At 48.1% G+C, this 57,671-nt stretch carries 47 protein-coding genes, 3 tRNA genes, 3 rRNA genes and 2 pseudogenes (1 of these 55 only partly in view); 23 read left to right on the plus strand and 32 right to left on the minus strand.

The genetic code is table 11. From position 1 onward, the window contains the following. Positions 1 to 13: 13 nt before the first annotated feature. Positions 14 to 95 (minus strand) — tRNA-Leu (locus D082_RS08950). Then, a complete protein-coding gene (locus D082_RS17730) occupies positions 74 to 949 on the minus strand; it encodes a M48 family metallopeptidase (RefSeq protein WP_369796106.1) in 876 nt (291 codons plus the stop codon). The genes D082_RS08950 and D082_RS17730 overlap by 22 nt, the downstream gene beginning before the upstream one ends. Positions 950 to 1,373: 424 nt before the next feature. On the opposite strand from D082_RS17730, the gene D082_RS08960 reads away from it, so the two are divergent. Further along, complete coding sequence (locus D082_RS08960; RefSeq protein ID WP_028947994.1) at positions 1,374 to 2,357, plus strand: 30S ribosomal protein S1; 984 nt, start codon at positions 1,374 to 1,376, stop codon at positions 2,355 to 2,357. 183 nt (positions 2,358 to 2,540) lie between these two features. Here D082_RS08960 and recF read toward each other — a convergent pair whose 3' ends face one another. Beyond that, positions 2,541 to 3,695: a DNA replication/repair protein RecF gene (gene recF / locus D082_RS08965; protein ID WP_028947993.1), complete on the minus strand. Its 1,155-nt coding sequence runs from the start codon at positions 3,693 to 3,695 to the stop codon at positions 2,541 to 2,543. 41 nt (positions 3,696 to 3,736) lie between these two features. Continuing rightward, positions 3,737 to 5,476: an ABC transporter ATP-binding protein gene (locus tag D082_RS08970; protein WP_028947992.1), complete on the minus strand. Its 1,740-nt coding sequence runs from the start codon at positions 5,474 to 5,476 to the stop codon at positions 3,737 to 3,739. 310 nt (positions 5,477 to 5,786) lie between these two features. Between D082_RS08970 and rpmI the strand changes: the two genes are divergently transcribed. Both rpmI and rplT read left to right on the plus strand, forming a co-directional pair. Further along, positions 5,787 to 5,990, plus strand: coding sequence for a 50S ribosomal protein L35 (rpmI, locus tag D082_RS08975; RefSeq protein ID WP_028947991.1), 204 nt, complete (start codon positions 5,787 to 5,789; stop codon positions 5,988 to 5,990). A gap of 134 nt (positions 5,991 to 6,124) precedes the next feature. Then, positions 6,125 to 6,478, plus strand: coding sequence for a 50S ribosomal protein L20 (gene rplT, locus D082_RS08980; protein WP_028947990.1), 354 nt, complete (start codon positions 6,125 to 6,127; stop codon positions 6,476 to 6,478). Positions 6,479 to 6,586: 108 nt separating this feature from the next. Here rplT and lpxD read toward each other — a convergent pair whose 3' ends face one another. The 5 genes from lpxD to D082_RS09005 all read right to left on the minus strand — a co-directional run bounded on the left by lpxD (position 6,587) and on the right by D082_RS09005 (position 11,716). Next, positions 6,587 to 7,621, minus strand: coding sequence for a UDP-3-O-(3-hydroxymyristoyl)glucosamine N-acyltransferase (gene lpxD, locus D082_RS08985; protein ID WP_028947989.1), 1,035 nt, complete (start codon positions 7,619 to 7,621; stop codon positions 6,587 to 6,589). Positions 7,622 to 7,736: 115 nt separating this feature from the next. Continuing rightward, positions 7,737 to 8,894 carry a quinone-dependent dihydroorotate dehydrogenase gene (locus D082_RS08990; RefSeq protein ID WP_028947988.1) on the minus strand — a complete coding sequence of 386 codons (1,158 nt, stop codon included), beginning with the start codon at positions 8,892 to 8,894 and terminating at the stop codon, positions 7,737 to 7,739. A gap of 47 nt (positions 8,895 to 8,941) precedes the next feature. Continuing rightward, a complete protein-coding gene (gene murG / locus D082_RS08995; protein WP_028947987.1) occupies positions 8,942 to 10,018 on the minus strand; it encodes an undecaprenyldiphospho-muramoylpentapeptide beta-N-acetylglucosaminyltransferase in 1,077 nt (358 codons plus the stop codon). A 73-nt stretch (positions 10,019 to 10,091) separates the two neighbouring features. Then, positions 10,092 to 10,682, minus strand: coding sequence for a DUF2808 domain-containing protein (locus tag D082_RS09000; protein WP_028947986.1), 591 nt, complete (start codon positions 10,680 to 10,682; stop codon positions 10,092 to 10,094). A gap of 38 nt (positions 10,683 to 10,720) precedes the next feature. Then, entirely contained in the window at positions 10,721 to 11,716 is a 996-nt protein-coding gene (locus D082_RS09005) for a hypothetical protein (protein ID WP_028947985.1), read from the minus strand. Positions 11,717 to 12,128: 412 nt separating this feature from the next. On the opposite strand from D082_RS09005, the gene D082_RS09010 reads away from it, so the two are divergent. The 9 genes from D082_RS09010 (at position 12,129) to D082_RS09050 (ending at position 21,905) form a co-directional block, all read left to right on the plus strand. Beyond that, positions 12,129 to 13,619 (plus strand): 16S ribosomal RNA (locus D082_RS09010). A gap of 142 nt (positions 13,620 to 13,761) precedes the next feature. Continuing rightward, positions 13,762 to 13,835 (plus strand) — tRNA-Ile (locus tag D082_RS09015). 249 nt (positions 13,836 to 14,084) lie between these two features. Then, positions 14,085 to 16,966 (plus strand): 23S ribosomal RNA (locus tag D082_RS09020). A gap of 72 nt (positions 16,967 to 17,038) precedes the next feature. Continuing rightward, positions 17,039 to 17,156: ribosomal RNA gene (gene rrf, locus D082_RS09025) — 5S ribosomal RNA — on the plus strand. Together the 16S, 23S and 5S rRNA genes with 1 tRNA gene alongside form the textbook arrangement of a ribosomal RNA operon. Before the next feature lie 233 nt (positions 17,157 to 17,389). Further along, the gene (locus tag D082_RS09030) at positions 17,390 to 18,094 is read left to right on the plus strand and encodes a hypothetical protein (RefSeq protein ID WP_238546669.1); all 705 of its coding nucleotides are present in this window, start codon (positions 17,390 to 17,392) and stop codon (positions 18,092 to 18,094) included. A 2-nt stretch (positions 18,095 to 18,096) separates the two neighbouring features. Beyond that, positions 18,097 to 18,588, plus strand: coding sequence for a DUF427 domain-containing protein (locus D082_RS09035; RefSeq protein WP_028947982.1), 492 nt, complete (start codon positions 18,097 to 18,099; stop codon positions 18,586 to 18,588). An 80-nt stretch (positions 18,589 to 18,668) separates the two neighbouring features. Then, on the plus strand, positions 18,669 to 19,865 hold the full coding sequence (locus D082_RS09040) for a GNAT family N-acetyltransferase (RefSeq protein ID WP_028947981.1): 1,197 nt from the start codon (positions 18,669 to 18,671) through the stop codon (positions 19,863 to 19,865). A 246-nt stretch (positions 19,866 to 20,111) separates the two neighbouring features. Further along, on the plus strand, positions 20,112 to 21,188 hold the full coding sequence (locus D082_RS09045) for a glycosyltransferase family 4 protein (RefSeq protein ID WP_028947980.1): 1,077 nt from the start codon (positions 20,112 to 20,114) through the stop codon (positions 21,186 to 21,188). A gap of 9 nt (positions 21,189 to 21,197) precedes the next feature. Then, on the plus strand, positions 21,198 to 21,905 hold the full coding sequence (locus D082_RS09050; RefSeq protein ID WP_038530613.1) for a response regulator transcription factor: 708 nt from the start codon (positions 21,198 to 21,200) through the stop codon (positions 21,903 to 21,905). Positions 21,906 to 21,945: 40 nt separating this feature from the next. Here the strand turns inward: D082_RS09050 and D082_RS09055 are convergent, their stop codons facing one another. From D082_RS09055 to D082_RS09080, 6 genes are all read right to left on the minus strand, one after another. Beyond that, on the minus strand, positions 21,946 to 23,382 hold the full coding sequence (locus D082_RS09055; protein ID WP_028947978.1) for a sugar transferase: 1,437 nt from the start codon (positions 23,380 to 23,382) through the stop codon (positions 21,946 to 21,948). Positions 23,383 to 23,453: 71 nt separating this feature from the next. Further along, positions 23,454 to 23,735: a glutaredoxin family protein gene (locus D082_RS09060; protein WP_028947977.1), complete on the minus strand. Its 282-nt coding sequence runs from the start codon at positions 23,733 to 23,735 to the stop codon at positions 23,454 to 23,456. Positions 23,736 to 23,808: 73 nt separating this feature from the next. Next, a complete protein-coding gene (lnt, locus tag D082_RS09065) occupies positions 23,809 to 25,386 on the minus strand; it encodes an apolipoprotein N-acyltransferase (RefSeq protein ID WP_051738933.1) in 1,578 nt (525 codons plus the stop codon). Positions 25,387 to 25,478: 92 nt separating this feature from the next. Next, positions 25,479 to 26,819 (minus strand): hypothetical protein, encoded by a 1,341-nt coding sequence (locus D082_RS09070; RefSeq protein ID WP_038530616.1) that lies wholly within the window; start codon positions 26,817 to 26,819, stop codon positions 25,479 to 25,481. Between the two features lie 86 nt (positions 26,820 to 26,905). After that, positions 26,906 to 28,330 carry an isochorismate synthase gene (locus tag D082_RS09075; protein ID WP_028947975.1) on the minus strand — a complete coding sequence of 475 codons (1,425 nt, stop codon included), beginning with the start codon at positions 28,328 to 28,330 and terminating at the stop codon, positions 26,906 to 26,908. Positions 28,331 to 28,397: 67 nt separating this feature from the next. After that, positions 28,398 to 28,468 (minus strand) — tRNA-Gly (locus D082_RS09080). A gap of 65 nt (positions 28,469 to 28,533) precedes the next feature. Between D082_RS09080 and D082_RS09085 the strand changes: the two genes are divergently transcribed. Continuing rightward, the gene (locus D082_RS09085) at positions 28,534 to 29,328 is read left to right on the plus strand and encodes a biotin/lipoate A/B protein ligase family protein (RefSeq protein ID WP_238546670.1); all 795 of its coding nucleotides are present in this window, start codon (positions 28,534 to 28,536) and stop codon (positions 29,326 to 29,328) included. Positions 29,329 to 29,402: 74 nt separating this feature from the next. Here the strand turns inward: D082_RS09085 and D082_RS09090 are convergent, their stop codons facing one another. The 3 genes from D082_RS09090 to D082_RS09105 form a co-directional block, all read right to left on the minus strand. Further along, entirely contained in the window at positions 29,403 to 30,512 is a 1,110-nt protein-coding gene (locus D082_RS09090) for an alkene reductase (RefSeq protein ID WP_028947973.1), read from the minus strand. Positions 30,513 to 30,957: 445 nt separating this feature from the next. Further along, a complete protein-coding gene (locus D082_RS09100) occupies positions 30,958 to 31,617 on the minus strand; it encodes an SDR family oxidoreductase (RefSeq protein WP_028947971.1) in 660 nt (219 codons plus the stop codon). 13 nt (positions 31,618 to 31,630) lie between these two features. Then, a complete protein-coding gene (locus D082_RS09105) occupies positions 31,631 to 32,305 on the minus strand; it encodes a GNAT family N-acetyltransferase (RefSeq protein WP_193386657.1) in 675 nt (224 codons plus the stop codon). A gap of 121 nt (positions 32,306 to 32,426) precedes the next feature. On the opposite strand from D082_RS09105, the gene D082_RS09110 reads away from it, so the two are divergent. From D082_RS09110 to D082_RS09140, 7 genes and pseudogenes are all read left to right on the plus strand, one after another. After that, complete coding sequence (locus D082_RS09110; RefSeq protein ID WP_028947969.1) at positions 32,427 to 33,014, plus strand: TetR/AcrR family transcriptional regulator; 588 nt, start codon at positions 32,427 to 32,429, stop codon at positions 33,012 to 33,014. A 312-nt stretch (positions 33,015 to 33,326) separates the two neighbouring features. Continuing rightward, positions 33,327 to 34,985, plus strand: a complete 1,659-nt coding sequence (locus D082_RS09115; protein WP_051738786.1) for an IMS domain-containing protein — start codon at positions 33,327 to 33,329, stop codon at positions 34,983 to 34,985. 37 nt (positions 34,986 to 35,022) lie between these two features. Further along, positions 35,023 to 35,898 carry a hypothetical protein gene (locus D082_RS09120; RefSeq protein WP_028947968.1) on the plus strand — a complete coding sequence of 292 codons (876 nt, stop codon included), beginning with the start codon at positions 35,023 to 35,025 and terminating at the stop codon, positions 35,896 to 35,898. Beyond that, entirely contained in the window at positions 35,841 to 36,362 is a 522-nt protein-coding gene (locus D082_RS18310) for a hypothetical protein (protein WP_144428727.1), read from the plus strand. The genes D082_RS09120 and D082_RS18310 overlap by 58 nt, the downstream gene beginning before the upstream one ends. 9 nt (positions 36,363 to 36,371) lie before the next feature. Then, positions 36,372 to 37,604 (plus strand): annotated as a pseudogene (locus D082_RS09130) (protein kinase); the annotation flags it as partial. Positions 37,605 to 38,075: 471 nt separating this feature from the next. Beyond that, positions 38,076 to 38,657 carry a hypothetical protein gene (locus tag D082_RS09135; protein ID WP_028947966.1) on the plus strand — a complete coding sequence of 194 codons (582 nt, stop codon included), beginning with the start codon at positions 38,076 to 38,078 and terminating at the stop codon, positions 38,655 to 38,657. Positions 38,658 to 38,716: 59 nt separating this feature from the next. After that, on the plus strand, positions 38,717 to 39,109 hold the full coding sequence (locus tag D082_RS09140) for an ATP-binding cassette domain-containing protein (RefSeq protein WP_369796107.1): 393 nt from the start codon (positions 38,717 to 38,719) through the stop codon (positions 39,107 to 39,109). Here D082_RS09140 and D082_RS17735 read toward each other — a convergent pair. The 14 genes and pseudogenes from D082_RS17735 to lpdA all read right to left on the minus strand — a co-directional run bounded on the left by D082_RS17735 (position 39,046) and on the right by lpdA (position 54,465). Beyond that, positions 39,046 to 39,228: a DUF4926 domain-containing protein gene (locus D082_RS17735; protein WP_369796108.1), complete on the minus strand. Its 183-nt coding sequence runs from the start codon at positions 39,226 to 39,228 to the stop codon at positions 39,046 to 39,048. The two genes, D082_RS09140 and D082_RS17735, sit on opposite strands and share 64 nt — an antisense overlap. 2 nt (positions 39,229 to 39,230) lie before the next feature. After that, positions 39,231 to 39,479: a hypothetical protein gene (locus tag D082_RS09145; RefSeq protein WP_028947964.1), complete on the minus strand. Its 249-nt coding sequence runs from the start codon at positions 39,477 to 39,479 to the stop codon at positions 39,231 to 39,233. Positions 39,480 to 39,537: 58 nt separating this feature from the next. Then, a pseudogene (locus tag D082_RS19040) lies at positions 39,538 to 39,711 on the minus strand (BrnT family toxin); the annotation flags it as partial. A 446-nt stretch (positions 39,712 to 40,157) separates the two neighbouring features. Then, positions 40,158 to 40,808 (minus strand): hypothetical protein, encoded by a 651-nt coding sequence (locus D082_RS09150; RefSeq protein WP_144428728.1) that lies wholly within the window; start codon positions 40,806 to 40,808, stop codon positions 40,158 to 40,160. Positions 40,809 to 41,112: 304 nt separating this feature from the next. Then, positions 41,113 to 42,906 carry a translational GTPase TypA gene (typA, locus tag D082_RS09155; protein ID WP_028947962.1) on the minus strand — a complete coding sequence of 598 codons (1,794 nt, stop codon included), beginning with the start codon at positions 42,904 to 42,906 and terminating at the stop codon, positions 41,113 to 41,115. A gap of 97 nt (positions 42,907 to 43,003) precedes the next feature. Next, positions 43,004 to 44,845 (minus strand): EAL domain-containing protein, encoded by a 1,842-nt coding sequence (locus D082_RS09160; protein ID WP_028947961.1) that lies wholly within the window; start codon positions 44,843 to 44,845, stop codon positions 43,004 to 43,006. A 28-nt stretch (positions 44,846 to 44,873) separates the two neighbouring features. Then, entirely contained in the window at positions 44,874 to 46,994 is a 2,121-nt protein-coding gene (locus D082_RS09165) for an EAL domain-containing protein (RefSeq protein ID WP_028947960.1), read from the minus strand. A gap of 217 nt (positions 46,995 to 47,211) precedes the next feature. Then, positions 47,212 to 49,779, minus strand: a complete 2,568-nt coding sequence (locus D082_RS09170; protein ID WP_238546671.1) for an EAL domain-containing protein — start codon at positions 49,777 to 49,779, stop codon at positions 47,212 to 47,214. A 76-nt stretch (positions 49,780 to 49,855) separates the two neighbouring features. Next, positions 49,856 to 50,341 carry a universal stress protein gene (locus tag D082_RS09175; protein WP_028947958.1) on the minus strand — a complete coding sequence of 162 codons (486 nt, stop codon included), beginning with the start codon at positions 50,339 to 50,341 and terminating at the stop codon, positions 49,856 to 49,858. A 91-nt stretch (positions 50,342 to 50,432) separates the two neighbouring features. Continuing rightward, the gene (locus D082_RS09180; RefSeq protein ID WP_028947957.1) at positions 50,433 to 50,813 is read right to left on the minus strand and encodes a hypothetical protein; all 381 of its coding nucleotides are present in this window, start codon (positions 50,811 to 50,813) and stop codon (positions 50,433 to 50,435) included. Between the two features lie 191 nt (positions 50,814 to 51,004). Next, complete coding sequence (locus D082_RS09185; RefSeq protein ID WP_028947956.1) at positions 51,005 to 51,625, minus strand: flavin prenyltransferase UbiX; 621 nt, start codon at positions 51,623 to 51,625, stop codon at positions 51,005 to 51,007. A 54-nt stretch (positions 51,626 to 51,679) separates the two neighbouring features. After that, entirely contained in the window at positions 51,680 to 52,438 is a 759-nt protein-coding gene (locus D082_RS09190; RefSeq protein WP_202963112.1) for a HEAT repeat domain-containing protein, read from the minus strand. A gap of 107 nt (positions 52,439 to 52,545) precedes the next feature. Then, a complete protein-coding gene (locus D082_RS09195; protein WP_028947954.1) occupies positions 52,546 to 53,037 on the minus strand; it encodes a CRR6 family NdhI maturation factor in 492 nt (163 codons plus the stop codon). Positions 53,038 to 53,040: 3 nt separating this feature from the next. Next, positions 53,041 to 54,465: a dihydrolipoyl dehydrogenase gene (lpdA, locus tag D082_RS09200; RefSeq protein ID WP_028947953.1), complete on the minus strand. Its 1,425-nt coding sequence runs from the start codon at positions 54,463 to 54,465 to the stop codon at positions 53,041 to 53,043. A gap of 157 nt (positions 54,466 to 54,622) precedes the next feature. On the opposite strand from lpdA, the gene glgA reads away from it, so the two are divergent. From glgA to rfbD, 3 genes are all read left to right on the plus strand, one after another. After that, positions 54,623 to 56,098 (plus strand): glycogen synthase GlgA, encoded by a 1,476-nt coding sequence (gene glgA, locus D082_RS09205; RefSeq protein ID WP_028947952.1) that lies wholly within the window; start codon positions 54,623 to 54,625, stop codon positions 56,096 to 56,098. A gap of 150 nt (positions 56,099 to 56,248) precedes the next feature. After that, on the plus strand, positions 56,249 to 56,917 hold the full coding sequence (gene msrA, locus D082_RS09210; RefSeq protein ID WP_028947951.1) for a peptide-methionine (S)-S-oxide reductase MsrA: 669 nt from the start codon (positions 56,249 to 56,251) through the stop codon (positions 56,915 to 56,917). Between the two features lie 5 nt (positions 56,918 to 56,922). Beyond that, positions 56,923 to 57,671 carry the 5' portion of a dTDP-4-dehydrorhamnose reductase gene (rfbD, locus tag D082_RS09215; protein WP_028947950.1) on the plus strand. It continues 142 nt past the right edge of the window, so only the first 749 of its 891 coding nucleotides appear in the window; its start codon is at positions 56,923 to 56,925; its stop codon lies off the right edge, out of view.

Consider the following 57,671-nt stretch of genomic DNA (forward strand, 5'->3'; position numbering starts at 1 on the left):
CTTAGCTCTGAGATGGGCAGCGAGAGACTCGAACTCTCACGACCGAAGTCGCCACATTTTGAGTGTGGTGCGTCTACCAATTCCGCCAGCCGCCCTTGTTTTCTTCGGTCCTCAAATTATACGCATTTGTGCGGCCTTTAAGCAAGTTTTGATAGGCGGGGGAACTGCTCCAACGATCAATTTCCCTGGCCCGCAGTACTGGCACCGGATGGGTCAGGTTTTGGGTCTGCATATTCCTCAGCATTGCCCCCATTTCGTCTTCCCCCAGGCGATCGTATTCCCGGGCTTGGTCGATGAAAGCATCCAGGTTTAACAGAGGGGCCAATGTGGGAGAACCGCCGGCCAACTTCATCAACACCGACATCACGACTTTCGGATCTTGCACTGCCAACAGAGCCGCCCGGTCACAGCTAAATTCAGCACAACGCACCCACTCCAACATTTGGGACTGGAGGGATTGGGTTAATACAGCTCCCCAGTTAGGGATTAGGCCCGCTGCCAAGACCATAATGTTAGCTAGGGTAAGATAAACCCCATGCTCGCATTTGAGATGTCCTAACTCATGGGCCATCACTGCTTGAATTTCCTCTGGGGTCAACATATCCACCAGGGAAGTGTGCATTACCATAAAGGGCTTTTTGCCTCGCATCGCAAACGTGTAAGCATTGGGTTGGGGATGTTGTTGGATATACAGTTCCGGTGCTTCCAGGTCGAGAATTTTACAGGCATCCAAAAGCAGTTGGTGCAAATGGGGCAATTGCTTTTCCCCCACCCGGACGCTGGCGGCTAAATTATTGAGGGCAAAAAATTGCTCCGCCACAGATCCCAACAGCCCCCGCACCATCAGGTCTAGACCCGGAATCTGCTTCAGGTTAGTGGTAGCCACTTGGTCCAGAGGGTGACGAAAATGGTCCGCCTTTAGCCCCACCAGGGGAATGGAGTTGGTCATGAATTCTGGCATTTTTGCAACGTCGTCAAAACTTCGTATTAACTAAATTGTATTGGTTTCTGAGGGGGAGGGGGTTAGTCGGGCAACTTTTGCCCTAGTAGCCGTGGCTTGGGGAAAACTTAAGGTAGTTTCGGATTCGAAAAACTGAGGCTCGTTAGATGTAAAGCCTCACTGCATTAACAAATTTGGGGGACAAACTAAAGTCTTGCCAACAAGCTCTGGGCATCTGATTTTCGCCTAATCTCCGGCCACCAAAACCTATAGGCAGGGAGCCATCAAAATTGCCTGCCCCGACAATGGTTTTCCTCCCTTTGTCCAACTCGTACTGTATAATTGAGAGTCTGTATCCTGGCTTGTACGGTAAGTAACAGGAGGCACGCATATTCACTAAACGGAGACTAAGGGATTAGGACTTAAAACTTACATGGTCAGTCAAACTTCTACAGCAACTATTGGATTCACTCTCGAGGACTTTGCCGCCCTTCTTGACAAGTACGATTATCATTTCAGTCCTGGGGACATTGTTGCCGGGACCGTGTTTAGCATGGAGTCCCGGGGGGCTCTGATTGACATTGGAGCGAAAACCGCCGCCTATATTCCCATCCAGGAAATGTCGATCAACCGTGTGGACGACCCTGAAGAGGTACTCCAGCCCAACGAAACCCGGGAATTTTTTATCCTGACCGACGAAAACGAAGACGGTCAGCTCACCCTCTCCATCCGCCGGATTGAGTATATGCGGGCTTGGGAAAGGGTTAGACAACTCCAAGCAGAAGACGCCACGGTGCGCTCCAATGTTTTTGCCACGAATCGTGGTGGTGCTTTAGTCAGAATTGAAGGACTGCGGGGCTTTATTCCCGGCTCCCACATCAGCGCCCGGGAAGCGAAAGAGGATCTAGTAGGGGAAGACCTACCCCTGAAGTTTTTAGAAGTGGACGAAGAGCGTAATCGTCTGGTACTCAGCCATCGTCGGGCCCTAGTAGAGCGGAAGATGAACGGTTTGGAAGTGGCCCAGGTAGTGGTGGGTTCCGTCCGGGGCATCAAACCCTACGGTGCTTTCATTGATATCGGTGGTGTCAGCGGTTTGTTGCACATTTCTGAGATTTCCCACGACCACATTGACACTCCCCACAGTGTCTTTAATGTCAATGACGAGATCAAGGTGATGATCATTGACCTTGATGCAGAGCGGGGTCGGATTTCCCTGTCTACCAAACAATTGGAGCCGGAACCCGGTGCGATGCTCAAAGATCGTGATTTGGTCAATGAGAAAGCTGAGGAAATGGCTGAAATCTTCCGGCAAAAACGTTTGGCGGAAGCCCAGGGCATTCCCTACGAGCCGCCCACTTCCATGGAAGATGCTGATGAAGAAGATGAGTCCTTGGCTGTTAGCGCTGTGGATGAATAATCAGAAATCTGCCGCTTCAGGAGTCAAATTCTTAAATTAAATAGATTGACCCCAATGGCGATCGCCAAACCGCCCTGAGCAATTTAACGCCCAGGGTTTTTTCTTGCCATTTTGAATACTATCGGCAATTGCCGCCGAGGAATCTGCATAGGTTAAGGCTTTATTTCAGCCCTTGCAACAACATCAGTCAATTTCCGAAGGCCACTTTTCCTCCAGTTGACCTCCATTAACCTTAATTATCTGGGCCGATCGCCGCCAGCGGTCATCAAAACGATTTAGATGGGTGGTGGTGATCAGGGTTTGAAAGCGGTCTTCAATGGCCATCAATAATTGCCCCTGGCGATCGAGGTCTAACTCCGCTAACACATCATCCAATAACAATAGGGGCGGTTCGCCGATTACCGTTTCGATTAAACTTAATTCGGCCAACTTCAATGCCAGTACTAGAGTACGATGCTGTCCCTGGGAGCCATAGGTTCTGGCGGGGGTAGCATCAATGGTGAACTCAACCTCATCCCGATGGGGGCCCACCACCGTTGTCCCTAAATGCAATTCTGCCGATCGCCGTTGTTCCAATCTGGTCAAAAAAGCCTGTTGGAGCACCTCTGGATCATCCCCCTCCCAGGCCACACTGGGTTGATAGGTGACGGTCAGGGTTTCATTGCCGCCACTGATGCGCCCATGCCATTCCTGGGCCAAAGGGGCAAGGCGGGCCAAACCCCTAGCTCGACGGCGGGCCACCCTAGTGCCCATTTCCACCAACTGTTGATTCCACAGGCCTAGGGAAGCGGCTAATTCTTCCCCCAAAGTTAAATCCGTTTCCCACTGTTGACGCAGGCTTTTTAACAAAGCATTTCTTTGCTTAACAATGTGTTGGTACTGTCCCAAGAGATGGGCATAGAGGGGTTCTAGCTGAGTTAATAGCGTATCTAACCATTGGCGGCGACAATCCGGTGCTCCCCGGACTAAATCTAAGTCTAAACAAGAAAATTCCACCGCATTTAAACACCCCAGAAAATCCAGCTGACGGCGACATTGGTTTTGGTTAATGCGTAAATTGCGCCGACCCGATCGCCGTAGGCCGATTTCCAACTCTGCCACGCTGTATTGTCTTTCCAATAGAGCTTTAATTTGGCCACTGGCGGCCCCATCTAAAACTAATTCTTGGTCCCGGCTGGTGCGATGGCTCCTTAATGTTGCTAACAGTTCCACCGCTTCCAATAAGTTAGATTTACCCTGGGCATTATTGCCCACCAAAATGGTTTTTTGGGCAGAAAATTCCACTTCTTCTTCAAGGTAATTACGGAAGGCCCGTAAATAGAGTTTTTTTAAGTACATTTTCTAATTAAACAGGGCAGAAATTGGCAATATTTTCCAACCTAGGAAGCAAACTGTTGGGCGTGGAAACGGGCATAGCGACCCTGGTGGGCCATCAACTCCTGATGACTACCCATTTCGACAATTTCCCCCCGCTCCAACACCACAATGCGGGTGGCCTTACGCACCGTAGCTAAGCGATGGGCAATGACAAATACTGTTCTTTTTTGAACAATGCGTTCCAAAGCTTCCTGCACCAAAGCTTCCGATTCCGAATCAAGGGCAGAAGTGGCCTCATCTAAAATTAAAATGCTGGGATTGCGTAAAATTGCCCGGGCAATGGCAATGCGCTGACGCTGACCACCCGAAAGGGTGACCCCCCGCTCCCCCACATAGGTGTAATATCCCTGGCTCAGTTCGGTAATAAATTGGTGGGCATTGGCAATGCGGGCCGCTTCCTCGATGGCAGTTAAATCTAAATCCGTTTTACCAAAGGCAATATTTTGGGCGATGGTACCGGAAAAAAGAATATTTTCTTGGGGCACAATGGCAATTTGTTCCCGTAAACTTTTCAGAGTGATGCTATCAATGGCATGGCCGTCAATGCGGAGACAACCGCCGGTAACATCATGGAGTCGCATTAATAAATTGACCAAGGTACTTTTACCTGCCCCAGAAGCCCCCACCAAAGCAATCATTTCCCCCGGTTGCGCTTGTAGGTTAATCCCTTGCAAGACCGGTTTATCTTTTATGTAAGCGAAGTCCACATTGTCATAATTTACGGCTCCCTGAAGATGGTCAATGGCCACTGCTGTAGGACTATCCTCCACCGCCGGTTGCAGGGCGAAAATTTCAAAAATGCGGTCAACGGAGGCCTCCCCCTGTTTAAACAAATTGTAATTGCTGGTGATGTGGCTAATGGGGTCAATGAGCATAGCCACCCCAGTGACGTAGCTAATAAATTCAATGCCTGTCAGGTTACCCAGGGAAATTTGCCAAGCCGCCAAACAAAATAGAATCACTACCCCCATGGCTTCCAAAAAACCCACCACCACAAATTGCAACGCTTTCATGCGTTCCGCCAAAAACTGCGATCGCCGGTGTTGCTGAGCCTCTTCCCGGAATAAATCTAGCTGGTAATCTTCAGCGGCAAAGGCTTTGACTAAACGGATCGCCCCCAACGTTTCCGTCAACAGAGAAGACAAATTGGAAATGCGGGTTTGACTACGGCGGCTAAACTTCAACAACTGTTCGCCAAAAAAGCCAATTAGCACCGCCATCAACGGAGCAATGACCAGCACCGCACAGGTGAGGGCCCAGTTGAGGTAAAACATGTAGCCGAACACCACTACCAATTGCAATGCCGAAGGAACAAAATCGTGAAATAACTTGTTTACCACTTCGCCAATGCGGTCGATGTCCTCCGTCAGCCGATAGGATAAATCACCAGTTTTTGCTTCCTCAAAATAGCTCAGGCTCAACCGTTGCAGATGGGCGTAGGCCTGTTCCCGCAGGGTCAATGCCATATTCAGGGCCGCCTTGGCCATGAGGGTGTCCTGGCCGTACTGAGCCATGCCCCGCACCAGAAAAATAACCGCCGCCACCCCTGCCATAATTAGAATGGAGCGCACATCCCCCTCGCCGATATATTTGGCCATGCGTCCCACTAACCAGGCTAGGATGGGCCAAAAAACAGTGAATAGCAAAGTACAGAGGAAAGCAAGCCCAATGGTGCGTCTATGGGGGCGGATATAGGGTATTAAAAGCCAATAGCGAGATTTAAGAGAAGATTTTTTCTGCAAAGGATTAAATTACGTCGGGGAAAGAACCCCGTCGATTCTACCAAAATGTTACTGAAGCGGGGACGGTGCCCAGGCTTTTTTGCCCGCTAATTACGCCGGTCAGAATGTGAATTGTCAAAGTTGAAATCTGGACGATTTTATCAGACTCTCCACCATAAAGCTGGCCTATGTGTTTGGCATAGCTTTTAATTTACGTTGTAATAACTTTGCCTTTCCTACCTGTTCCCCAACTGGATATCCAGAGGAAAAATTTCAAACCCTAGGTCGACCATGGTATAGTGGAAGACTGTGTTCGATTACCAGCCACACTATGCCCAAACTTAAAACTCGTAAAGCCGCCGCCAAACGATTTCGTCCAACTGGCAGTGGCAAGAAAATTATCCGTCGCAAAGCGTTCAAAAATCACCTATTGGAACATAAGAGTTCCGAGCAGACCCGTCGTCGTCTTTCCAACCTTGCTTTGGTGCATGAAGCCGATGAGAAAAATGTCCGGCTCATGCTTCCCTATATGTAATTACCGCTAAATTTTTGCTTAATTTTCAGCTAGTCGTCGTTGGGTTTCGGGACGGAAGAGTGTTCGACTCTGTTCCAAACTGATGGCGGTTTCCCAGCTAAAGCTCGAATTATCTTCAGTTTTTTAGAGTTACTATGACCAGAGTTAAACGGGGCAATGTTGCCCGCAAACGCCGTAAGAAAATTCTTAAGTTAGCCAAAGGTTTCCGGGGCTCCCACTCCAAACTTTTCCGCACCGCTAACCAACAGGTGATGAAAGCTCTCCGTAACGCCTACCGCGATCGCCGGAAGCGCAAACGGGATTTCCGCCGCCTGTGGATTACCCGCATCAACGCCGCCGCCCGCCAAGAGGGCATGAGCTATAGCAAACTAACCGGACAATTGAAAAAAGCTAACATTGAAATTAACCGTAAAATGTTAGCCCAATTGGCGGTTTTGGATCCCGCTGCCTTTAGTGAAGTAGTGAAAGTAGCCGCCGCCGCGAAGTAGAGAGTTAAACTTTTGCTTTGGGCTAGGCTGGCTCGGTTTAAACCATTGAACCAACAGAAAGAAACTCCCCATCCAAGTTAACTAGGGCGGGGTTTTTCGTTGCAGGTATTAAATTTTTTTCAGTTTTTTCAGGACATCGTACATTTCTGGCAAACGTTTGTAAATGGCAGATGCTTTGAGGTAAAGCCTATGGGGCATATGGGGACTACCACACACCACTTCCCTGGCTCCCACCTTGCCGTGGATTCCTGTTTGGGCTGAGGCGATCGCCCCGTCACCGATATCGGATTTATCCGCCACTCCCACTTGACCAGCAAGGATCACCCGATTGCCGATGGTAACTCCCCCGGCTAAACCCACCTGGCCGGCCAGGGCACAGGCCTCACCAATGCGACAACCATGGGCCACGTGGACCATATTGTCTAGTTTGGTATTTTTGCCGATGCGGGTTTCCCCCACCGCAGGACGATCCACTGCACTGTTGCAACCAATTTCTACTCCATCCTCTAACACCACCTGGCCCGATTGTTCCATTTTGAACCAACCTTCGGGAGTGGGCACAAAGCCAAAACCTTCGGCCCCGATCGCCGCACCACTGTGGATCACACAACCCTGGCCAATCTGAGTCCGTTCGTGGATGGTGCAGTTACCGTGGAGTATGGTGTCATTGCCAATGGTAACACCGGGGTAGATAACCACATTGCCATGGACACACACCCGATCGCCAATGGTCACGTCGGGATAAATCACCACATGGGGACCAATGCTCACATCCTGACCACAACGTACTGAGGAATCAATAACAGCAGTGGGATGGATACCGATGGGGGGACGATAGGGCTGATAAAAAACGGCGATCGCCGCCGCAAACAATAAACGAGGCTGGGCGGTGGCGCACCAGGCTATTCCCTGGTCATCAGCTTGGGCCTGCAATTTGGCATCCAGGGGCAAAATTAGCGCACTGGCCCGGGTCATCTCCATTTGGGGGGCATACTTGGCACCATCTACGTAACTGATTTGCCCCGGCAACGCTTCCATTAAACTAGCAACGCCCCCAATGGTGGGATTGCGATCGCCGAATTTTTCTAAACTATGGGTTTGGAGCTGAGGCTGTAGACGCTCTACGAGTTGGCTGAATTCCATGGGAGATTGACAGGATTAAACTGTGACCATTTTCCCATAAGCGTTTGGTATTTCTCTTCCTTTTGCATGTAGTGCAACTACTGAAGAAAGTTTCACCCTCAAAGCCATCAATTTTTCAAGGTTCACAACTTGGCATAAGTTCTCGGAGCTCTTTGGCCCCCACCACCTGACTGATATGGGAAAAACCTCCTGCCGTAAGTTTTTTGCCCAAGCCCTGCAGAATGTCTGCCACAACCCAAGGACCACCGTAGATCCAGCCAGTGTAAAGTTGGAGTAGACTTGCCCCTGCCTGGATTTTTTCCCAGGCATCCTCAGCATTAAAAATTCCTCCCACACCAATGATTGGAACCTCGCCTCCAGTTTGCTGGTAAATGTAGCGAATTATCTCGGTGGATCGGGCCCGAATTGGTTCGCCGCTCAGCCCTCCAGCTTCTTTTTCTAAGGTTTGGCCCGTTTGGGGCAGAATTTTTGTCTTCAGCCCCGATCGCCCGGTGCTAGTGTTGGTAGCGACAATACCCCCTAGGTTATACTCCTTGACCAAATCAATAATGACGGCGATTGCCCCCCAGGATAAATCCGGGGAAATTTTCACCAGAATGGGTTTCTCCCAGTGATTGGCTGACTGTAGACCTTCAAAAATGCGAGGCAATTGGTCAGATTCCTGCAAACTACGTAACCCAGGAGTATTAGGAGAACTGACATTAACAACAAAATAGTCTGCCACTGGAGCCAAAGTCCGGAAACTAAAAACATAATCCTCCACCGCATGGTCGAGGGGCGTAATCTTTGATTTACAAAGGTTAATGCCGATGGGAATGGTGCGGGGATAGTAACCCCAAGTCCGCTTTAACTTAGCTGCCATGGCAACGGCCCCCTCATTATTGGCTCCCAAACGATTGAGCACCGCTCGGTCTTGGGGTAAACGAAATAGGCGGGGGCGATCATTTCCTGGTTGGGGATGCCTAGTAACTGCCCCCAATTCCGCAAAACCAAAACCTAAAGCAGGCCAAACAGCGGCGACTTCCCCCTCCTTATCGCAACCGGCAGATAGACCAAGCACATTGGGAAAACTTAGACCCCAACAGGTTTGTTGTAGACGGGGATCTGAATAGGTGAAAGTCCGCTCCAGTTCCTCCATGGCCACAGCAAAACCATTGCGATGCATAGCATCCACTTTTTTTAAAGCCCGGATGAGTAATTGATGCCCCCTTTCCGGATCATTTTTGGTGATGGATAAAACTAGGGGGTAAAGAAAACGGGCGGAACGTAACATAGGGCTGCAGGGGCTATCAGTCTATCCCCCACTATACATAAGCCTTGCTAGGATTCGACCAACCTTGTCTTCAACGATGCTCGGACGATCGCCGCTAATTGTTCTGCACTATCAATGGTAGCTAATTCAGATGCGGCACTGGCCATGGCAGCCAATTTTTCCGGGCACTGGAGTAATTCTAGTCCCGCTTGCTCCAGCTGTTCAGTGGTAAGGGATTTTTGGGTAAAAACCAAAGCTGCCCCTGCATCGGCAAATACCTGGGCATTGTACATTTGGTGATTTTCCGCCGCAAAGGGATAGGGAATCAAAATTGATGGGGTCCGGGTGACGGCTAATTCTGTCAAAGTTCCCGCACCGGCCCGACTGATGGCAAGGTCTGTCCTTTGCAATAACCCAGCCATGTTGTCGAAAAATTCCAGAGCGAGATAGTTATCGTGGCTAAAGTTGGCCGCTTCTGGATCATTTTTACCTGTCAAATGGACAATAAAGGCTCCCGCATTCACCCAGGCGCTTACACAACTGCGGACTTGTCGATTCAGCGTCACTGCGCCCTGGGAACCACCCGCAACAACAATTAAGAGTCTATCGGTGGGAATATGCAAATCCAATGGCTGGGGCTGACGAAACTGTTGCCGTACCGGGGTGCTGATCCACGTTGTTCGACAGCTCGGTAAATATGTCGCTGTGCCCTGGAAGCCGATCGCCACCCTATCGCACCAACGGCCCAACCAGGTGGTTACTTTACCGGGGATGAAATTGGATTCGTGAAAAACTATTGGGATGCCACATAGTTTAGCTGCCACAATGGCTGGAGCCGCAATGTAGCCCCCCGTGGTCGCCACTGCGTCAATTTGCTTGCTCTTAATTAATTTCCTGACCGTAAATATCGACCGCAGAAGATTCCAGCCGATTTTAATGGTCTTTAAGTTGGGTCGCCCCTGAAAGCCTTCCACCGGGATTGTCTGCAGGGGATACTGCCGGGGCACCAACGTGGTTTCGAGGCGATCGGGCACCCCCAACCAAGTGATATCGTAATCTGGCAATTGTTGAGCCAAAGCCAGCGCCGGGAAAAGATGCCCCCCAGTACCACTAGCGGCAATTAGCAAACGAATCGGTGCAGTCATCAAAGAAAAACTGGGTCTGAAACCTCCCCTTCAGGGCGGCTTTGCATTTACACTTTACCAGCAAAAATTTCAGTTACCAGGTGCCGCCTCGATAAAATTGAAAGCGGGCTACCCCTAAATCCATGGCTTGGGAATTTGTCCCTGGTGGTAAGGCAAAAACTCGAAATTGATAGACCCCCGGCACATCAGGGTTCTTCCAGGGTTTGAGGCCGATGGTGATAATTGTCCCCGGCGCAATGGCCTGGGCAAAGGTCACCGTAATTTTTCCGGCAGTTTTATCCCAATTCACCGACTCTAGCGCAATTTCTTGCCCTCGATTATGACGATCGCCGAAGAAAGCAAAAGTTTGCTCCGGGTAAAAATTAATCGGATCTGGGTTAGGTTGCTGTTGAAATACCACTCTGTCCAATGGCTCACCGGCCTGTTCCGGCAAGGCAATGGTGAAATAATACTTAGCCGCCGGAATTGATACCGCATTGAAGGTGGTAATACTATCCACCAACTGGGGAGGACGACTAAAAAAACGCACTCCCCCCCGCAATTCCCCCGCCTCAACAACAACGGTCTCCATGGCAAAGTCCCCAGAGAAAGCCATCAAAGCAACCCCAGAGGCGATCGCCAGTCCTGCTATTTTTCCCAAGTCTGGGGGAATTGGTCTAGTCATAGGTGGTTTACCTAAACTAATTGAACGACGTTGATAGATTAACGCACAAATTTAGGCATTACTTCCGCCGCAGTGAATAAACCAGTTAATCCCCGACGGTGTAACTCATAACCTGCCTTCAAATAGCCAAAGGCCGGGCCACAAACATTGGCCGCCATACTGGTTTCATCCCCCAAAGTGAAAGTATGGCTGGACAGTTTTCCTTCAAAAGTGCGACCCGTAATTTTCACATTGGTGCTCAATGGCTTCTTCGGATTACGGGTATCCACTACCCCCCCCACCTCTACCTGATCGCGGTGGCAAATGCCGGCCAGTTCTAGCATGATGTCATCGGCGTGTTCCATATTTTCCAACGCCAAAATGCCATTGGTTTTGTCCAAAAGGGCTGCCACTTCCCCATCGGTCATCCCTTGGGCTTTATCCACACTGTAGCCAGGCATATGGGCAATATCCTCCCGAATGGTTGCCCGGTAAGCTTCCCAATTAGCAATGCCCACTCCAAAAGTAATTTTTACTTGATGAATTTCCTGAAAACTCTGGGAGGCGATCGCCGCCGCCGCCGTTAACAGACCAGGGGTTGCCCCACAGCCCGTCATATAGGTAATACCTGCTTGCGCCAGCTTATCCTGTAACTCCAGCAATTGCTCCACTGCACTGGTGCGCTTCAACGCATCTACCAACACCCCCTGCCAGCCGCAAGCAATAAACTGTCTGGTTACATCCGCCATAAAAGTGTTGGGTAAATTGGGTAATGCCAGAAAGTAGCCATCCACCTCTGCCTGGGGAATTAAATCAGCAATGCTCTGCTCACTCATCACACCCTTATTAGCCCTGCCTATCGAACCATACTGGCCATAACTAACCACCGCATCGTCCACATTAATGCCGTCCGCATCGTACAGATAGCCATGGCGATCGGCCACCGCCACCAGCTTCATCTCCTGCTTGGGAGCCAACAACCTAGCTGCCGCTTGCCCCAAACCACCAAAACCGAGAATGCCAACCCGCAAAGGCACCGAAGAGTTGCTCTCCATTAATCTAAACCCACAAAAACAACTCCCCTATTATCGGATGGAGGAGGTGAACAAGGGGGAGGGGATTGTTCCAAAAGGTGAAAAAGGAATGTCGGTCAGATGTGGTCGAAAATGAGTTTGTTGAGGGAAAGGTGTGTGTGGTATGGGTTTGAGTGGACTGTGAGAATTTTTTTCGAGAAAGGTGTTGACTTTTCTTGTGGAGGTGAGTATATTGATAAATGCGCGGTTGAGAGCGAAAGCGACTCGAAGCGCTCCGAACCTAGACAAAGAAATAGTTTGAGAGACAGAAACCAGACCCTTGTTAATTCAATTAACAAACTAAAGTCTGTTTCTACTTGACAAAGAGTGTAACTCAAGTCGGAAGAAATAGCAATAGAAAAGAGCCGAAACTTATAAATTGGTTATTTTTAACACAATGGAGAGTTTGATCCTGGCTCAGGATGAACGCTGGCGGTATGCCTAACACATGCAAGTCGAACGGAGTTCCTTCGGGGACTTAGTGGCGGACGGGTGAGTAACACGTGAGAACCTACCTTCAGAATGGGGACAACAGTTGGAAACGACTGCTAATACCCAATGTGCCGAGAGGTGAAAGATTTATCGTCTGAAGATGGGCTCGCGTCTGATTAGCTAGATGGTGGGGTAAGAGCCTACCATGGCAACGATCAGTAGCTGGTCTGAGAGGATGAGCAGCCACACTGGGACTGAGACACGGCCCAGACTCCTACGGGAGGCAGCAGTGGGGAATTTTCCGCAATGGGCGAAAGCCTGACGGAGCAATACCGCGTGAGGGAGGAAGGTCCTTGGATTGTAAACCTCTTTTATCAGGGAAGAAGTTCTGACGGTACCTGATGAATAAGCATCGGCTAACTCCGTGCCAGCAGCCGCGGTAATACGGAGGATGCAAGCGTTATCCGGAATTATTGGGCGTAAAGCGTCCGTAGGTGGTTATGCAAGTCTGCCGTTAAAGAATGGAGCTTAACTCCATAGGAGCGGTGGAAACTGCAAGACTAGAGTACAGTAGGGGTAGCAGGAATTCCCAGTGTAGCGGTGAAATGCGTAGATATTGGGAAGAACATCGGTGGCGAAAGCGTGCTACTGGGCTGAAACTGACACTGAGGGACGAAAGCTAGGGTAGCGAAAGGGATTAGATACCCCTGTAGTCCTAGCCGTAAACGATGGATACTAGGCGTGGCTTGTATCGACCCGAGCCGTGCCGAAGCTAACGCGTTAAGTATCCCGCCTGGGGAGTACGCACGCAAGTGTGAAACTCAAAGGAATTGACGGGGGCCCGCACAAGCGGTGGAGTATGTGGTTTAATTCGATGCAACGCGAAGAACCTTACCAAGGCTTGACATCCCTGGAATCCTGCGGAAACGTGGGAGTGCCTTAGGGAGCCAGGAGACAGGTGGTGCATGGCTGTCGTCAGCTCGTGTCGTGAGATGTTGGGTTAAGTCCCGCAACGAGCGCAACCCTCGTTTTTAGTTGCCATCATTAAGTTGGGCACTCTAGAGAGACTGCCGGTGACAAACCGGAGGAAGGTGGGGATGACGTCAAGTCATCATGCCCCTTACGCCTTGGGCTACACACGTACTACAATGGTCGGGACAACGGGCAGCGAGCTCGCGAGAGTAAGCGAATCCCATCAAACCCGGCCTCAGTTCAGATTGCAGGCTGCAACTCGCCTGCATGAAGGAGGAATCGCTAGTAATCGCAGGTCAGAATACTGCGGTGAATTCGTTCCCGGGCCTTGTACACACCGCCCGTCACACCATGGGAGCTGGTCACGCCCGAAGTCGTTACTCTAACCGCAAGGGGGAGGGCGCCGAAGGCAGGGCTAGTGACTGGGGTGAAGTCGTAACAAGGTAGCCGTACCGGAAGGTGTGGCTGGATCACCTCCTTTAAGGGAGACCTTTACCCCTTCATCTTGAAAGCAAAGTGCAAATAGAGAGAAGTTGGTCAACCAAAAGGTCGAGCAAGGGATTAGCCGAGAGGTTAAAGAGTGGAAGTCTTTCAAACTATTGCCTAGGCGAGGTAAAAGGCAAGGGCTATTAGCTCAGCTGGTTAGAGCGCACCCCTGATAAGGGTGAGGTCTCTGGTTCAAGTCCAGAATGGCCCACCTAACCAAAAAAAGCCGAAAAGAAGGATAAACCCTTCAGCATCCTGTCTGATGAGAGTCAGAGGGAATGCTGGATGTAAGTCCAGTAAGAACCTTGAAAACTGCATAAAGAAAAGAGAAAGCAGGGAAAATCTTAATCCCCCTAGCCGTTTTCAGATTAACCGTAAGGCGTTTAGCTGAGTGGATAGCCGAGAAATGGTAAAGGGAAGATGAAAGATAATCCTAGTTAGCAAAAAGAAGATCTTAAAAGGTCAAGCTACAAAGGGCTAACGGTGGATACCTTGGCACACAGAGGCGAAGAAGGACGTGGTTACCGACGAAACGCTTCGGGGAGCTGGAAACAAGCATTGATCCGGAGGTGTCCGAATGGGGCAACCCAAGTGAACTACCCGCTGAATAAAATAGGCGGGAGAGAGCAAACCTAGTGAACTGAAACATCTTAGTAGCTAGAGGAAAAGAAAACAAAAGTGATTCTCCAAGTAGCGGCGAGCGAACGGGGAACAGCCTAAACCAATCTTTTCGGAGATTGGGGTCGTGGGACAGCAACGTGGACTGAGTAAATTAGACGAAGCAGCTGAAAACTGCACCAGAGGAGGTGAAAGTCCTGTAGTCGAAAATTGAATCAGCCTAGCTGTATCCCGAGTAGGTCGGAGCTCGTGGAATTCCGATTGAATCCGCCAGGACCACCTGGTAAGGCTAAATACTACTGTGTGACCGATAGCGTAAAGTACCGCGAGGGAAAGGTGAAAAGAACCCCGTTGAGGGGAGTGAAATAGAACATGAAACCGTTAGCCTACAAGCAATGGGAGCTCGATTAAACGAGTGACCGTGTGCCTGTTGAAGAATGAGCCGGCGACTTACAGGTTGTGGCAGGTTAAGGTGTGTTGCACCGAAGCCAAAGTGAAAGCGAGCCTGAATAGGGCGTTAGTCACAATTTGTAGACCCGAACCCGGGTGATCTAACCATGGCCAGGATGAAGCTTAGGTAACACTAAGTGGAGGTCCGAACCGACTAATGTTGAAAAATTAGCGGATGAGCTGTGGTTAGGGGTGAAATGCCAATCGAACCCGGAGCTAGCTGGTTCTCCCCGAAATGTGTTTAGGCGCAGCGGTTGTAAAGTCAACTTGGGGGGTAAAGCACTGTTTCGCTGCGGGCGGCGAGAGCTGTACCAAAGTGAGGCAAACTCAGAATACCCAAGAAGAAACGACCAGTAAGACGGTGGGGGATAAGCTTCATCGTCGAAAGGGAAACAGCCCAGACCACCAGCTAAGGTCCCCAAATCATCACTAAGTGATAAAGGAGGTGGGAGTGCATTGACAACCAGGAGGTTTGCCTAGAAGCAGCAATCCTTAAAAGAGTGCGTAATAGCTCACTGGTCAAGCGCTCCTGCGCCGAAAATGAACGGGGCTAAGTGATGTACCGAAGCTGTGGACTCAGATATGAGTGGTAGGGGAGCGTTCTGTATAGGGTGAAGCACTAGCGGCAAGCAGGTGTGGACAGTACAGAAGTGAGAATGTCGGCTTGAGTAGCGAAAATATGGGTGAGAATCCCATACCCCGAAATCCTAAGGGTTCCTCCGGAAGGCTCGTCCGCGGAGGGTTAGTCAGGACCTAAGGCGAGGCTGAGAAGCGTAGTCGATGGACAACCGGTCAATATTCCGGTACTGATTATAAATTGTGGCGGGGGACGGAGAAGGCTAGTGCAGCTGGAAGTTGGTTACCAGTCCAAGCATTCGAGGCAATGAGAGACGGCGAAAACGTCTTGAGCGGAGGTGTGATGGGGAGTCTCTACGGAGACGAAGTGTATGATGTCAAGCTTCCAAGAAAAGCCCGAACCACGTTAATTTGTAATCACCTGTACCCGAAACCGACACAGGTAGGAAGGTAGAGAATACTAAGGGGCGCGAGGTAACTCTCTCTAAGGAACTCGGCAAAATTACCCCGTAACTTCGGGAGAAGGGGTGCCTCCAGCAATGGAGGTCGCAGTGAATAGGCCCAGGCGACTGTTTACCAAAAACACAGGTCTCCGCAAAGTCGTAAGACGCAGTATGGGGGCTGACGCCTGCCCAGTGCCGGAAGGTTAAGGAAGTTGGTTAGGAGTAATCCGAAGCTAGCGACTGAAGCCCCGGTGAACGGCGGCCGTAACTATAACGGTCCTAAGGTAGCGAAATTCCTTGTCGGGTAAGTTCCGACCCGCACGAAAGGCGTAACGATCTGGGCACTGTCTCGGAGAGAGGCTCGGCGAAATAGGATTGTCTGTGAAGATACGGACTCCCTGCACCTGGACAGAAAGACCCTATGAAGCTTTACTGTAGCTTGGAATTGGGTTCGGGCTTTGCTTGCGCAGGATAGGTGGGAGACTATGAAGTTGCTCTTGTGGGAGTAATGGAGTCAACGGTGAGATACCACTCTGGTGAGGCTAGAATTCTAACTTGTTCCCGTTATCCGGGAGAAGGACAATTTCAGGTGGGCAGTTTGACTGGGGCGGTCGCCTCCTAAAAGGTAACGGAGGCGCGCAAAGGTTTCCTCAGGCTGGTTGGAAATCAGCCGAAGAGTGTAAAAGCAGAAGGAAGCTTGACTGTGAGACTGACAAGTCAAACAGGGACGAAAGTCGGCTTTAGTGATCCGACGGCACTGAGTGGAAGGGCCGTCGCTCAACGGATAAAAGTTACTCTAGGGATAACAGGCTGATCTCCGCCAAGAGTTCACATCGACGCGGAGGTTTGGCACCTCGATGTCGGCTCATCGCAACCTGGGGCGGTAGTACGTCCCAAGGGTTGGGCTGTTCGCCCATTAAAGCGGTACGTGAGCTGGGTTCAGAACGTCGTGAGACAGTTCGGTCCATATCCGGTGTAGGCGTAAGAGTATTGAGAGGAGACTTCCTTAGTACGAGAGGACCGGGAAGTACGCACCTCTGGTGTACCTGTTATCGTGCCAACGGTAAACGCAGGGTAGCCAAGTGCGGAGTGGATAACCGCTGAAAGCATCTAAGTGGGAAGCCCACCTCAAGATGAGTACTCTCATGGTGTTAAGCCAGTAAGGTCACGGGAAGACTACCCGTTGATAGGCTCTAGATGGAAGTTCAGTAATGGATGAAGTCGAGGAGTACTAATAGACCGAGGGCTTGACCTTTATTCTTCTTTTTCTTTCTCTTTTCCTGTGCAGTCTTCTGGGTCTCTTCTCATATCAGACCCGACAGTTTTTCTTGGTGTCTTTAGCGTCATGGAACCACTCCGATCCCATCCCGCACTCGGTTGTGAAATGTGACAGCGGCGACGATACTTTGGGGGTTGCCCCTCGGCACAATAGTCCGATGCCAAGTTCCTCTTTCTTTGAACCCTCCACCCTCTGGTTGGAGGGTTTCTTCGTTGTTAGCTGTGAAGATTGGGGCCAGAATAGGGTTTTCTTTCCTGTGCCATTGTTTGATAATGGTGTTATGAGATGGCTATGTGGCTGACTTAGCGATTTTCGTTGATTTATTCCTAGATAGGTATAAAGGCTGTGGTAATCCCAACCCTTAAGGCACCCAATCGTAGTGGACGGGCAAGTGTTATTGTGAATGCCAAGGTGAAGCAGGAGGGCCGATTGATTGCGGCTTCCCCTGTGACGGAAAGGATGGTCAATGGTCTCAAGGAGGCAATCGCCAGTTGTTCCCCGGAAACCATTATCGAGACGGTGGCGGTGGCAAGTCTGTGGTCGGATCAGGCCCAGCAACAAATTCAAATGGGGGGACGAATTTATTGCCCTTTGACAATTCAGTTGCCCCGTTGGTTGGATTTTCCGGGACAGATTATGTACCAGGCCTGTCAAGATATTAATACCCGTCGTCAGTGGGTGAGTGAAAAATTAAATTTACCCCTATGCAACGATGCCAATTGGTTGGGAGATCATTGGCTACCGATTATTGTCTCCACTGATGAAATAGGCTTTTCACCCCTGATTTATGAGGGAATGATGCCCAATGCTTATGAAATGGTGTCTTGGGATTTGCCCCCTTACCAACGTTATCGGGATGTTTTGGAAAACTTAGCCTGGGCTCTGGTTAAAGAGTTGAAAGCTCCGCCAGCAGTTTATTTGTTGCAATTTAGTGTTGCCCAGGGGTTAGTGTTTGATCGACTGTGGCCCTTTCCCGCCGCTCCGGCTATTGTTACCATCAACCAGGGCCAAGGCAATTTGTACACGTACCATTGGTGTTGCTTGAATAATTTGCCCCTTCCAACCGGCGGCGATCGCCAACCCCAACAATTATTAAGTTTGTGAGCATGTCCCAACCCGCTGCGCCCCAACCAGAGCAGGAATCGGTCTGGGATTACCCTCGTCCCCCCAGCATTGAATCTTCCAGCCAAAGGGTTTTGGTACTGTGTGATGGCATTGTCATTGCGGAAAGTTGTTCCAGCCAAAGAGTCTTGGAAACTAGCCATCCACCGGTTTACTATTTTCCCCCCCAGGATATTCGCACCGACTATCTAGAGCTTTCTACTAGACATTCCTACTGCGAATGGAAAGGAGAAGCTAGCTATTATCACCTCGATATGGGCGATCGCCGACGGGATAATGTGGCTTGGTTTTATCCCACCCCCAGTGCCAGCTTTAGTTCCATCAAAGATTACATCGCCTTTTATCCCAGCAAAATGGATGCTTGCTATGTGGATGGCGAATTGGTCACTGCCCAACCGGGGGACTTCTATGGCGGCTGGATCACGTCTAAAATTGTTGGCCCGTTTAAGGGGGGCGTTGGCACTTGGGGTTGGTAATTTTGCCAATGGATTGGTTGCGACGGGGAATAATATTCGTTAGATTACCGAACAATGCCTGATTCCCGTTCTAACTGACCATGGTCAAGTCCCATCTTTCTGGTTTAACAGTGCGTTGGCACCATGCCTTGGCGGAAATTCCTCAGCCCCAGTGGGACCAGTTGGCATTGCCCCTACAAACCCCTTTTCTGGAATGGCATTGGCTTAATAATCTCGAAACTTCCGGTAGTGCAGTTCGGAATGCTGGTTGGCAACCCTGTCATTTGACGTTGTGGCAAGGGGAAATGCTGATGGGGGCTGCGGCCTTATATCTCAAAGGCCATAGCTACGGCGAATTTGTCTTCGACCACCAATGGGCTGATCTAGCTCAACGGTTAGGCATTGACTATTACCCAAAATTATTGGGCATGGCACCTTTTACCCCTGCTGAGGGCTATCGTTTTTTAATCGCTCCCGGAGTTGATCAGTACTCTATTACCCAAGTCATGGTGGAAGCCATTGACTATTTTTGTCGAACTAATCAAATTTCCGGTTGTAATTTTTTATTTGTTGATCGCCAATGGCAACGGCAAATGGAAGATTTTGGTTTTACTGGTTGGTTACACCATAGCTATATTTGGCAAAATCAAGGCTTTCGAAGTTTTGATGATTATCTGCAAATTTTTAATGCCAATCAACGGCGCAATATTAAACGGGAACGGAAGGCGGTGGAAAAAGCCGGCTTGCGAATTCAAGTCCTAGAAGGAGAGCAAATTCCCCACCATTTTTTTCCGGCCATTTACCGTTTTTATAGCAATACCTGCGACAAATTCTATTGGGGCAGTAAATACCTAACTAAAAAATTTTTCCAATCTTTGTACGATAATTATCGCTCTAGGGTGGTTTTGGCGCTAGCTTTCACGGAGCAGAATGATCAACATCCCGTTGGCCTATCTTTTTGTTTACGCAAAGACGATCGCCTCTATGGCCGCTACTGGGGTAGTTTGGCAGACTATGATTGTCTCCACTTTGAAGCATGCTACTATCAACCGATTGAATGGGCCATAGGGGAAGGTATTCAATTATTTGATCCGGGGGCGGGGGGTCGTCATAAACGTCGTCGAGGTTTTCCCGCCACAGCTAACTATAGCCTGCACCGATTTTATCATCCTAAAATGCAGCAGATTTTGCAGATCTACATTGATGAGATCAATGCCATGGAACAAGCAGAAATTGATGCTATTAATCAGGATTTACCATTTAGTAGAAAGGAGATTAATCTGACTTTAGAAAGCTAAAGAATGGACGAATGGTCTTCATTTGTAGACAAATAAAATATTGATGAGCAAACAGATGAGTAATCAACTATTGCCGGCCCAAGTCAAATTAACCCTCGGTTAGTAAAATTCATGGCAATGGTTTTACAAATAAGACAAACTATCCGGTGATGGGTCGCGTCAGCCATGGCAGCATCGCCAGTCGCTTGGGCGCGCACAAATATGGGGTAAACTTTAGCGAGAATCTTTCCCAATCTATCTTTGCCCATGCTCGGCGGTCAGTATTATCTCATTGCATTTATTTTGGCGGTGATTGTGGTTTGGTTTACTACACCGTTGATCAATCATTGGGGACGACGGGCCGGCTATGTAGATCAGCCCAGTGCCCGAAAAATGCATCATCGCCCTATGGTACGCCTAGGGGGGGTTTCTATTTTCCTTGGTAGTTTAGTAGCCCTGTTGGCGGTCTGGAACCTAGGAGCTTTCGGTGCCATGAGCACTAAAGGGGAATGGGAAATTTGGGGAGTGGTGCTGGGGGGATTAGCATTTTTCGGCATTGGTTTATTTGATGACCTGTTCGATTTGAGTCCCTTTTCCCGTTTATTAGCCCAGGTGGCGATCGCCTCGGTGGTGTGGAATATGGGGGTAAAAATTGAGTTTTTTACCCTGCCATTTTTAGGTAATTTGGTCTATCTGGACATGCTAAGCCTACCGATCACAGTGATTTGGCTAGTGGGATTAGCCAATGCGATCAATTGGATTGATGGACTGGATGGGTTGGCTGCCGGGGTATGCGGTATTGCGGCGGTAGTCCTTTTTGTCCTCTGTCTCTTCATGGAACAGTCGGAGGCGGCCCTAATTGCGGTGGCCCTGGCAGGGGGAGCGTTGGGATTTTTGCGTTACAACTTCAACCCAGCGCAAATTTTTATGGGGGATGGAGGAGCCTACTTCATGGGCTTTACCCTTGGGGCTGTGGCAGTCATTGGGCTGGTCAAAGTAGCCGCTATGGCAACGGTGGCAGTCACAGCAGTTCTATTGCCCTATCTTGTGCTGGCGGTGCCTATTTTGGATATGTCGGTGGTTATTCTCTCCCGGGTAATTAAGGGCAAATCCCCCTTTAAAGCAGATAAGGGACATCTCCATCACCGCTTGATCAATGCCGGTATTTCCCACCGTTTAACCGTGTTATTCATCTATGCCCTCACCCTTTGGGCTGGCAGCTTAGCGTTGGGATTTTCCAATATTCCCAGCGGTTGGGGCTTCGCCATTGGTGCTACCCTGCTGTTGATTTATTTAGGCTGGCAAGTGTGGCGTAACAGTCGCAATGTGGAGGAACAGGAGTGATTCATTGCCATGCCCAACATCTTAATTGTGGAAGATGACCAGGAAATAGCTCAATTAATTCGAGAAACATTGGAAAGGGAACAGTTTTCCTGCACCGTAGCCCACGACGGGCAAATGGGGCTAGAAATTTTTCAGGTCCAGGCTCCGGACTTAATCGTGTTGGATCTAATGTTGCCCAAGTTGGACGGATTGGAACTTTGCATCCGCATTCGCCAACAACCGGGAAACAAAGACCCCTATATTCTTATGTTGACAGCTAAGGGAGAGGAGATAGACCGCATTATTGGCCTCTCCACTGGGGCTGATGATTACTTGGTTAAACCCTTTAGCCCGAGGGAATTGGTTGCCAGGGTGCGGGCCCTATTGCGGCGACAATTACGCCAGGGACAAACCGTTGGGCAAATTTACCGCACCCCCCATTTTCAAGTAGATTTAAACCAACACCAAGCCAGTTTTTACCATGGTGATTCCCAGGAGGAACTGGAACTAACAGGACTGGAATTTAATTTGTTAGCCACATTTATGAGCTATCCGGGGCGAGTGTGGAATCGGGCGCAATTAATTGAGAAATTGTGGGGTAATGACTTTTTTGGCGATGAACGGGTGGTAGATACCCATATACGCAGATTACGCAAGAAAATCGAGCCAGACCCAGCTAATCCCAGTTTTATTAAAACGGTGATCGGTTTGGGCTACAAGTTTGAAGATCCCGGTTGATGGATAATTTTTCGCCCCATGGTTATTCTAGATCTCAGATTTAATAAGCCCCTTTACGAAATAACAATATCCTTACAGTTTCCACCAAAATGTCCCAATCTAGGTTTAAAGACCAATTGTCAATATAGTACAAATCCAAGCGGGCCACATCATCAAAGCTGCCTATGTCCGATCGCCCGGAAATTTGCCAAAGCCCCGTTACCCCCGGCATGACTTGATGGCGGATATGGTGCCAAGCATCAAACCTTTCCACATCCCTGAGAGGCAGGGGTCTGGGGCCCACCAGGCTCATTTGCCCCAGTAAGACGTTAAAAAGTTGGGGAATTTCGTCCAAGCTAGTGCGTCGCAGAAAATGCCCTAGGGGAATGATTCGAGGGTCCCGCTTGAGCTTGAACATAATGCCGTCATCGTTTTCGTTGGCGGCTTCTAGCTGTTGTTGCAAAAGGGGAGCATTGACCACCATGGTGCGAAACTTCCACATTTGAAAGGTTTTGCCCTGGAGTCCTACCCGTTCCTGGCGGAAAAAGGCAGGGCCGGGGGAAGATAGTTTGATGCCAATGGCGATCGCCAGAAATAGTGGGGAAAGTATAGTTAGACCAAATAAAGCGCCACCGTAGTCCAGGGCCCTTTTGAGACGATAATCAAGCCCCGCCAGCAAAGGAATTTCCACCCGCACCGTTGGTAAGCCGGCAAAAATTTCTGGCAGACCGCGACGATAAAGCATATCCCGGCTGGAGGGCAGTAACCTAAGGGCAATGTTTTCCCCCCGCAAATACCAATACAAACTAGAGGACAAATCCGCTTCCGGTAATGCTTCCGCTAGAACTTCCTGGGCTCCCGATACCATAATTTGTTCTAAGGTGTGGTGGCTGTGGGCTGTGCTAGCTAGGGCGGCCCCCACTACTCGATATTGGGAGCGTCGTTCCAGAGTCGCAGTGAGATGTTGAATACGGCAGGAGTTGGCAATTAAAAAAATGGGAATGGCTTGACGACTTTCTAGGGGACTGAGGAGCAAACTAATGATAAAGCGGGCTAGGGTAACGAAAATAATGCTGGCCCCCCAGGCAGAAAAAAACAGGGAACGGGGTAGATCGATCGCCGGGTCGTAGAAATATTTGGCCACCAGGGTAAGGAGAAAAACGTAGCTGATGAGTTTAATTACCCCAAGGAAGTTTTGGGTGCGGGTTTGGGGACGGTATAAACCGGCGTAGGTGAAAACAGTTAGAACAATGGCGACGTAACACCAAAATAAACTGGGCAGACCCCACCAGGTCCACCAAACAAATTGGGGTGGGGGTGGGGAGTAAAAATTATTGAGGCGATGGGCCGCAATCCAAGCGAGCAGTAGGGCAATAAAGTCCGCCGCTAGTAAAAAGATCAACTTGAGCCATTGAGGAGAAGCTAAACGCACCCCGGAAAAGTTATGGGGAGCCCGAATGTCCGTTGCCAGAAAGTTTTTACTGAACCATTTATTCATCCGCTGTCCCTGGGGGGCTGAATGGACGATCGCCGTTGATCTAAGCCTACCCTTTCCATTACCCGGGGAAATCAGCCATTAACGTATTGTTGCAACAGTTTTTCCAGTTGACTGACGGGGGCCCGGGGGGATAGTCTCGGCAAAGTAATTTCCCCCGCCGGCGATCGCCACACTAATACCGGAATTTCGTATTGGTAGGCGGCCCCCCATCGTTCGTTGGTGGTAATGTCACGGACTTCTAGCTCAATGGCCAGGCTATCAATTTGGGCTAATTTTTCCATCAATCCTTCACAGAGATGGCAACCGGGCTTGCTGTATAAAATTAATTCCATAATGTTGCGGTTAGTTTTCACCATTGGGGCAGTCTTGTCTGGCATTGTCCTACCTGTTTCAACTTTAAGGGTCAGGGAAATCCAAGAAACCCCATTAAAAATGAGTCACTCCCCTAGACCTGTTGCCCATGGAATAAAGCCAGGCGATCGCCGATAGGATCAGCAATAAAACCACCACCCAATCTCCCCAGCGGCCGTAGGGGCTGAGATTCTGACGACGGTAAATCAGGCCAGCATGGATTTGGTACTGGTTCATGGCCGATAACCAAAGGGTTTCTCCCCGGGGATTAATTATCGCCGAAAGTCCAGTGTTGGTGGCCCGGGCCAGCCAGCGATCGCCTTCAATGGCTCGCATCACGTCCAGGGCATGGTGCTGGGCGGCCATGGTGTCGCTGTAATGGGCATTATTAGCGCTGGAAAGAATAAATTCCCCTCCCTGTAACAGTTGGGAACGCAATAGATGGGGAAAAGCCGACTCATAGCAGATGGCCACCGCCGCTGGCCCGAAGGGAGTCGGTAAAACCTGGGGGCGATCGCCAGGGAGTAATTGCTCTTTGAGGGGGGAAAGCCGTTGAATCAATTGACCGAAAACGTTACTGAGCGGAATATATTCCCCCAGGGGCACCAGTTTAAACTTATCGTAACGGCCCACCAATTTTCCCTGGCCGTCCACCGTCAATAAACTGTTGGTGTAACCATCCTCTTTAGTGTCATAGGCTCCTAACCACACTGGCACCTGGGTTTGCAAAATGGCTTGGTAAAAACCACTCCTGGCCACCACCGTTTCCCAAAGGTAGGGCAATGCTCCCTCCGGTGTGAGCACTATTTCTGCCCCTTGCCCAGCTAGTTTTTCATAGCCTTCCGTGTAACCGGCGATCGCCTGGCGCCAACCTTCACTATTAAATTTAATTTGGTTGGGGATATTGCCTTGGATAATGCCTACATTAATACTTTGTTCCGGTGCATCGGCTAAAGGTCTTTGGTAAAGCAACCATCCTCCCCCCTGACAGGCTAGCCAGATTAAAATAGCCAGGAGCAAATAAGGCCAACTATGGCCATGATTGTTAGAGGTTTTAGCGTTTAATAAATTAGTTAAACCTAAAGCTAACAGCCCATTAATGGCCACAATGAAAGCGGTTAATAAAGCCGGGCCACCCATGGCTCCCAACTGCAAAAAATGTAACTGGCTAGGGCTTTGGGTATAGGCCACAGGACTCCACCACAGAATGGAATGACTCCAGAGGATTTCCAACCCACACCAACTAGCGGTACCCCAAAGTATAAATAGATAGTTTTTAAAGGTGGAATTGACTTTTGTCCAGGCTGTGGTAACTCCCCAAACCGCCATCGCCAATAACCAAACAAATACCAGCACTATGCCCCAAGCGGTGATGGCCAACCAGCAAAAACCGGCGATCGCCAGACTAGCTAACCAAGGCACTCCCAACCAAGTGAGAGGATGGACTCCGGTGATCCAAAATAGGGCTACGCCGTAGAAACCACCTCCCCAGGCAGTAGCTGCTAGCAATATTGGCAATGTTGAAAGTAAAAAATGTTTTGGTCGAAAGAAATTAAGATTGGTAATGTCAGCCCGAAAAATCCAAAACCAGAGGGGAATCTGGGCAAACCAAGCTACATAGGTCCAACCTAAAGGAGCCGTTGCCAAACCCATGGTAATGCCCCCCAATAGTAAGGGCAAAACTTTTCTTGCTATGGTGCTCAATTTTTCTTTAGCCAATCAGTTTGTATCCCCAAAATTATCCCTTAAAGCTGCTGGGCCCGACTTTGGGCTTGATTAATTAAAGTTCGAGCTTGATCATAAACGGTGGTGCCTGGCTGCACCTTTTGTAATTGGCTAATAATTTGGCTAATTTCCCCTTTAATGCGGTTGCGGCCTTGACTATCACTGCTGGGGGGCAGATTAGTTAATAGGTTTTGAATTTGAGTTTGGGCTTGGTCAAATTGGGCCGTCGCTCCCTGTTCCGCCGCCAAATTGATACGAATTTTACCGAGGGTTTCCGTATATTCGGCCAAAAAAGCTTGGGCTGACAAATATTGGGCATCCTGGGGTTGCACCGTTTGCAATCTTTGGACAGCTTCTTGGTACAGATTGAGCACTTCTTGCCATTGGTTAACAGTTAAAGGGGCTTGGGCAATGGTTTGATCGGCCCGCTGGGCAAATTGTTGGGCCGCCATCACCATGGTTTGGGTTTGATTGGTACCCGCCACTAAGCCGGCCACCTGCTGGAATTCCTGTTCATAGTTTCGCAAACGATTGGTGGTTTGGCTTCCGGCCAAGGTTTGCTCTGGAATTAGGGTCAATTGATTGATGGCTCCTTGCCAACGGTTGATGGCTGCTTGCCGTTGTTCGGGGGTAGTGGCCTGTTCATAACTGGCCTTAGCGGTTTGAACATTCTGCTCCGCTGTGGTCAATGCCGATAGGGCATTTTTTTCCTGAAAAACTCTAGCTTCCATGCGTCCCACCTGGGCCCGGGCCTGTTGAAATTCATCAAAGGTGAAATTCCAGGAGCAACCTCCCATAAATTGGCAAACCTTCACCGGCTCATAGCCGAGGAACCACACCGGCAACTGGTCTAAATTTTGCTGGGCTAGGCGCACTTTTTCCGCCCCCAATTCAATATCCGCCGCGCTGGTGGCATTATTCACCAACTGATCCGCCTGTTCTCCGTGGGCGATCGCCTCGCGGTAATTCCTATCCATGTTTAGATAACTGGGCAGTAGCAACATGGGGGCCACCCGGGCCACGGGCCGCCGCACCATGGGATAGGGTAGATTCACCAACCAAATTAAGCCCATAAAACCGACTAGACCAGCCCCTAACACTCCCCCGGTTTTTAACCAGAAACGCCATTGCTGGGCTGTATTTAACTTCGCCGCTTTGGTTAGGGTTTGGTCGGCCATGGTGGGGAACATATCCGTCACCTGCAACGCCAAATCTTCCTTGCCCAGGGGTTTACCTTTTTCCTGGGCCAATTGGTTTAAGCGCTTCAGAACAATCTCCTTTTGCACCTCAAAGCCCAAGGATTCCGCTTCCCGATTAATTTCCTTGGTTAAAAATGACTTTGCTTTGGCATTGAGACGCATAACAGTTTCCCCATCCAAGCTGAAAGGCAACGGCAGATTATTCCCATTCTATTTTGGCTTGATGGTGTTGCGAGATTATTGATTGGTTAAATCAAAGAACGCCAGAGAGTTTGGAGTTTGAGCTCAATTTCTGCCACTTCTTTGAGGGGATCGGAACCGGCCACAATGCCCGCCCCGGCGTATAGTCTGGCTCGATTGCGGGAAAGGAGGGCGGAACGGATACCGACAATGAATTCACTATTACCTTCGCTGTCCAACCAACCCAGGGGAGCGGCATAGAGATTACGGTCAAAGGTTTCATGGCGACGAATTAAATCTTCGGCGATCGCCACAGGTACCCCAGCTACAGCGGGGGTGGGATGGAGTTGTTCCACCAGGGCCAGGGGATGGATGTGGGGCGGCAGGGGGGCTTGGATTTGGGTCCAGAGGTGCTGGATATTGGCTAATTTAAGCAGTTTCAGGGAAGAAGCCTGGGGGGTTAAGCCCAATGCCGTGAGGCGCTGGAGCAGATAATCCAACACCGCTTGGTGTTCCCGCAATTCTTTGGGATTGTGCAATAACTGTTGCCCCAATCGGCGATCGCCTTGGACGTCCGCAGCCCTAGGGGCAGAACCAGCAAGAGCATCGGTGATCAACTGTTGATTATGTAAACTCAGTAATCGCTCTGGGCTAGCCCCTACAAAACAATCTCCCTTGCCGTTGCCCCAGGAAAATAAATGGCAATCCCCATACTGTTGCCGCAGTCTTTGTAAACAATGGGCTGTACTGAACTGACAACCATAGTCCAAATCCAATGCCGTGGCTAACACCACTTTGCTTAACCGTTGCTGGTCAATTTCCCCCAAGCTAGAGGCGATCGCCGTGGAAAGTTGGGCCACCTCTGTCTTAGTTAGTCGGGGAGGATTCCCATTAAGGGAAGGGGGCAGAGTATCCCTAATGGGGTTAACTCGACGGATGGCACTGAGCATTTGCCCAATGAAGTCCACCAACTCGGCAATATTAGTGCTGCTATCTAGACTGATCTGCCAACTTAAAAGGCAGTGGTGGGGCGCTTTCACCAACTGAATTTGGGGCAAAAAGAGAAAAGAATTGGCAAAGGGACTGGGATTAGGGGTGCGGTCAAAAAAACTAAAGCCACAAAAAATATAGGGACGTTGACTCCGACCCTGGGCATTGCCAATGGACACCAAGCGTTGGAAACAGTCTTCCGCAAATTGCTGGGCTAAGCTGAAGCGATACTTACCAGAAATCCTCAGGGATTGACAAATGCCGAAGGCCAGTATGGTTTCCTGCCGCTGGGGATTTTCACCATAAAAATGGACTTGTTCCTGTAGGTCCAGAGCCCCAAATACCGCTAGGGGATCAACGTCGTCCAGATATTCCGTAAAACTCCACAGACAGACCTGGCCAGGGGACAAATTCCGCTGCTGACCCAATAGGTAACTGTACAGAACCGGAGAATTATCGAGGGAGCATGGATGACGGTCGAGGAGGGGTGTCGCAACGGACATCAGGGACGATCAGAAATAATCAATTCAGAACTATTGAGTTTCGGAGACCGCTGTACCCATTACCCAAAGCGGGTGAGGGGAATCGAACCCCTATCATTAGCTTGGAAGGCTAAGGTTTTACCACTAAACTACACCCGCGTGTTTTCCTAGCGTCCCTAAGATTAACATATTTTGCCTGGAGTTTTATCAGGAGAACTTTTCCGTTGTCCATCTTTCCCCCTGCTCAGTCTTCCCCCTGGCGCTTATTGCCCTATATCCAAGCCCCCGGTGATTTACAGATGGCCCTGGATCGTTGGTTATTGGAAGATTATTTCCCCCGCACCGGGCGATCGGTGTTGCGCTTCTATGGTTGGTCCCAGCCGACCATTTCCCTAGGTTATCTACAAAAATCCTGGCCAAACCATTGGCGGCAATTAACATGGCAGGGTCAATCCTTGGCTTTAGTGACTAGACCCAGTGGCGGCCGGGCTGTACTGCACCAGGGGGGCTTGACCTACGCTGTGGTGACAGGAAAAACGGGGGATAAACGACGGGAAATTTATCAGCACATTTGTCAATTTCTCATCCAAGGCTGGGGCCAGTTGGGGCTACCCTTGACCTATGGCCAGGGGGGGCGGGGCTATATCCACAATGCTAGTTGCTTTAGTACCGCCACGGTGGCGGATTTAGTCAGTGCCACGGGGGACAAATTAATTGGCAGTGCCCAACGCCAAACGTCCAGCGCCCTTCTGCAACACGGAGAAATGGTTTGGAACGGCGATCGCCATTTATTTGCAGAAGTTTTTGGCCAAACGGCCCCCTGGCAAAAAACCATCGCAGAGTTGACGGAGTATCCCAGTTTGCCCCAGGTTTTACAGGTTTTAACGGCCACAGCCCAACAGCATTTTTGCTGTGAGTTACACTGGGAACCCCTAACTCCCTGGGAGTGGGAGATAGTACAGGTAAAGTGCAGGGAAATCCGCCACCGCCCCGCCTTTTCAAATTCCCCTAGCGGTTGAAATTTCTGTAACTTTCGGCGATCGCCAATAATTTCTGCCGACTGAACGACCAATGCCAACGGTAAAATCAAAGGTCAGTTTTCTGCCGGTTTGAGAGACGGATAGTCCGTATATCCCTGCTCCAAATTTTGACCGGCCTTACCATAAACAGTCGTAAAGTCGAGTTCGTTCAAGGGACCATCGACGATAAACCGCTCCGGCAAATCAGGGTTAGCGATGAATGGTTTGCCAAAGGAGACTAAATCTGACTTTCCAGTTTCTAAAATCTGATTTCCCTTCAATTTGTCGTATCCTCCGTTCGTGATGATTAGACCTCGATAGAAAGGACCGAAGGTGGAAATTACAGGATTAATTACCCCACGGGCATTAAGATCTTCCTCACTTGGCTCCATCAAATGAACATAGGCCAGCTTAAAAGCATTAAGTTTCTCTAGGGCATAGCTGAAAGTTGTCAAAGGATCGGAATCCTGCATCCCGTGTAATGTATTGCTGGGAGAGAGTTTAATCCCCACACGATCGCCGCCCCACACCTGACAGACTGCCTCTACCACCTCTAGAAGAAACCGAACTCGATTTTCAATGGAGCCACCATAGTGGTCTGTCCGCTGATTAGAGCCATCTTGCAAAAATTGGTCAATCAGATAGCCAAAAGCACCATGTAGCTCAACCCCATCAAACCCTGCCTGTCTCGCATTTTCGGCCCCCTGACGAAACTGTTTAACGATTTCAGAAATTTCATCGGTTTCCAGGGCCCGGGGAGTGGCTAAAGTTACTTTGCCTGCGGGACCATGGAGTGTCCCAATGGCAGGAATTGCGCTGGGGGCAATGGGCAATGCACCGTTAAGCAGGGACGGATGACCAATGCGACCGCTATGCCACAGTTGCAAGAAAATTTTGCCACCCCTGCGATGCACCCCATCCGTCACCCGTTGCCATGCTGTAATCTGCTCTGGGGAGTAAATGCCCGGACAGTTGACGTAGCCATTACTCAGAGGCGAAATCATGGTGCACTCGGTGATGATCAACCCGGCCGAGGCTCTCTGGCCATAGTATTCCGCCATCAAAGGAGTGGGAATTGAGCCAACCGCCCGCAAACGTGTCATCGGTGCCATAACTATCCGATTGGGGAGTGTGAAAGCTCCCATCTGAATCGGAGTAAATAAATCAATCTTTGTGTTCGCCATGGGAGCATCTCCAAAGGAATTTAATTAGATCAACAGCAGGGCCGACCAAAAATTAATGTAGCATTGGTCAACAATGCCACGATATCTAACAATTCGATTAAATTTGCTGTCATTTTCCTTGCTTCTATCCAATGCTTTAGCATAGAAATACTTAGGCTTTTGTCGGATTAACCACTTACTTAAGTTTTTCCCCAGAATTTGGGTCGGGTTCAAGGACATAATCTTGCATAAATTGAGCTACAACCTCTGGGCTAATAAAAGAACTAAGGTTTGCTTTCAAAATTTCGACCATATTATCGCCTGATTTTTTTGCTGGTCTTTACTAACAATTTTAGGTATAAATGACTGGCCATTTGTTCAAACTAATAGTTTCAGCCGCTAACTGCCAGTGCCATAAATTTAAGCTTGATCAGGCTCCCTCACCTAACATTGCAGGTACATCAATCTATTTAATACAAGTAGCCCGTGACAGAGAGAGAATACAGTCAAGGATAGAGAGAAGATCCCTTAGAGGGATTACTTCACCACCCATTAGATTGTCTGTTGCAAGATCGGCTAAAACTTCCGGCGTACCAACATTGCCGGGATTAATCACGGTTACACTGATTCGCTGCGATCGCAATTCTTCTCGCAATGAATGTACTACCCCCCGCAAGCCAAACTTAGAGGCACTATTGGCAACTTCTCGTCCTGGAAAATTATCTCGACCCGAGAGTGCCCCCATGAAGATAATTTTGGGATTGTCCGATCGCCGCAGGGCGGGCAGTAATGGTTTCACTAACCGAATTGGGGCTACCAAATTGACTGCAATTACTCGGGCAATATCCTCATCAGAACAATCTTCAAATCTGTACTGACTGGTAAACGCATGGGTTTCCCACGTTCCCCCCATGTATAGCAAGGCATCTAAGCAATCATCCCCCATCGCCTTTACTATTGTTTCTAGACCCATCGGGTCGGCCACATCTGCCTGAATCCACTCACCGACCGGAGCCGCTGTGCGAGACACGGCTAATAGGCGATCGCACTGGTTGATAAAATGTTCTGCAACCGCCAGTCCAATGCCCCGACTCGCCCCTGCCACCAGAATAGTCTTAAAAGACATTGCTTTTCTCCCGTTAATTCAGGCGCAGACCAAACTTTGTCACCCCTGGAAAGTCAATGTTGAATTGTTCCGAGAAATAATCAGGGTAAAAAGTTTGATAGGGCTTAAAGCCAATGGATTCGTAGGTGCGGCGTGCCCTGTCATTGCCATTGATCACCATGATTCCGGCAAAATCGTGGCCCTGCGATCGCCCTTGCTCTAACAATGCTCTGAGCAAAATTTTGCCAAAGCCTCTTCCCCTTGCTTCAGGCAACACGGCAACATTTTCAATAATCCAAGTTGCTTGGGGGGTGAGGAAAAACGGCCGCAAATTACCTCCCAAAAGTGCCATATAGCGCTCATGAAATGTGGTCATGTATTCTTGAGACCATTCCAATTCTTGGGCGATCGCCTCTAGGTAAGACAAATTTAATGGGGAGTAGTCTTCTTTATTTGGTACATAGCCAGCAGCGGCGGCCACTGGTTTGCCATGGTCTTCCAAAATCAGGAAGTCCGCTACGTTACCCCAATTGGAAGCATTCGCCCTGAGTTCCGCCTCAATAAATTGCAAGGCCGTAGTTCCAGTGCCATGCAACAGGTCTTCCCAAAAACAGTGATTCAACGGTGGCAAAGAGGCTTCATACTCAATTCTAGCCAGGAACGGAATATCGGCAGTCGTTGCTTTGCGAGTATCTAGCGTTGCTAACATCAGAACTCCTTTGGGGATAATCCCCGTAAAAGATACAATCTGTATGCATCCTAAGATAAAGGAGCATTCCCTTCCTTGTCAAGATACATACTGTCTGAATGTTAAATTCAAGAAATCCATTATGTCTGCCAAGTTAACTAAGGCTGAGCAAACTCGAAGAACTCGACGGGCTATCCTTGAGCGAGCGCGTCACTTATTCGCCACCAAGGGGTATGGGGGCACGGGAACCGAAGAAATCATCAGTGAATTGGGGGTTACCAGGGGAGCTTTATATCATCAGTTCAACGATAAGCTGGGGGTATTTAAAGCCGTCATCGCTGAGGCCTATGGCGAGATAACGGACTACATCCAAACAAAAATTCAACCCCTAGATGACAATTGGCAACAGTTAATCATCGGTTGTCAGGCATTTCTGGAAGTCGCTCAGCAGAATGAACTGCGGCGCTTAGTTTTTATTGAGGCTCCGGCCGTTTTGGCGGTGGATGACCTGGGGGAAATTGATCAGTACGGCTTTGCTCTACTCCATGAATCGATTCAGATAGCTGTCGCTGAGGGGCAACTAAGCACAATCGATGCAGAGGGATTTGCCCACTTAGTCAATGGTTCGTTGAATGAGTTAGCATTCTGGGTTGCCCAGTCTAATGACCCTGAGCGATTGAAAACAGCACAATCTCTGGTGGAGACATTGCTGATGCGCCATCGTAGTTAACAGAGGGGCATAAAGTTTTGACCTTAAATTAAGGCGATCGCCAAGAATTACACTTGAGAGCACACTATTTTTATTTGCAATAAAAGTTTATCTAAAATCCTTGACGTAGAGGAATGTTTTTCTAAAAACCGGAGTAAAATTTTTATAAAGTTACTTGTACGAGTGCTTGTTGTTGCGTTTGGTGTTGATAAATTATGGAAAAGATAATTGTTATATTGATATTGAGAAATAGAGTTATTTCTAAGTTTGATATTTAGTATTTGAATTTTTGATCGCGCTGTTATTTTTTAATAATAAATTACTACAAAACTTATGGATGATTTACTTCTTGATCGCTACCAAATAGTTAAATCCCTGGGTTCTGGAGGATTTGGGGAAACATTTTTGGCAAAAGATACCCAAATACCGTCCCAAAGACTGGTGGTGATAAAACGTTTAAAGCCAGCTAATGCAAGCAATAGTATGTCAACTGAATTAATTGAAAAACTATTTGAGAAGGAGGCGGCGGTCTTAGAAGAACTGGGTAACAATAGCAGTCAAATCCCTAAACTTTATGGTTATTTTTCCAATAATGATGAATTTTATTTAGTGCAGGAATATATTCAAGGAAAAAGCTTAAATGAAATTGCTCCTGTTGGAATTGAGCAAGCAAAAACAATTATTTCATCCCTAATCACAATCCTCAAATATATCCATAGCAAAGGTATTATTCACCGAGATATTAAACCGGAAAATATCATTATCAGAGATAGTGATCATTTACCTGTGCTAATTGATTTTGGTGCCGTCAAGGAAACCATGGGAGTTGTTACCCTTGGTTCTGGTTCCACTGTTAGCTCCGTGGTTATTGGCACCAGAGGCTTTATGGCTCCTGAACAAAGTGCCGGCCGGTCTGTTTTTAGCACGGATCTTTACGCTTTGGGTCTGACAACTATTTACGCTATGACCAAAAAGCTCCCCGTTGAATTTGCCACCAGTCAGTTAACGGGGGAATTAGATTGGCAAAGCGATGTTCCAGAAATAGACTCCAACCTGGCGAGGGTGATTGATAAAGCAATTCAAATGGAGCCGAGTCGCCGTTACCCAACAGCAGAGGCAATGTATCAGGACTTAAATGTTAGCAAAATGCAGACAGAAATAATTACTAATGTTCCTAAACGCACTACAACAAATTCTAGTGAATCAACGCAAGTTATTAGTCCAATACCAACATTTATCCCTAATAATACTACTAATTATGGAAATAAAACTTCTGGTTCCGGAAATAAAGTAGTGATAGCACTAGGAGTTATCTGTTTCTTAGCATTTTTAGGTCTGGGAAGTGGATTTATGTATGTACAGCAAATTAATCATCAAGCTGCATTAAAGACTCTTAAGGCTGAGAAAGAAAAGCAGGAAGCTGAACAGAAAAAATTACAAGCTGAAAAAGAAAAAATAGAAGCAGAACAAAAAGTTATAGAAGCGCAGATAAATCAGCAAGAGGCAGAAGCCAGGCTAGAGAATGAAAGGGCGACGCAAAGTATTTTGTCAACAAATTTAAATCCAGCCCCTGCTCCTCCACCCCCAGTATCATCTAATGCTTCCATCTCTAGGGACGCGGCGGTCGAAGTTGTCAGAGGATGGCTATATGCCAAGGGGGACGCTTTTGGACCTTCTTACAATCGTGGAGTTATTGGTAATTATTTAGCTGGTACAGCCTATGATTGTAACGTTAAATCCGTCAATTGGTTACAAGAAAATGGAGCTTATTACACTTATGGAGTTCAACGAATAGATGATATTGAAAGTTTTAGTGCCAGTGGCAATAGTGCAACAATTTCTGTTCGATTTACTGAAGATAGAACACTTTATAATGCTAACGGTGAAATAGACAGAAATGCCAGCAAGTTTGGGACAGTAAACATGACATACAACCTGGAAATGATTGGAGGAACACCCAAAATCACTTACTTCCGCTTACCCGGATGTTAATCTTTATGTTTTTAATTTTATTGCTTAGTGTTTAATCATGGATAATCATAATTTGTCAGAACAAGAAGAGAACTCTGAAATAAACGACGTAAATGACAATATTAAGCACAAGCAAAATAATCGAAAAAATAGGAGATCTAAAAAACATAGTCTTGAATCTCAAATTGCGTACTTTCAAAAATCTAGACAAATTGAAGAAAAAAACGAATCCAATAAAACACTTAATTTTTCTCAGTTTATTTTCTTGTTTTTAACTATCACCCCATTATTTTTTAGTTTGGCAATTTTTCTTTCAAAAACTGTCTTTAAAGAACAGACACAACAAATTACCACATCGGAGGAATCAAAAATTCTTATAGAGAACGACCAAATTTTAGTAGAAGGAATAGATTTAGAACCGAAGTTACCACCAATACCGAATAATCTCTCTAGTAATAGTCTGGCTAACCAGGGAATAAGTAATAATTTAGAGAATCAAGAAAACAACCAATATATTGATAATCAATTCCAACAAAACAAAAATCAAGAGCTAGAAAAAATAATTGATCAAATTCTTGCGCTTTGTAAAAATTCTGGGCTTTCAACACAAAATTTATCTATTACATTATTAGACGTAAATACCAGAGAAATAGCTGGTTATCAATCTGAAAAGTTAAGATACCCGGCAAGTGTTGTTAAAATATTTTGGCTTGTAGCGGCTCTTAACAAATTACCTCAAGCAAACAATCAAGCGTCCCTGATCATTAATATAGAAAAAATGATCAGAGAATCCGATAATGATTCATCGGGTTACGTAGTTGATTGGTTGACCAACACAACATCAGGGCAGTCTTTAGACAACACTGAATTTGGAAAATGGGCGGAAAAACGACGTTCATTAAATACATTTTTTCTCCATATTATGGAAATTTAGATATAACCCATAAGACTTTTCCACTTCCTAAACAAAATTATTTTAAACCTGAAGGTAGAGACTTGCAGCTAAGAGGTGGAAATATAGAGAATCCAGTTCGCAATAAAATATCAACCGAACAAACCACCTTTTTAATGTACCATATCGTAAGCGCTCCAGATCTCAACTACGCTAAACAATTATTAACAATCAACCTTGCAACTTTCAATTGGAAAAACCCCAATATAAACTACTTTAATCCTGTAATGAATTTGTTTGGTGAATCATTACCGACAGATATTGAATTTGTTTCTAAAGCTGGCTGGACGAGCCAAACTCGTCAAGAAACTGCCTACATTGCAACAATGGATGGAAAAACTAAATACATATTGACCGTCTTTGCCGAAGATCCAGATTATTCTAAAGATAAGACTATTTTCCCAGCTATTTCTAAAAAAGTTTTTGAATTGATGTCAAATCAATAAAAGTCAATCATGACCGAATTAGTTCTCAATAGATATGAAATAGTCGAATCCCTTGGCTCAGGAGGATTTGGTGAAACATTTCTTGCCCGTGACACTCACATACCATCCCAGCGGTTAGTGGTGGTCAAACGGCTGAAACCCGCCAATGAGCAAAATAATACTTCCACAGAATTAATTGCAAAGCTATTCAAAAAAGAAGCGGCGGTTTTAGAAGAACTGGGCAATGGTAGTTCCCAAATTCCTAAATTGTACGGCTATTTTTCTGAAAATGACAAATTTTATTTAGTGCAAGAATATGTCAAGGGTATCAGCCTTAGCCAAGCCGGAAAAATCACTCCAGACCAAGCTAAAACTATTTTGCTTTCCCTCCTTGAAACCCTTAAATATATCCATAGCAAAGGCATTATTCACCGGGATATTAAGCCGGAAAATATCATCCTGCGGGATGGCGATCAATTACCAGTCTTAATTGATTTTGGTGCCCTCAAAGAAACCATGGGAGTTGTTACCCTAGGCTCTGGTTCTACTGTTAGCTCTATGGTTATTGGCACCAGGGGCTTTATGGCTCCGGAACAAAGTGCTGGCAGATCCATGTTTAGCACCGACCTTTATGCCCTTGGGTTAACAATTATTTATGCTCTTACCCAAAAATTACCCATCGAATTTGCCACCAGCCAACTAACGGGAGAATTAGATTGGGAAAGTGATGCCCCAAATATTGATCCTGGGCTAGCAAAAGTGTTGGAAAAAGCCATCCAAATGGAATTGAACAGACGTTATGCCATGGCAGAAGAAATGTATCAAGATGTGCAATCTTTACATATTTATACACCTCAGTTATCTAGCTCAATGGAAACTGTTAGGGTTTTACCAAACAATGATTATGTGCATAGCGCTAGCTCAAATAGCACCGCCCCCACAGTGGTGTTTGATTCCGATAAGTTTTATCCCCAAGAGAATAAATCTTCTAATAATGCCTTAACTATTATCGCCATTTTAGTCGGTGCTGTGATTATTGCCGTTGGCGTGGGAGGGGGAATATTTATGATTTACCAAATCAAAAAAACTGAAGCAAGAATTGCCCAGGTAGAAAAAGAAAAACAGCAAGTGGAACTTAAACGAATTGAAGTAGAACAAAAAGTTGCCGAAGAAACCAAACGCCAGCAAGAGTTAGAGCAACAACGCATTGAACAGGAAAGGCAAAAATTGGCGGAAGAAAAACAAAGGCTAGAAAGACAACGGGCAGAAAGTGTACAATCCACTAGACCTAGTGCAGCGGATTTTATTCGTAACCATTATGCTAATCTTGACGCTGGGGATTATAGTAATACCTGGGACAGACTTAGCTCTAACTTCACCAGTTCATTAAGCTATGCTGACTATACCGACTGGTGGAATAATGTAGCAGAAATAAGATTGCAAGATGCTTCCTTAATTTCCCAGAATGATAGTAATGCCAGAGTAAAAGTTAATCTTAGCTATGTTATGAACGATGGCAGAGTTGTTTGGGATCAAAAACCTTTTATTAATTTAGTTTGGGATAACTATTCTGACGAATGGTTAATTGACAGTAAAAATTAAAATATAATTATGTTGCTGATGGGGCAAAGGAAGTAAGTCTAGCGAATAATGGCTTTTCCTTGATCAATTGACCAACATTAAGAACAGAAAATCCAACTACATTTAAGTAAAATCTTCATCGGTAATAAAAATATGGCTAGCCAGCGAGATCAGTTTTTTAAAGAAATTTATGAGATTGATCCCAATAATGATGCCTACATGATTGAAGTTGCCCTGGATAGCTATGCCGACATTTTTAGCGAATGGGATCCAGCCCCCTTCAAACGTCGGGATTTAGACGCTGATTTACAAATTTATCTAGAAGCTGGTGCAGAGGATATTCCCGATCGCCATGGCATCGAACTCTGCTTTATTTTGCCCCCTGGCACCAGAGACATGCAGGCTGAGAAAGAATTTTTAACTGGACTCAGAAATAGCTTTGTTTTTAAAACCTATCAACTACGCAAAGAAATCAAAAAAGATAATCATTTTATCTTGCGCTACATGGTTATGGGTTTTGCCCTCCTCTGGCTTGGTTACACCGTCCCTAGTCGTGTATCACAAGGAACCATTAGTTCCATTATTGCGGATGGTATTTTTGTTGGTGGTTGGGTTTTTCTCTGGGAAGCAGTGTACCTTTTCTTCTTCACCAATCGAGACTTGTACATGAAACATCGTACCTATCGTAGATTACAACGCGCCCCCGTTATCTTCCGGGAAATAAACATCCCTTAAGTTTAGTTCTATTCCATCCTAACCAAAAATCAATTGCCTTTTTGGAGCAATGGAAAAAAATGATGACGAATGAAAGCAATAGGCTATATTTAACCCTGACTATTCATAGTTCATTAACGGTGATGGAAGCCCTCACCTATGCCGCCAAATTACGACTGCCCCAAGATGCTGATCTTAACGAAATTATCAACAAAACTTTAGCGCAAATTGAAATGGAGGAACAGCACAATGTGCTAGTCAAGAAGCTGAGCGGCGGCCAATTCAAGCGGGTTTCCATTGGGGTGAAATTATTGGTAGATCCCAAACTATTTTTCCTCGACGAACTTACTTCCGGGCTAGATCCAGGACTGGATAAAAAAATGATGCAACTATTACGAAAATTAGCGGATCAAGGGCGCACCATTGGCCAAAATTCAACCACTGTACCAACTTGTCCACGCCATAATTTGTAGTCCGGTAAATCAGCGGTCAACGCCACAATATCTAATAATTTGATTGGATACCCTGTCATTTTTTTGCCTCCAGTAACTACAACGGTTAGCAGGTGGTAATCTCGTAACTTTTGAGCCATAGTCAATATTCAGTCCGCTGCACCGCAGTGTTGAATTGCTGGCGCTGGGCAACCTGAATCAACAGTCGCAATGCTTCATTTACTTCTGCATCATTGGAGAAAGCTTGGGCAACATCGGGTTCTAAAAGTACTAAGTTTGTTCCTGCACGATATCGGTTGATATATTTACCTCTAACACCTCCCTGCATTTTGGAAAAATCGTACTCTGAGCGTAATTCATCTTCCATTTCATTTTCAACTTCCTTCTTCATAGAACATCTTCTCCTGCCGAGTTGATTTTCGGGCACTTATGATTCGGGCTTTTTCTCCTCAGTCAGTATGGGCGACAACTAAAAGCTGTCCAAACCGAGACATACCAATAATAATGTAGCGGTTCTCTCCAATGGAATGATCAGGATCGGGGAAGGTTACGGATAGAGAGTCATTAAATACAGTTGCAGCCTCCTGAAAAGAGACACCATGCTTTTCAATGTTTAGTTCTGCTTTCTCTGGGTTCTATTCAAATTCCATATGTGCAACCCTTCTTAATCTTTACAAGCAAACTTAGGAGCATGAAAAAAACTTAACGTTTCAACTTTGCTGGTTGAATCAACTTATTTGCCATTAAACGTACTCCAAGATAAATTTTTTCTAAATCAGCGCGAACGGCATTGTAGTGATTCACATTCTGCGAATACATGGCTTGCCACTGCGTTTTCCAGGGTCAATTGTGATGATCTGTTGATAGTCCATATAAAATTGGCATGAAAGAGTATTTGTTTATTAAATCGGAAACTCTTGCTGCTACAACTACGATGCCAACAGCGATTTTTATTAATGCTCCTGACATGTTTATACAAAGTGTTCAGATATAACGTGGACCTCAGCCAGCCGACGGCCACTTGGATAGAGCAAAACAAAGCAACACCATATTTTGCTGCAATTATTTGTTATTTTGACGAGTTAGAATCAGCTTTAGACTTTGCGACCAAATAGATGATTGCACTAGCGGCAAACTCCAAAAAAAACGTTGCTTCAGCCTCATTGAGTGGTTGAGGTGAAGTACCACCGTGACGTACAAAATCTTTGTTGCTAAGCATACCGTATGCACTGCTGATTAGCTTGATAATGTCCGCATCCAAGTTACTCTGCTTTTTGATCAGCTGACCGAGGGTAGAAGACTTATCATTTCTAAGCACTTTAAGGCAAGATTCTACTGAGTTGATAGATTCCTTGATAGAGTTTTCGTAGTCGGGCGGGGTGGAATAGATAAAGTTTTTTGCCTTTAGCCATTGGTTTTGAATTGGAGTTAATTGATCGTTTTCGTTTAGTAAAGCATTCACAATCAACCAGTTTCGCGGTTCTTTGGCTGTACGTTTTCGGCGACCAATATCGAAAATAACATCTGAGTAGATCTCTCCAACCAGTTTTCTGCGTGACGCCCACGTAGAACCACATGCGCCATAAAACGCCTCAATGGTCTTGAATTCGTTTGGGTTTGAGTAGCCAGCTTTATCAAGTAATACATCTAAATCGATGAAAAGCTCTTGGTATTCTTTCGGCTGGCTTTCCGTTCGTCCATCAGTTGCGTAGGCGATCATTAACTTCTTGATCTTCTCAATGTGACATTCAATCTCTTGAAGTAGCAACATTCGGTGGCAAGCAGAAAAGTCTCTGGGCAAGTCGCTCTATTGGAATAACTCCTAGTTATTCCGTAGGGTGCTGAATAATAACTCAATCCGAGGGGAATAATACCACAGATTTATTTTGAGTAATGCAGGTAAGCCTATGATGTCAGCCTTCAATGGTTCATTGCTACCAGCTTGCAACAAAAAATCTCCCGATCGCCGGGAGAATTAAGGGGGCTGTACTTAGAATGACAACCCTAAAACGTTAATTTTTTTTCTAGCGTTTGACCAGCTTTTTGCGAGCCACCTTCCGCAGACGGATGGATTCAGGGGTAATTTCCACCAATTCGTCGGGGCCAATATATTCCAAAGCCCGTTCCAGGTTCATATCTTCCGGGGCTTGCAGTTGCACCAATTCATCCCCGGTGGCGGAACGGTGGTTAGTTAACTGCTTAGTTTTGCAAACGTTCAATTCAATGTCCTGGGGTCGGTTATGTTCCCCGATGATCATGCCTTTGTAAACCTTGGTGCCGGGGGTAATGAAAAATACGCCCCGATCCTCAGCATTTTTCATAGCGTAGAAAGTAGCAACCCCTTCCTCAAAGGCCACCATCACACCGTTGTAACGGGTTTCCAACTCACCACTCATGGGACGATATTCCAAAAAGCTGTGGTTCATAATGCCTTCCCCCCGGGTAATGCGGATGAAATCCCCCCGGAAACCCAGTAAGCCCCGGGCTGGGATGACAAACTCCAATTGGGTGCGGCCGTTGACACTGGTTTGCATATCCTGCATTTCCCCCCGCCGTTGCCCCAGCCGTTCAATGCAAGCCCCCACAGCGGCTTCAGGCACATCTAAAACCAGATATTCCACCGGTTCACAGGGTTGACCATTGACTTCCCGATAAATAACCTGGGGCTGGGCCACTTGGAATTCATAGCCTTCCCGCCGCATGGTTTCAATCAAAATGCCGAGGTGTAATTCCCCCCGACCGGAGACCAAAAACTGTTCAGCACTTTCCCCGTCTTCTACCCGCAGGGCCACGTTGGTTTCCAATTCTCGATTGAGGCGATCGCGGATCTGGCGGGAGGTGACAAATTTGCCTTCCTGACCGGCAAAGGGGGAGTCATTAACGGAAAAGGTCATTTGTAGCGTTGGCTCATCCACCTTGATTAGGGGTAAAGCCTGGGGTTCATCGGGACAAGTTAGAGTTTCCCCAATGTTGGCATCGGCAAAACCGGCGATCGCCACAATGTAACCGGCGCTGGCTTCCGGCAGTTCAATACGGCTGAGGCCATCAAAGCCTAGGAGTTTACTCACCTTCCCCTTGGCAATGGAACCATCTTCTTTGACTAGGGCGGCCTGTTGTCCCGCCTTAACGGTGCCGTTGTGGATGCGGCCAATGATAATACGCCCTAAATAATCGGAGTAGTCCAGGGTGGTTACTTGCAATTGCAAAGGCTTGTTGGGGTCCCCGGCCGGGGGCGGTACGTGGTGCAAAATCGCCTCAAACAAAGGTTTCATGTCTTCGGATTCATCTTCCAGACTTTCCTTGGCAAAACCCGCTAAACCGGAAGCGAAAAGGGTAGTGAAATCACATTGGTCATCATCGGCCCCCAATTCCACAAATAAATCAAATACTTTATCTACCGCCGTGTTGGGATCGGCCCGGGGACGATCAATTTTATTGACTACCACCAGGGGCCGCAGACCTTTTTCCAACGCTTTTTTGAGTACAAAGCGGGTTTGGGGCATGGGGCCTTCGTTGGCATCGACGATCAACACACAGCCGTCCACCATTCCCAGTACCCGTTCCACTTCCCCGCCAAAGTCGGCGTGCCCAGGGGTATCGACAATATTAATTAGGGTATCTTGGTAGCGAACCGCCGTATTTTTCGACAGAATGGTGATGCCCCGTTCCCGTTCCAGGTCGTTGGAGTCCATTACACACACCGGCACGTCTTCCCCTTCCCGGAAAATTCCCGATTGTTTTAACAGGGCATCAACAAGGGTGGTTTTACCGTGATCAACGTGGGCAATGATGGCGACATTGCGGATGGGAAGAGACATATTCGGGCAAGCGGCTTCAGTGTCCGCAGTAACAATTTGTAATATTCAGTCTATCTTACCCTTGTCTTATCCGGAGCAAAGCCTTCAGCAAATAAGCTTAATTACCAACAATGTATTTATGCAAAAAGCTATTGGCGGCCAAAATATTTAACGGTTCACTAAAGCAGTAGCCCTGCATGAAAAAGCAATTGAGGCCGTCCAAAATATTAACCTGCTCTTCCTGTTCCACCCCTTCAGCCACCACCTTAAGGTTAAAGGTCTTACCAAGACTGATGAGGGTTTCCATCATGGTTAGATTCTGGGTATTTTCCGGGTCTTCGAGTAGTCGTGCGGTTAAGGATTTATCAATTTTTAGCTTATGGAAAGGTAAATCCTGTAGACAACGGAGGGACATATAATCAGTGCCAAAATCATCCAAGGAAAAACAAACGCCGTAGTTATGGAGATTGGTGATGATTTGTTGGGCCAGTCCAAAATCTTTCATCACCGTAGATTCTTGGATTTCCAACTCCAAATAATGGCTCTCCATTTTCGCCATGGCGATCGCCTCCATGACCATATTTTTCAGCAAGGGATGGTAGAACTGCCTTTCGGAAATGTTGACAGAGACCAAAAAAGGAGTTTGCAATTGCTTTTGCCACAGCACATTTTGCTGACAAGCCGTCTCTAAAATCCAGCGTGTCAAAGGTACCATAAACTCCGTTTGGTCACTCCAGGGTAAAAACTGGCCCGGGGGCAGAAGTCCCTTTTGGGGGTGTTGCCAACGGATAAAAGCCTCCATGGCCTCAATGTTTTTTTTGCGCCAATTAATCTGGGGCTGATAATACAATTCCAGCTCGTGTTGCTCCAGGGCCCGCAATAAACGCTTTTCAACGATCGCCAAACGTTTTTGGTCAGATTCAGACAGTATTGATTCAGCTTGGGGAGAACCGACCCGCACATCCACCATTGTTGGCGAGTGGTCGTCGCTAATCTCTTGCTCCGGATGGGTTGTCTGGGGCAATAGGGGTTGCAAATTCTCCCGGATATGGCCAATGAGATCATCCACCTGTTCTCCATCCGCCGGATAGAGAGCCACCCCATAGGTAATTTCTGGTTGGAAAGGCCTGCCCCCCGCCATCACCGGGGCTAGAACTGGTTTCATCAAACGCTGGGCAATGCCCAACAAACTGTTGGTATCCTGGACCTGGGACACCAGGAAAATAAACTCATCCTTATCCCAACGGGAAACAATATCTCCATTGCGTAGGTTACCCTTCAGTTTTTGCCCCGCCTCCTGGAGAAAAGCGTTGGCCACCGCGTCTCCCCGTTTGCGCTTGAGATCAGACCAATTATTGATTTGGCAAAGCAAAATCCCCACCTGCATATGGTGGCGGCGGGCATTGGAAAGGGCAATGTTTAAATACTCTAAAAACAGGGTCTGGTTCGGCAAATCCGTCGCCGTATCCAGATAGGATTGCTCATGGAACGTTTCATCGTTGGAACTAGCCAACCAATCCACACCCTCCCTGACATTATAGCTAGAAGCAATTTGGGCGGAAATGCCTTCATTATGTGGGGAAGTTTGGGGGAGAATTTCCACTGGCTGAGAAGCGGAATCCCCAAATCCCTCCCCGGTGACGTGGTAGCTGGCATTGATGCTACAGCCAAAATTAATCAAATCACCATTTTTCAACTCATGGATGAGGCGTTTTTCTCCATTCACAAAGACGCCATTCTGACTTTTATTCCCCTCTAGATCGCCGTCAATAATCCAAAAACACTCTTCATTGGTCTTGCTATTGGTTTTCCGCATCAAGGTGGCATGGTGCCGGGAGGCCTGGCGGGAGTGGATCTGGATGCTAGTGCCAGAATGGCGACCAATGGAATACTGTTGTTCGTCCAGGATTATGGTTCTTCTTTGGTTGGCATCTTCTAGAACTAGTATGTGTTGCTTCATAGAGAATTAGGGAACTATCAATTCTAAGTTATGCCAGAGAATCAGCCTTGATTTTATTCTGACTCAAAAGCTCCGTGGCGGCATCAACTTTGAGGGGTTTGCTGAACCAAAAACCTTGGATCTCCTGGCATTGCAGTTTCTGTAGTACTTCCAACTGTTCCTGGGTCTCCACCCCCTCACTGATCATACGAATACCTAGTTTTTTCCCCAGGGTCATAATGCCGGTGACGATCGCCTCATTGACGGGACTATGGTCCAAATTTTCAATAAAGGACTGGTGAATCTTGATAGCGGGAATTCTAAACTGTTGCAAACAGGACAAACTGCCTGAACCAATACCAAAGTCATCTAGGGATAGATTAACCCCCATGGCAACCAACTGCTCGATCGCCCGGCGGGAATAATCAATGTTTTCCATAATGATACTCTCGGTCACCTCGATGGTCAGCCAGCGGGGCTCCAACTGGGTCTCCTCCACGATACTTTGGATATTGGCAATCAAGTGGGGATTTTGAAATTGGTTCAAACAAAGGTTAATGCATACTGGCAGAGGGGCAATCCCCGCCATTTGCCATTGCCGATTCTGTTGGCAGGCGGTTTTTAAAATCCATTCCCCAATGGGCACAATCAAATCGGTCTTTTCCGCCAGGGGAATGAGGTTAACGGGGGAAATCTCACCAATTTCGGGATGGTGCCAGCGCAACAGAGCCTCCATGCCAGTGATCTCCCCTGTATCAACCTGGAGAATGGGCTGATAGGTCAAATAGAACTGATGCTTGTCTAGGGCTTCGTAGAGGAGGTTTTCCAAACGGAAAAAGAGGTTAGCTTTGGAGGCGGCCTTTTCGTTAAAGAAGGCAAAGGAATCAAAGTGTTTTTCTTGAATCTGCTCCAGGGCCGTATGGGCGTTTTTCAGCAGAGTAGCTCCGTCTCCCCCTCCATCGGGATAGACCGCAATGCCCACCTTGCCCTTGAGGTGAATTTTTTGCTTAGCCACATCAATGCCCTCTTCAAGCATAGCCAGCATTTCCTTGACCATTTCCGTCAGGGTTTGGTCATCCCCCGGCTCCTTGAGCAGAATGGCAAATTGTTTTCCCTGCCAACGACAGGCCAGGCCTTTTTTCTCTGTCCATTGGCTGAGACGTTTAGCAACGGTTTTGAGCAGAATTTCCCCACACCCTAGCCCGAAGGCATTGATCATTCGTTCGTAGTTGTAAAAATTAAGAAATAATATGGCTAACCGACTTTGATCCCGCTGTACTTTCGCCAAGGCGATCGCCAACTGCTCTTCAAAAAAAGCATGGTTAGGCAGGCCCGTCATGGGGTCATAGAACGTGTGCTGGGCGAGGCTAGCTTCCGCCTGTTGTCGCCGGGTAATATCAATTAGATAACTGCGAATAATACGATTTTCAGTCAAATAATGGACATACTGCTCATAGCATTCATCTCCATTTTTCACCTCCCGCAGGAGCAAATTCCCCCGTACATTCTGGGCTTGGTTAAGCAAACCTTCCAAAATAGGATGACCCACCCCTCTGTCGTTAATATCCCGAAATTTAATGCTAGCAGGGGGATTTAAATAGACAATTTTGCCGTTAAAATCAATTTCTACAATGGGATGGGGACTAAGCTCTGCAAAGGAAGAGAAACGCACCAAATCAGCAGAGTTGGGCAGCAAACGGGAGGCGTCCTGTTCCTCCTCATTAATGATGGTGGATTTGCTAGTGTATTCCCCCATACTCTGGCGGGATATATCCTCAAAAGACATGGCCTCCAGGGGATTAAACATGGCAATTTCCAGGGAGGTGGAGACAATGTAGTAGCTTGCTTTGGACTGACTGCCAAATAGGATCACATCCCCGTGCTGGAGGTCATGGGACTCGCTCCCCTGACCATTAATAATTAGCCCGTTCGTACTTCTGTTGCCTTCTAAATCCCCATCTAAAATCCGATAGGAATAGCCTTCATTTTGGGGGGTGGGTTTGATGCGAATTAAAGTGGCGTGGTGACGGGATACCACCTGGTCGTAAATGACAATATCATTGCTGGATTCCCGTCCGATAGAATAGGTGGGTTCGTCCAAGGAGATAATACGACGGGCTTTTTGATCTTCGATCACAAATATATGTCGAAATTCAGGCAGGTTGGTCATAACAGCAAGGATAGGCGGATGGGCAAGGGAAAAACATCTATCTTGACCCGATGGTGGAGACAAAATCTGGCTAAATTGCTACCCCCCCTCTAGTTTGACATAACCCCTAGCGCTTTGATCGCACCTCTTAGCCAAACTTTATTAAGGCTTTAGCTTGGATTTAGCCTAGCTCTCAATGGTGAGGATTTGTGATTAGTTTTAGCCGACGACATAGACATTAACTTTGGTGTAATTGTTTTTGTAAAAGTTGTCCTATTTCCCGTTTACGTAGAGGACGACTAAATAAAAATCCTTGTACTTCTTGACATTGCAGTTGGCGTACTAGGCTGAGTTGAGCTTCCGTTTCCACTCCTTCCGCCACCAGGCGATATTGGAACCCTTGACTGACCACAAGGATGGATTGGAGAATGGCCATTTCCTGGGGAGTGCCCCGCAACTGGGAGATCAAACTCTGGTGAATTTTAATAGTAGTGAGGGGAAATTGGGTGATAAAACCGATGCTTATTTGCCCCCGTCCAAAGTCGTCCAGGGCAATTTTGACTCCGAAGCTTTTTAAGTCTTGGATGATTGCCAAAGCTTTGGCCGGTTGTTGGCGCAGAGTACTTTCTGTAATTTCTAGCTCCAACCATTGGGGATCTAAGCCGGTTTCATTGAGGGTTTTGGCCACCATCATCACTAGATCTGGACGGTAAAATTCCGGGGCTGATAGGTTAATGGCCATGGGGCGCAGGGGGAGTCCATCTTTTTGCCAATCTAGATTTTGTTGACAGGCAGTCTGCAAGATCCAATTGCTGAGCTCAAAAATGAGGTTACTCTGGGCGGCAATGGGGATGATTTTATCGGGGGCAATGTCCCCCACTTCTGGATGTTCCCACCGGAGTAGGGCTTCGATGGTGGTAACCTGCTCACTTTGGAGATGAATTTGGGGTTGGTAATGGAGAGTGAGTTGTCGTTTGGCGATCGCCTGTTGGAGGAGGTTTTCTAGGCGAGCTTGATAAAGGGCGGCGGTGCTAAATTTGGCATCGTAAAACTGATAGTGATTGAAGCCGGTTTGGCGCACTTTCTGGAGGGCGGTATTGGCCCGGGACAATAAATCTTCGGCCCGGTTGCCATCGTTGGGATAGGCCGAAATACCGATGTTAATGTTGAAAATAATTTCCCTTTCATGGACTGTGAGGGGATTTTTTAAACGGTCGATGATTCTTTCCGCCAGACGAATAGAATCCTGGGGACTTTTAATTTTGGCCAGGATAATTACCAATGTGCCACTGTCCCATTGGCCAATGGTGTCCCCGGAACGCATACAGTCGGCGATCGCCCCGTGGAAAGCCATAAACACCTCATCGCCAAAACTAAAGCCATGGGCCTGGTTAATGCGGTTGAGAATTTCCAAATGGATGAACATGACCCCCATGAGGTGCTGGTGGTGGGCCGCCGCGTCAATGGCTAGGGACAACTCTTTTTGCAAATTGATGCGGTTGGGTAACTTGGTAATGGGGTCATATAAAGCTTGGTTGGCTAAAGTTTCTGAATAGCCCTGGCGGCCCCGGGGGGTACGCATAACAAAACAGTAGAGGTCTTTCCCGTCCCACGATTGGCGGTACACATCGCCCTTGACCTGTACCGTTTGTCCTTCTCGGTTGCGATATTCCAATTCCGGCACCGGCAAATAATCTTGGGTTTCCAAGTTAATCAACAATTCTTCAATCAGAGGCCGTTCTGCGGCCATCAGTTGATAGAGGGTGAGGTCAACAATTTCCGATTCTTCGTAGCCCAATAGCTGGCAAAAAGCGCTGTTAGCTTCCACAACAGTTTTAGTGCGCGCATCTACCAAGAGAAAACCCGTGGCCGTATGTTCACGATAGGCACGTAAGCGATAGCGTAGTTCATTGAACTGTTGCTCCATTTTGCGGTGTTCAGTCACGTCATCGCTGTAGCAAAGCAAACGGCTCCGGTCAGGACTCAGAAAAACCCGCTGATGGAAAATTTTGTTCCCGATGGCAATATCCCGCTCCATCTGTAAACCTTCCCGCGCTAGGGATAGATTGGTCAGTCCTTGGATGAGGGGATGCTGGACTTGGATAACCATTAAATCCGGAAATAAAGCTTTGGCAGCGCCATTGGCGTAGAGTACCCGTCCCGCTATGGTCAACTCAACAATCAACTGGGTGCTGTTTTCACTCAGGGTACCCAGGGGATTATTGCTTTGTACTGTGGAACTACGACCAACGTCGGCGAGTTCATCGTTGTACACCACCGCTGTGGAAAAAGCCGGATCTTCCCCCACTTCCACTGCTTCATGGTCAAATCCCGATCCTTCCCCATAGTCCTGCTCCGCTATGGCAAAGTTGAGGGGGTCCACATAGGTTTCCCCTCCCCCGGGATTGGCCGCCACTGGGGCCGGTTCTACCCCATAGGGATGCTCCTCTGATTCTGTGGTCAGATTCATGATGTGGTAACTAGCTTTGGATTTATTACCAAACCGAATTACATCCCCGTGCTCCAACTCGTGGGAAAGACAATATTGGCCATTGACCACTACCCCATTGGTACTGCGTTTCCCCTGGAGATTACCGTCAATTAATCTATAGGTGTATTGATGATTCTGATAGTCGTTAACCCGGATCAAGGTCGCATGGTGACGGGAAACTTGGCGATCATAAATGGGAATGGCACTGCTAGGGTCCCGGCCAATGTCGTAGGTATTTTCTTCCAGGGAAACGATGCGGCGAGACTTCTGATCCTCAATGACCAGGACGTGGCGGACAATGGAATCGTTACTCATTGGTGGCATTACTCAAGGAATGATTTTGTTTGATTGGGGAGGATCTTGGTTTAGCCCTGGGGAGCCCCAGAATTCGTTAGTCTGGGGTTGGCACCACAAACACACAACAGTTGGCATGGTGAAAGACATAGTTACCCACACTGCCGAGGAGAATTTCGCTCAGGCCCCACCGTCCTCGGTGCCCCACCACAATGATGTCGCTTTTATCCTGTTTGGCCCGCTGGCAGATAGTTTTTCCCGGACTGCCCAAAATTTGTTCTGCTTGGCATTCAATGCCCAAAGCCAATGCCTGCTGACGGCGTTTTTCCAGGGTTTCTAACCCTTCCCTTTCAAAGGCTTGCCATTGTTCCTGCCACACTTCCATCGTTAACTGACTACCCACGGCGGGGTAAATTTCGTCCATGTTGACCGGGATAGGTAGGGGGCTACCTTCCTCTTCGGCAGATAGGACATGGAGCAATAGTAGGGATGCGCCGTAGACATTAGCCAGGGATAAACCTTTTTCTAAAACTTCTTGACCTGCGGGGGACAGATCCACGGCAACGAGAATTCTGTTGAACAAGGTAACCCTCCAAGGCTTGGGGCAATGGGCAATAAATGGGCAATAATTGAGGCAAATTTAAGCAACTTCTCCGCCGGACCAAGGAATTTTCTCAATGCCCTGGCTTACATACATTGTAATCTTCGTGGGAGACGATTTCTTTTGGTTCTAGGCGATCGCCATCATCCTGACAAATGAGCCGGTAATGTCTAGTCACTGGAATACTGATCACCAGGCGATCGTGCCTAAGGCGTTTGCCATAAAACTCGCGGTAGTCATGTTGATTAGCTAAGCCTTCAAGAATTTGTCTGGCTTTGAGCACCACATTTCTAGGCAGATGGGTCAAATCAATTGGATCGGCTGCAAACGTTGCCTTCCAGGCATCCCGGGACTGTTTCTTTTCCTCTTGGTCTATTTGCTTTTGCACACAGCGGTGACATGCTTGGCCATAGCCTTTGTGGCCACAGGAGAAAGTTTTTTTACGTCTTGCCATGGTGTTTACAGTGAGGTGGAGAGTAAGAATCTGTAGAACCAAATGCTTGACAACCGCTTATCAATTAATCACCTCCCGTCAGCCCTTCTGCCGGAAATGCCAAACTCTGCCCACAGCCGCCGACATTGGGCGGTTTTTTCTAGCTTAGCGGCTAATCTTGGCCATGGCGCACCGGGCAATCAGCAAACCCATCAACTTTCGCCCATGGTTCCTTGCCAACGCTGGAGGGGCACACAGTCAATCGCCAATTGATCCAAGGTCCTAGCCACGACAAAATCCACTAAATCTTCCACCGATTGGGGCTGATGATACCAAGCGGGAATGGCAGGCACAATGCGGACTCCCGCTTCGGCCAAACTAGTAAGATTGCGTAAATGGATCAAACTGAAGGGAGTTTCCCGGGGCACCACCACCAAAGGCCGACCCTCTTTAATTTGCACGTCCGCCGCCCGCTCTAACAGGTCAGAACTCATGCCCACGGCTAATTTAGCCACAGTGCTCATGCTACAGGGCATCACCACCATGCCGGCACAACGGTAGGAACCACTGGCAATGGTGGCCCCCACATCCCCCCAACGGTGACAAATAAGTTTTCCTCTGGTTTCCCCACCTGCTTGACTGCGCCAAAATTCCGCCTGGGCCGAAGGCTCCCCTGGCATTTGAATATTTTGTTCCGCTTGCCAAACTTGGTAACTAGCCCGGGAAGCCACCAGTTCGATGGTGTAGTCCGCCGCTAGTAAATGTTTGATGGCTCTGACGGCATAAATTAGCCCAGAGGCACCGCTGACCCCCAAAATCAAAGGTTGTGCCATGGTGTTTTAATTCTTTATTAACTCTTTAAGAATCCGTACAAATTACTAGGTATGTCAGATCAAACCGTCCATTTCCAGGTCTTCGATCATTTGTAATCCCCGGGCATCCCCCAGCCGCAACAGGGCCGATTTGGCATCTTCTTTTACACCAAAATCTTCGTCTTCCACCAGAGCTTCCAGCAAAGCATCGATCGCCGTGGCATAGACCACATTGGAAGGCAGTTCCCGACACAGTTGCCCCACTGCCCAGGCACAGTTACTCCGGACAGCGGCCATTTTGTCCCGCCGCAGGGCCTCAATCAGGGGAGGAATGGTGGCAATGACATCTTCGTAGGCCAATTTGGCAATGTTGGGCAGACTACTGGCACTCCAGAGTCGCACGGCGGAAATGTCAGTTTTTAACGCATGGATTAACGGCACCAACGCCCGGCGATCGCCAGAGTTGCCCAGGGCCCAGACCACTCCCTTACGAACGTAACCATTGAAGTCTGTTTTCAAGCTTTGAATGAGGGGATCCACCGTAGTTGCATCGGTATTGCGCCCCAACGCATAGGCTACACTCACCCGCACCAGGGGACAGCTATCGTGTAATAAATCAATCAAAGGCTTAACTGCCCGGCGATCGGCAATTTCGCAAAAAGCCCGGGCCGCCAGCATCCTCTGTGGGGCTTCCCTACTAGTGAGAAGCGCCAACATTTCATCGGGGTCGGGGGGCGGGGGAGCTACATCGTCATCCAATTGGTCGAGGGGATCAACCCAGGAATCCTCCAGCAGCACATCATCTTGATTACGCATAGCTCCATATTTTCGCACGAAATCTGACCCCCTTGGCTGGGGCACCATGGTCTGGTTTACTCCGATTGAACCGGATATCATCCGGAGATAACGGATAGTAATTTTCCCGGCAAAACTCGGAAAAACTATAGTTGGGCGAGAAAATTGTCGTCCAAATCGTAGCCCAACAGTTGGGCTAGAGACCTCAGCCGGAATTGGGCCGGTAGTTGATGCTGTTTTAACCAATCCGCTAGTACAAAAACCTTGCCCATAATAAATAGATCCAACGCTTCTGGGTTAAACTGAATACCGTCCACCCGATGGAATTCGTGGGGCACCAACATGGCCGCATAGCGGGTGAATTCCCCGGCTTGCCAATCCAAACAGAGGGGAAACCAGGGATAAACGCTATCTAGGCGAATAAACCAGAGGCGTACTTCGGGAATTTCCGATAATTCCCTGGGATCTCCATCTTGTCTAATAAATTGAATATCGAACTGTACCTGTTTTTCGATGGTGGCCAGGGCTGATTCATCCATTCGATTTAGGCTCAGATCAATGGTCTGCTCCAGCCAGCATCGCACCGGGGCCAGATCTAGGCGACTCAGTTGCTCTGGGGTAATGGTAATGGAAACCATGGTTTACACCGCCCGTTTATAGGCTTCGTCCAACACTTCCGACAGGGTGGGATGGGCATGGACGTGGAACGCCAATTCTCGTACAGATTTACGATCGGCGATCGCCTGGGCCGCTTCTTGGATTAGATCGGACGCATGGATGCCGATGATATGGGCCCCCAATAATTCCCCACTGTCCTGGCGGTAAACTACTTTGGCAATGCCATCGGTTTCCTTTTCTGCCAACGCCTTGGAGTTACCTTTAAAGTACGTTTTCGCAGTACTGACCACAAACCCTTCTTTTTCCCCCAGTTCTTTAGCCTGGGCTTCTGTTAAGCCAACGTAGCTAATTTCGGGATGGGTGAAGGCCGCCGCCGGAATTGCCCGGTAATCGACCTCCGTTTTACGGCCGCAGATATTTTCCACTGCAACAACTCCTTGGCCCGAAGCGGCATGGGCCAGCATCATTTTGCCGGTGGCATCCCCCACTGCCCAAAGATGGGGAATGGGTTGACCGTCTTTAATTACTTGCATCTGATCGTTGACTTCAATGAAGCCTCGGCGATCGGTTTCTACCCCCACGGTTTCCAGTCCTAAATTTTTGGTGGCAGGAATACGGCCGGTGGCAACTAAACAAGCATCCACTTCCAGGATTTCAATAACTTCTTTGGTTTTAGCGTCAGTGAGTTCAATTTCCACCGGGGAACCCGCTTTGATTTTGGTAGCAAACACGCCGGTATAGGTTTCGATGTCCCGGGCTTTGATTAGTACCCGTTCGGCAATTTTGGCAATTTCCGGATCAAATCCTGGCATTAGATCCGGCAGAGCTTCAATCATAGTCACTTCACAACCCAGGGCCGTATAAACGTCGGAAAACTCCAAACCGATGTAACCACTGCCAATGATGGCAATCCACTGGGGCAACGTTTCCAATTTCACCGCTTCATCACTGGTAAAAACTGTTTTGTGGTCAATCTCAATGCCCGGGGGCACAAAAGGCACCGAGCCAGGACATAGCATAATCTCCTTCGCTTTGATAATGCGAGTTTCATTCTCCCCAATCACAGTTACCTCCTGGGGTCCAGAAACTTTTCCCCAACCCCGGATAGTATCTACTTTCAAACGGGTGAGGCTGTTGGTCAGGTCCGATTGGATTTTGCTGACAAGGTCGTTGGCATGGACGGCGATCGCCTCCCGGGTGAAGGTGACACCATTGACCTGGATACCTAATTGTTGCAGGTGGTCTTGGTCGGAAAATTCCCGCACCCTACCGGAGGCAGCCAGGAGCGCTTTGGAAGGGATACAACCCCGATTCACACAGGTACCCCCCATATCCTTGGCTTCGATGATGGCGGTTTTCAGGCCACATTTAACAGCATGGAGAGCGGCCCCATGGCCCCCAACCCCTGCTCCAATAATGACCAAATCGTAATCAAAATCCTGGCTCATCGTTGCTTATACCTCAATCTGTCAAGACTTTAGTGTAGGGGTTAAAGGCAACCTCTGGCCACCCTAATTGGCCCCGATTACTTGCAAGGGAGAGGCAATATAGGAGAATACAATCAACTCGATTTTGATCGAGGAAGAACTGTTATCAGGAGCCTCTATGTACATCGTTCAAATTGCCTCAGAATGCGCTCCCGTCATTAAAGCGGGGGGATTGGGGGATGTTATCTACGGGCTGAGCCGTGAACTGGAACTCCGGGGCCACTGCGTGGAACTAATTTTGCCCATGTATGATTGCATGCGCTATGACCACATTTGGGGCCTACACGATGCTTACCGTAGCTTAGAGGTGCCCTGGTATGGTAGCTCCATTTTCTGCGATGTTTTCTGTGGCTGGGTGCATGGCCGGCTCTGCTTTTTTATTCAGCCCCACTCCTCCGACAACTTTTTTAACCGTGGCCACTACTATGGCGCTTTGGATGACCATATGCGCTTTGCCTTTTTCTCCAAGGCGGCGATGGAATTTTTGCTCCGCAGTAACAAACGCCCAGACATAATTCACTGCCACGATTGGCAAACGGGGCTAGTGCCGGTGTTGTTGTACGAAATTTACCGCTTCCACGGCATGGATCGTCAACGGGTTTGCTACACCATCCATAACTTCAAACACCAGGGCATTGCTGGGGCCAATATTCTCCATGCCACCGGGCTCAATAATGACAGTTACTACTTCAGCTACGATCGCCTACAGGATAATTTCAACCCCAATGCCATCAACTTTATGAAGGGGGGGATCGTCTATTCCAACTATGTCAACACCGTTTCTCCTCACCATGCGTGGGAAGCCCGTTTTTCCGATATTTCCTGTGGTCTTGGCCATACCCTGGAAATCCACCAGCAAAAATTCGGCGGTATTTTGAACGGCTTGGACTACCAGGTGTGGAACCCGGAGATCGATCCTCTTTTGGACAGCAATTTCGGCATTAAAACCTTTGGGGATAAGGCCAAAAATAGAAAAGCCCTACAGGAAAGATTAGTGCTGGAGCAGGATGACGAGAAGCCCATTGTCTGTTTTATTGGCCGTTTGGATGGACAAAAAGGGGTACATCTGGTTCACCATTCCATCTACTATTCCCTGGAGCAGGGGGCTCAATTTGTTCTGCTTGGTTCCGCCACTGAACCGGCTCTGAGCAAATGGTTCTGGCATGAAAAGCAACACCTCAACGATAATCCCAATGTTCATTTGGAGTTGGGCTTCAATGAAGAATTGTCCCATCTCATCTACGGGGCAGCGGACATCATTGTGGTACCCAGTAATTACGAGCCCTGTGGTTTAACCCAAATGATCGGCCTCCGTTATGGGGCAGTGCCAGTGGTACGGGGAGTAGGCGGTTTAGTCAACACTGTTTTCGACCGGGATTACGACCAGAACCATCCCCCGGAGAAACGCAACGGCTTTGTGTTTTACCAACCGGATGAGTATGCGCTGGAAACGGCCCTCGGTCGGGCGATCGCCTTGTATAACAATGACCCCGTTGCTTTTAAAACCTTGGCGTTGCAAGGCATGGCCTACGACTACTCTTGGAATAAACCGGGCCTCAAGTATGTGGAAGTGTACGACTACATCCGGGCTTGATGGAATGCCCAGGCTTTGCCATCTTCCCCCGTAACATTTCGTTAGACTAAAGGTAAACTGGCATCCCACCCTGTCCAGGTTCGCCCGGCAGAAATACGACCAGGCGATCGCCATTAACCCTAAGCAGTAAAAAACAAAAAGTATAAATTTATGGGAATTTTCGATTTATTCACTAAAAAAACGGCCATGATCAACTCCAATGAGGCCCTCCCCGGGCGATCGGTGACTATGGCGGTACCGGAAAAACATTTTGTCAATGGCAATCCTCTCAAAGCCCCATTTCCCGCAGGAATGGAAACAGCTATGTTTGGTTTAGGCTGTTTTTGGGGCGCAGAACGCAAATTTTGGCAAATTCCCGGAGTCTACACTACGGCGGTGGGTTATGCTGCCGGTTACACCCCCAATCCCACTTATCAGGAAGTCTGCACAGGAATGACGGGGCACAATGAGGTGGTTTTAGTAGCCTTTGATCCCCAACAAGTGAGCTACGGCCAATTGCTCAAGGTATTTTGGGAAAGCCATAATCCCACCCAGGGTATGCGCCAGGGCAACGACGTGGGCACCCAATACCGTTCGGGCATTTACACCTATTCGGAAGCGCAACAGCAGGAAGCCCTAGCCTCGAAGGAGATTTATCAGCAAGCTCTGCAACGGGCGGGCCATGGGGAAATTACAACGGAAATTTTGCCTGCCCCAGATTTTTACTACGCTGAGGATTATCATCAACAATATTTGGCCAAAAATCCCAACGGTTACTGCGGTCTGGGGGGCACCAATGTGGCCTGCCCCATCGGCACAGAAGTTTCCCTGGGAGCTTAGCTGAGTTGACGCGCAAAATCCTTCTCTTGGGGGCCACGGGGCAAGTGGGACGGGAGTTGGCTACCCCTTTGTCCCGTTTTGGCCAGGTGCAAGGGGGAACGAGGGCAACCTTTGACTTAGCCCAACCGGCTACCCTAGTGGAAAAGATCAGGGCCTTTGCTCCGGATATCATTGTCAACTCAGCGGCTTACACTGCCGTAGATAGGGCTGAAACAGAGCCAGAATTGGCCCACGCCGTTAACGCCCTAGCTCCCCAGGCGATCGCCAAAGTGGCGAGGGAAATCGGAGCGTATTTGGTCCATATTTCCACTGACTATGTGTTTGACGGTAGCCAAAGTTCCCCCTACCGAGAAACGGATGCCACCAACCCTCTGGGAGTGTATGGCCAAAGTAAACGTAGGGGAGAAATAGCCATTGTCGCCAGTGGTTGTGATTTTCTCATAGTCCGTACCGCCTGGGTTTACGGGGTTGAAGGCGCTGGTAATTTTGTCAAAACCATGGTGCGCTTGGGCAAGGAACGGGAAGAAGTTAGGGTAGTGGCGGATCAAATCGGGAGTCCCACCTGGGCAAAGGATCTGGCCCAGGCGATCGCCACCTTAGCCCAGCAACGGGCCCAGGGCATTTACCACTACACCAATAGCGGGGTGGCCAGTTGGTACGATTTTGCGGTGGCCATTTTTGAAGAAGTTAAAAATTTGGGCATACCGTTGCAGGTCGAAAGAATTATTCCCATTACCACAGCGGATTATCCCAC

This window comes from Synechocystis sp. PCC 6714 (genome assembly GCF_000478825.2).
Taxonomy (GTDB): Bacteria; Cyanobacteriota; Cyanobacteriia; order Cyanobacteriales; family Microcystaceae; genus Synechocystis.

Coding starts and splice junctions, on each gene's coding strand:
- D082_RS09165 (WP_028947960.1), bottom strand. CDS start 46,994: ATGACCAACCTGCCTGAATTTCGACATATATTTGTGATCGAAGATCAA.
- recF (WP_028947993.1), bottom strand. CDS start 3,695: ATGTACTTAAAAAAACTCTATTTACGGGCCTTCCGTAATTACCTTGAA.
- rplT (WP_028947990.1), top strand. CDS start 6,125: ATGACCAGAGTTAAACGGGGCAATGTTGCCCGCAAACGCCGTAAGAAA.
- rpmI (WP_028947991.1), top strand. CDS start 5,787: ATGCCCAAACTTAAAACTCGTAAAGCCGCCGCCAAACGATTTCGTCCA.
- D082_RS09070 (WP_038530616.1), bottom strand. CDS start 26,819: ATGCGTCTCAATGCCAAAGCAAAGTCATTTTTAACCAAGGAAATTAAT.
- lpdA (WP_028947953.1), bottom strand. CDS start 54,465: ATGAGCCAGGATTTTGATTACGATTTGGTCATTATTGGAGCAGGGGTT.
- D082_RS09100 (WP_028947971.1), bottom strand. CDS start 31,617: ATGTCTTTTAAGACTATTCTGGTGGCAGGGGCGAGTCGGGGCATTGGA.
- glgA (WP_028947952.1), top strand. CDS start 54,623: ATGTACATCGTTCAAATTGCCTCAGAATGCGCTCCCGTCATTAAAGCG.
- D082_RS09040 (WP_028947981.1), top strand. CDS start 18,669: ATGGTCAAGTCCCATCTTTCTGGTTTAACAGTGCGTTGGCACCATGCC.
- D082_RS17735 (WP_369796108.1), bottom strand. CDS start 39,228: ATGGCTCAAAAGTTACGAGATTACCACCTGCTAACCGTTGTAGTTACT.
- D082_RS09000 (WP_028947986.1), bottom strand. CDS start 10,682: ATGACTAGACCAATTCCCCCAGACTTGGGAAAAATAGCAGGACTGGCG.
- D082_RS09075 (WP_028947975.1), bottom strand. CDS start 28,330: ATGTCCGTTGCGACACCCCTCCTCGACCGTCATCCATGCTCCCTCGAT.
- D082_RS09160 (WP_028947961.1), bottom strand. CDS start 44,845: ATGAAGCAACACATACTAGTTCTAGAAGATGCCAACCAAAGAAGAACC.
- D082_RS09090 (WP_028947973.1), bottom strand. CDS start 30,512: ATGGCGAACACAAAGATTGATTTATTTACTCCGATTCAGATGGGAGCT.
- D082_RS09180 (WP_028947957.1), bottom strand. CDS start 50,813: ATGGCAAGACGTAAAAAAACTTTCTCCTGTGGCCACAAAGGCTATGGC.
- D082_RS09185 (WP_028947956.1), bottom strand. CDS start 51,625: ATGGCACAACCTTTGATTTTGGGGGTCAGCGGTGCCTCTGGGCTAATT.
- D082_RS09045 (WP_028947980.1), top strand. CDS start 20,112: ATGCTCGGCGGTCAGTATTATCTCATTGCATTTATTTTGGCGGTGATT.
- D082_RS08960 (WP_028947994.1), top strand. CDS start 1,374: ATGGTCAGTCAAACTTCTACAGCAACTATTGGATTCACTCTCGAGGAC.
- lpxD (WP_028947989.1), bottom strand. CDS start 7,621: ATGGAATTCAGCCAACTCGTAGAGCGTCTACAGCCTCAGCTCCAAACC.
- D082_RS09050 (WP_038530613.1), top strand. CDS start 21,198: ATGCCCAACATCTTAATTGTGGAAGATGACCAGGAAATAGCTCAATTA.
- typA (WP_028947962.1), bottom strand. CDS start 42,906: ATGTCTCTTCCCATCCGCAATGTCGCCATCATTGCCCACGTTGATCAC.
- murG (WP_028947987.1), bottom strand. CDS start 10,018: ATGACTGCACCGATTCGTTTGCTAATTGCCGCTAGTGGTACTGGGGGG.
- D082_RS09055 (WP_028947978.1), bottom strand. CDS start 23,382: ATGAATAAATGGTTCAGTAAAAACTTTCTGGCAACGGACATTCGGGCT.
- D082_RS09195 (WP_028947954.1), bottom strand. CDS start 53,037: ATGGTTTCCATTACCATTACCCCAGAGCAACTGAGTCGCCTAGATCTG.
- D082_RS09035 (WP_028947982.1), top strand. CDS start 18,097: ATGTCCCAACCCGCTGCGCCCCAACCAGAGCAGGAATCGGTCTGGGAT.
- D082_RS08990 (WP_028947988.1), bottom strand. CDS start 8,894: ATGTTACGTTCCGCCCGTTTTCTTTACCCCCTAGTTTTATCCATCACC.
- D082_RS09140 (WP_369796107.1), top strand. CDS start 38,717: ATGATGACGAATGAAAGCAATAGGCTATATTTAACCCTGACTATTCAT.
- D082_RS09120 (WP_028947968.1), top strand. CDS start 35,023: ATGGATAATCATAATTTGTCAGAACAAGAAGAGAACTCTGAAATAAAC.
- lnt (WP_051738933.1), bottom strand. CDS start 25,386: ATGGGTTTGGCAACGGCTCCTTTAGGTTGGACCTATGTAGCTTGGTTT.
- D082_RS09150 (WP_144428728.1), bottom strand. CDS start 40,808: ATGATCGCCTACGCAACTGATGGACGAACGGAAAGCCAGCCGAAAGAA.
- D082_RS09135 (WP_028947966.1), top strand. CDS start 38,076: ATGGCTAGCCAGCGAGATCAGTTTTTTAAAGAAATTTATGAGATTGAT.
- D082_RS18310 (WP_144428727.1), top strand. CDS start 35,841: ATGGGCGGAAAAACGACGTTCATTAAATACATTTTTTCTCCATATTAT.
- D082_RS09115 (WP_051738786.1), top strand. CDS start 33,327: ATGGATGATTTACTTCTTGATCGCTACCAAATAGTTAAATCCCTGGGT.
- D082_RS09170 (WP_238546671.1), bottom strand. CDS start 49,779: ATGAGTAACGATTCCATTGTCCGCCACGTCCTGGTCATTGAGGATCAG.
- D082_RS17730 (WP_369796106.1), bottom strand. CDS start 949: ATGACCAACTCCATTCCCCTGGTGGGGCTAAAGGCGGACCATTTTCGT.
- D082_RS09105 (WP_193386657.1), bottom strand. CDS start 32,305: ATGTTAGCAACGCTAGATACTCGCAAAGCAACGACTGCCGATATTCCG.
- msrA (WP_028947951.1), top strand. CDS start 56,249: ATGGGAATTTTCGATTTATTCACTAAAAAAACGGCCATGATCAACTCC.
- D082_RS09005 (WP_028947985.1), bottom strand. CDS start 11,716: ATGGAGAGCAACTCTTCGGTGCCTTTGCGGGTTGGCATTCTCGGTTTT.
- D082_RS09110 (WP_028947969.1), top strand. CDS start 32,427: ATGTCTGCCAAGTTAACTAAGGCTGAGCAAACTCGAAGAACTCGACGG.
- D082_RS09145 (WP_028947964.1), bottom strand. CDS start 39,479: ATGAAGAAGGAAGTTGAAAATGAAATGGAAGATGAATTACGCTCAGAG.